The sequence below is a fragment of the Pseudoalteromonas sp. S554 genome, assembly GCF_005930865.1.
Lineage (GTDB): Bacteria > Pseudomonadota > Gammaproteobacteria > Enterobacterales > Alteromonadaceae > Pseudoalteromonas > Pseudoalteromonas marina.
The window spans coordinates 57,672-115,342 of record NZ_PNDV01000078.1 but is presented as its reverse complement, the minus strand read 5'-3'; the positions used below and the strand labels follow the sequence as shown (position 1 = coordinate 115,342).

At 39.1% G+C, this 57,671-nt stretch carries 53 protein-coding genes (2 of these 53 cut by a window edge); 31 read left to right on the top strand and 22 right to left on the bottom strand.

The features are described 5' to 3' along the window. Positions 1-1,703, top strand: the 3' portion of a protein-coding gene (gene uup, locus CWB65_RS16135; RefSeq protein ID WP_008127337.1) for an ATP-binding cassette ATPase Uup. It extends 211 nt beyond the left edge of the window; 1,703 of the gene's 1,914 nt are visible here — the last part of the coding sequence; its start codon lies beyond the left edge, outside the window; its stop codon occupies positions 1,701-1,703. 11 nt (positions 1,704-1,714) lie between these two features. Continuing rightward, positions 1,715-3,457 (top strand): DUF3466 family protein, encoded by a 1,743-nt coding sequence (locus CWB65_RS16130; RefSeq protein WP_138740990.1) that lies wholly within the window; start codon positions 1,715-1,717, stop codon positions 3,455-3,457. A 70-nt stretch (positions 3,458-3,527) separates the two neighbouring features. On the opposite strand, the gene CWB65_RS16125 is transcribed toward CWB65_RS16130, so the two are convergent. Further along, on the bottom strand, positions 3,528-4,031 hold the full coding sequence (locus tag CWB65_RS16125) for a DUF2062 domain-containing protein (RefSeq protein WP_006792805.1): 504 nt from the start codon (positions 4,029-4,031) through the stop codon (positions 3,528-3,530). Between CWB65_RS16125 and CWB65_RS16120 the strand changes: the two genes are divergently transcribed. Genes CWB65_RS16120 through tcdA form a run of 7 tightly spaced genes read left to right on the top strand, consistent with a single transcriptional unit; the run spans position 4,011 to position 11,471 of the window. After that, positions 4,011-6,278: a DNA internalization-related competence protein ComEC/Rec2 gene (locus CWB65_RS16120; protein ID WP_138740989.1), complete on the top strand. Its 2,268-nt coding sequence runs from the start codon at positions 4,011-4,013 to the stop codon at positions 6,276-6,278. The two genes, CWB65_RS16125 and CWB65_RS16120, sit on opposite strands and share 21 nt — an antisense overlap. 60 nt (positions 6,279-6,338) lie before the next feature. Next, positions 6,339-8,078: a lipid A export permease/ATP-binding protein MsbA gene (gene msbA / locus CWB65_RS16115; protein WP_008127345.1), complete on the top strand. Its 1,740-nt coding sequence runs from the start codon at positions 6,339-6,341 to the stop codon at positions 8,076-8,078. Positions 8,079-8,080: 2 nt separating this feature from the next. Beyond that, the gene (lpxK, locus tag CWB65_RS16110) at positions 8,081-9,061 is read left to right on the top strand and encodes a tetraacyldisaccharide 4'-kinase (RefSeq protein WP_008127347.1); all 981 of its coding nucleotides are present in this window, start codon (positions 8,081-8,083) and stop codon (positions 9,059-9,061) included. Then, positions 9,051-9,248 (top strand): Trm112 family protein, encoded by a 198-nt coding sequence (locus CWB65_RS16105; RefSeq protein ID WP_006794732.1) that lies wholly within the window; start codon positions 9,051-9,053, stop codon positions 9,246-9,248. Before lpxK ends, CWB65_RS16105 begins: the two co-directional genes overlap by 11 nt. Beyond that, positions 9,236-9,997: a 3-deoxy-manno-octulosonate cytidylyltransferase gene (gene kdsB, locus CWB65_RS16100; protein ID WP_008127352.1), complete on the top strand. Its 762-nt coding sequence runs from the start codon at positions 9,236-9,238 to the stop codon at positions 9,995-9,997. Before CWB65_RS16105 ends, kdsB begins: the two co-directional genes overlap by 13 nt. Positions 9,998-10,004: 7 nt before the next feature. Then, on the top strand, positions 10,005-10,673 hold the full coding sequence (locus tag CWB65_RS16095; RefSeq protein WP_008127355.1) for a TIGR01621 family pseudouridine synthase: 669 nt from the start codon (positions 10,005-10,007) through the stop codon (positions 10,671-10,673). Further along, positions 10,674-11,471 (top strand): tRNA cyclic N6-threonylcarbamoyladenosine(37) synthase TcdA, encoded by a 798-nt coding sequence (tcdA, locus tag CWB65_RS16090; RefSeq protein ID WP_008127357.1) that lies wholly within the window; start codon positions 10,674-10,676, stop codon positions 11,469-11,471. Between the two features lie 6 nt (positions 11,472-11,477). On the opposite strand, the gene CWB65_RS16085 is transcribed toward tcdA, so the two are convergent. From CWB65_RS16085 to CWB65_RS16075, 3 genes are all read right to left on the bottom strand, one after another. Then, positions 11,478-11,894 carry a SufE family protein gene (locus CWB65_RS16085; protein ID WP_008127359.1) on the bottom strand — a complete coding sequence of 139 codons (417 nt, stop codon included), beginning with the start codon at positions 11,892-11,894 and terminating at the stop codon, positions 11,478-11,480. A 33-nt stretch (positions 11,895-11,927) separates the two neighbouring features. After that, complete coding sequence (locus tag CWB65_RS16080; RefSeq protein ID WP_008127361.1) at positions 11,928-13,154, bottom strand: SufS family cysteine desulfurase; 1,227 nt, start codon at positions 13,152-13,154, stop codon at positions 11,928-11,930. Between the two features lie 110 nt (positions 13,155-13,264). Continuing rightward, positions 13,265-14,551: a citrate synthase gene (locus CWB65_RS16075; RefSeq protein ID WP_138740988.1), complete on the bottom strand. Its 1,287-nt coding sequence runs from the start codon at positions 14,549-14,551 to the stop codon at positions 13,265-13,267. Between the two features lie 420 nt (positions 14,552-14,971). Between CWB65_RS16075 and sdhC the strand changes: the two genes are divergently transcribed. The 8 genes from sdhC to sucD all read left to right on the top strand — a co-directional run bounded on the left by sdhC (position 14,972) and on the right by sucD (position 24,827). Beyond that, positions 14,972-15,349, top strand: a complete 378-nt coding sequence (gene sdhC, locus CWB65_RS16070) for a succinate dehydrogenase, cytochrome b556 subunit (protein WP_074210168.1) — start codon at positions 14,972-14,974, stop codon at positions 15,347-15,349. Then, positions 15,340-15,687 carry a succinate dehydrogenase, hydrophobic membrane anchor protein gene (gene sdhD / locus CWB65_RS16065; RefSeq protein WP_006794724.1) on the top strand — a complete coding sequence of 116 codons (348 nt, stop codon included), beginning with the start codon at positions 15,340-15,342 and terminating at the stop codon, positions 15,685-15,687. Before sdhC ends, sdhD begins: the two co-directional genes overlap by 10 nt. After that, entirely contained in the window at positions 15,688-17,460 is a 1,773-nt protein-coding gene (gene sdhA, locus CWB65_RS16060; RefSeq protein ID WP_138740987.1) for a succinate dehydrogenase flavoprotein subunit, read from the top strand. Positions 17,461-17,470: 10 nt separating this feature from the next. Beyond that, positions 17,471-18,187: a succinate dehydrogenase iron-sulfur subunit gene (locus CWB65_RS16055; RefSeq protein ID WP_006794722.1), complete on the top strand. Its 717-nt coding sequence runs from the start codon at positions 17,471-17,473 to the stop codon at positions 18,185-18,187. Positions 18,188-18,277: 90 nt separating this feature from the next. Then, positions 18,278-21,097 (top strand): 2-oxoglutarate dehydrogenase E1 component, encoded by a 2,820-nt coding sequence (gene sucA / locus CWB65_RS16050; protein WP_010556434.1) that lies wholly within the window; start codon positions 18,278-18,280, stop codon positions 21,095-21,097. Between the two features lie 3 nt (positions 21,098-21,100). Further along, positions 21,101-22,612 (top strand): 2-oxoglutarate dehydrogenase complex dihydrolipoyllysine-residue succinyltransferase, encoded by a 1,512-nt coding sequence (odhB, locus tag CWB65_RS16045; protein WP_138740986.1) that lies wholly within the window; start codon positions 21,101-21,103, stop codon positions 22,610-22,612. A 176-nt stretch (positions 22,613-22,788) separates the two neighbouring features. Continuing rightward, entirely contained in the window at positions 22,789-23,955 is a 1,167-nt protein-coding gene (gene sucC / locus CWB65_RS16040; RefSeq protein WP_006794719.1) for an ADP-forming succinate--CoA ligase subunit beta, read from the top strand. Then, entirely contained in the window at positions 23,955-24,827 is an 873-nt protein-coding gene (gene sucD, locus CWB65_RS16035) for a succinate--CoA ligase subunit alpha (protein ID WP_008127375.1), read from the top strand. Before sucC ends, sucD begins: the two co-directional genes overlap by 1 nt. Before the next feature lie 61 nt (positions 24,828-24,888). Here the strand turns inward: sucD and CWB65_RS16030 are convergent, their stop codons facing one another. After that, the gene (locus tag CWB65_RS16030) at positions 24,889-25,959 is read right to left on the bottom strand and encodes a DUF3083 family protein (RefSeq protein ID WP_138740985.1); all 1,071 of its coding nucleotides are present in this window, start codon (positions 25,957-25,959) and stop codon (positions 24,889-24,891) included. 218 nt (positions 25,960-26,177) lie between these two features. On the opposite strand from CWB65_RS16030, the gene glnS reads away from it, so the two are divergent. Next, positions 26,178-27,836 (top strand): glutamine--tRNA ligase, encoded by a 1,659-nt coding sequence (glnS, locus tag CWB65_RS16025; RefSeq protein WP_138740984.1) that lies wholly within the window; start codon positions 26,178-26,180, stop codon positions 27,834-27,836. Between the two features lie 102 nt (positions 27,837-27,938). Here the strand turns inward: glnS and fur are convergent, their stop codons facing one another. From fur to CWB65_RS16000, 5 genes are all read right to left on the bottom strand, one after another. After that, complete coding sequence (gene fur, locus CWB65_RS16020) at positions 27,939-28,382, bottom strand: ferric iron uptake transcriptional regulator (RefSeq protein WP_006794887.1); 444 nt, start codon at positions 28,380-28,382, stop codon at positions 27,939-27,941. 186 nt (positions 28,383-28,568) lie between these two features. Beyond that, on the bottom strand, positions 28,569-29,096 hold the full coding sequence (gene fldA / locus CWB65_RS16015) for a flavodoxin FldA (RefSeq protein ID WP_039037073.1): 528 nt from the start codon (positions 29,094-29,096) through the stop codon (positions 28,569-28,571). Between the two features lie 14 nt (positions 29,097-29,110). Further along, positions 29,111-29,389 carry a LexA regulated protein gene (gene ybfE, locus CWB65_RS16010; RefSeq protein ID WP_002962928.1) on the bottom strand — a complete coding sequence of 93 codons (279 nt, stop codon included), beginning with the start codon at positions 29,387-29,389 and terminating at the stop codon, positions 29,111-29,113. 2 nt (positions 29,390-29,391) lie between these two features. Then, the gene (locus CWB65_RS16005; RefSeq protein WP_006793041.1) at positions 29,392-29,613 is read right to left on the bottom strand and encodes a DUF2788 domain-containing protein; all 222 of its coding nucleotides are present in this window, start codon (positions 29,611-29,613) and stop codon (positions 29,392-29,394) included. A 95-nt stretch (positions 29,614-29,708) separates the two neighbouring features. Beyond that, a complete protein-coding gene (locus CWB65_RS16000) occupies positions 29,709-30,476 on the bottom strand; it encodes an alpha/beta fold hydrolase (protein WP_058428843.1) in 768 nt (255 codons plus the stop codon). A 244-nt stretch (positions 30,477-30,720) separates the two neighbouring features. Between CWB65_RS16000 and seqA the strand changes: the two genes are divergently transcribed. From seqA to CWB65_RS15965, 7 genes are all read left to right on the top strand, one after another. Further along, positions 30,721-31,311: a replication initiation negative regulator SeqA gene (seqA, locus tag CWB65_RS15995; RefSeq protein WP_006793039.1), complete on the top strand. Its 591-nt coding sequence runs from the start codon at positions 30,721-30,723 to the stop codon at positions 31,309-31,311. Positions 31,312-31,320: 9 nt separating this feature from the next. Beyond that, entirely contained in the window at positions 31,321-32,958 is a 1,638-nt protein-coding gene (gene pgm / locus CWB65_RS15990) for a phosphoglucomutase (alpha-D-glucose-1,6-bisphosphate-dependent) (protein WP_138740983.1), read from the top strand. A gap of 78 nt (positions 32,959-33,036) precedes the next feature. Continuing rightward, a complete protein-coding gene (gene astE / locus CWB65_RS15985; protein WP_138740982.1) occupies positions 33,037-34,089 on the top strand; it encodes a succinylglutamate desuccinylase in 1,053 nt (350 codons plus the stop codon). 266 nt (positions 34,090-34,355) lie between these two features. Then, positions 34,356-35,570, top strand: a complete 1,215-nt coding sequence (locus CWB65_RS15980; RefSeq protein ID WP_138740981.1) for a thiamine pyrophosphate-dependent dehydrogenase E1 component subunit alpha — start codon at positions 34,356-34,358, stop codon at positions 35,568-35,570. Next, positions 35,570-36,547 (top strand): alpha-ketoacid dehydrogenase subunit beta, encoded by a 978-nt coding sequence (locus tag CWB65_RS15975; protein ID WP_008127400.1) that lies wholly within the window; start codon positions 35,570-35,572, stop codon positions 36,545-36,547. The genes CWB65_RS15980 and CWB65_RS15975 overlap by 1 nt, the downstream gene beginning before the upstream one ends. Positions 36,548-36,555: 8 nt before the next feature. Continuing rightward, positions 36,556-38,118: a dihydrolipoyllysine-residue acetyltransferase gene (locus CWB65_RS15970; protein WP_138740980.1), complete on the top strand. Its 1,563-nt coding sequence runs from the start codon at positions 36,556-36,558 to the stop codon at positions 38,116-38,118. Between the two features lie 415 nt (positions 38,119-38,533). Continuing rightward, on the top strand, positions 38,534-38,899 hold the full coding sequence (locus tag CWB65_RS15965; protein WP_008127404.1) for a DUF805 domain-containing protein: 366 nt from the start codon (positions 38,534-38,536) through the stop codon (positions 38,897-38,899). A gap of 55 nt (positions 38,900-38,954) precedes the next feature. Here CWB65_RS15965 and CWB65_RS15960 read toward each other — a convergent pair whose 3' ends face one another. Next, complete coding sequence (locus CWB65_RS15960; protein ID WP_138740979.1) at positions 38,955-40,127, bottom strand: putative manganese transporter; 1,173 nt, start codon at positions 40,125-40,127, stop codon at positions 38,955-38,957. Between the two features lie 121 nt (positions 40,128-40,248). After that, positions 40,249-41,874: a M28 family metallopeptidase gene (locus tag CWB65_RS15955; RefSeq protein WP_008127408.1), complete on the bottom strand. Its 1,626-nt coding sequence runs from the start codon at positions 41,872-41,874 to the stop codon at positions 40,249-40,251. A gap of 118 nt (positions 41,875-41,992) precedes the next feature. On the opposite strand from CWB65_RS15955, the gene CWB65_RS15950 reads away from it, so the two are divergent. From CWB65_RS15950 to CWB65_RS15940, 3 genes are read left to right on the top strand one after another with little or no spacing between them, the layout of a single operon-like run. Beyond that, complete coding sequence (locus tag CWB65_RS15950) at positions 41,993-42,805, top strand: DUF3025 domain-containing protein (RefSeq protein WP_138740978.1); 813 nt, start codon at positions 41,993-41,995, stop codon at positions 42,803-42,805. Continuing rightward, on the top strand, positions 42,802-43,590 hold the full coding sequence (locus CWB65_RS15945) for an ABC transporter ATP-binding protein (protein WP_008131198.1): 789 nt from the start codon (positions 42,802-42,804) through the stop codon (positions 43,588-43,590). Before CWB65_RS15950 ends, CWB65_RS15945 begins: the two co-directional genes overlap by 4 nt. Then, complete coding sequence (locus CWB65_RS15940; protein ID WP_006793028.1) at positions 43,583-44,791, top strand: ABC transporter permease; 1,209 nt, start codon at positions 43,583-43,585, stop codon at positions 44,789-44,791. Before CWB65_RS15945 ends, CWB65_RS15940 begins: the two co-directional genes overlap by 8 nt. Before the next feature lie 98 nt (positions 44,792-44,889). On the opposite strand, the gene CWB65_RS15935 is transcribed toward CWB65_RS15940, so the two are convergent. From CWB65_RS15935 to CWB65_RS15910, 6 genes are all read right to left on the bottom strand, one after another. Beyond that, positions 44,890-45,729: a UDP-2,3-diacylglucosamine diphosphatase gene (locus CWB65_RS15935; protein ID WP_008131192.1), complete on the bottom strand. Its 840-nt coding sequence runs from the start codon at positions 45,727-45,729 to the stop codon at positions 44,890-44,892. Positions 45,730-45,889: 160 nt separating this feature from the next. Then, entirely contained in the window at positions 45,890-47,614 is a 1,725-nt protein-coding gene (locus tag CWB65_RS15930; protein WP_008131190.1) for a proline--tRNA ligase, read from the bottom strand. Positions 47,615-47,702: 88 nt separating this feature from the next. Then, complete coding sequence (tsaA, locus tag CWB65_RS15925) at positions 47,703-48,407, bottom strand: tRNA (N6-threonylcarbamoyladenosine(37)-N6)-methyltransferase TrmO (RefSeq protein ID WP_008131188.1); 705 nt, start codon at positions 48,405-48,407, stop codon at positions 47,703-47,705. 181 nt (positions 48,408-48,588) lie between these two features. After that, on the bottom strand, positions 48,589-49,158 hold the full coding sequence (locus tag CWB65_RS15920; RefSeq protein ID WP_008131186.1) for an outer membrane beta-barrel protein: 570 nt from the start codon (positions 49,156-49,158) through the stop codon (positions 48,589-48,591). 249 nt (positions 49,159-49,407) lie between these two features. After that, complete coding sequence (locus CWB65_RS15915; RefSeq protein ID WP_008131184.1) at positions 49,408-49,872, bottom strand: acyl-CoA thioesterase; 465 nt, start codon at positions 49,870-49,872, stop codon at positions 49,408-49,410. A 101-nt stretch (positions 49,873-49,973) separates the two neighbouring features. After that, a complete protein-coding gene (locus tag CWB65_RS15910) occupies positions 49,974-51,620 on the bottom strand; it encodes an electron transfer flavoprotein-ubiquinone oxidoreductase (protein WP_008131182.1) in 1,647 nt (548 codons plus the stop codon). Between the two features lie 220 nt (positions 51,621-51,840). Here CWB65_RS15910 and CWB65_RS15905 point away from each other — a divergent pair, with 220 nt between their 5' ends. Both CWB65_RS15905 and CWB65_RS15900 read left to right on the top strand, forming a co-directional pair. Then, entirely contained in the window at positions 51,841-52,590 is a 750-nt protein-coding gene (locus CWB65_RS15905) for an electron transfer flavoprotein subunit beta/FixA family protein (protein ID WP_008131180.1), read from the top strand. Then, positions 52,591-53,517 carry an electron transfer flavoprotein subunit alpha/FixB family protein gene (locus tag CWB65_RS15900; RefSeq protein ID WP_138740977.1) on the top strand — a complete coding sequence of 309 codons (927 nt, stop codon included), beginning with the start codon at positions 52,591-52,593 and terminating at the stop codon, positions 53,515-53,517. A gap of 140 nt (positions 53,518-53,657) precedes the next feature. On the opposite strand, the gene asnS is transcribed toward CWB65_RS15900, so the two are convergent. Beyond that, a complete protein-coding gene (asnS, locus tag CWB65_RS15895; protein WP_138740976.1) occupies positions 53,658-55,055 on the bottom strand; it encodes an asparagine--tRNA ligase in 1,398 nt (465 codons plus the stop codon). A gap of 297 nt (positions 55,056-55,352) precedes the next feature. Between asnS and CWB65_RS15890 the strand changes: the two genes are divergently transcribed. Further along, on the top strand, positions 55,353-55,787 hold the full coding sequence (locus CWB65_RS15890; protein ID WP_008131176.1) for an ATP-binding protein: 435 nt from the start codon (positions 55,353-55,355) through the stop codon (positions 55,785-55,787). A gap of 2 nt (positions 55,788-55,789) precedes the next feature. Here CWB65_RS15890 and CWB65_RS15885 read toward each other — a convergent pair whose 3' ends face one another. The 3 genes in view from CWB65_RS15885 to CWB65_RS15875 are tightly spaced (at most 30 nt apart) and all read right to left on the bottom strand, a layout consistent with a single transcriptional unit that may run on beyond the window. Continuing rightward, the gene (locus tag CWB65_RS15885) at positions 55,790-56,419 is read right to left on the bottom strand and encodes a Vat family streptogramin A O-acetyltransferase (protein ID WP_138740975.1); all 630 of its coding nucleotides are present in this window, start codon (positions 56,417-56,419) and stop codon (positions 55,790-55,792) included. Between the two features lie 30 nt (positions 56,420-56,449). Further along, positions 56,450-57,460 (bottom strand): ABC transporter ATP-binding protein, encoded by a 1,011-nt coding sequence (locus CWB65_RS15880; protein WP_138740974.1) that lies wholly within the window; start codon positions 57,458-57,460, stop codon positions 56,450-56,452. A 13-nt stretch (positions 57,461-57,473) separates the two neighbouring features. Further along, positions 57,474-57,671 carry the 3' end of an ABC transporter permease gene (locus tag CWB65_RS15875; protein ID WP_138740973.1) on the bottom strand. It continues 1,302 nt past the right edge of the window, so 198 of the gene's 1,500 nt are visible here — the last part of the coding sequence; the start codon falls outside the window, past its right edge; the stop codon is at positions 57,474-57,476.

The following is a 57,671-nucleotide window of genomic DNA, read 5'->3' as shown; positions in this document are numbered from 1 at the left end:
TTGAACAAGATCCACCTAAAGGGGCCAGCGGTACCGTATTTGATTATGTTGCCCAAGGTATGCCAGAAATTGCTAATTTACTTATCGATTATCACCATGTGAGTAATGAACTGCAAACTGAATGTACCGATCAATTATTAAATAAACTTGAGCGCTTATCTAATAAGCTAGAAGCCGCTGATGGCTGGCGCTTCGATAGCCGTATTCAATTAGTATTAACTAAGCTTGAGCTGACACCTGATGCGAAACTTGAATCGCTTTCAGGTGGATGGTTACGTAAGGTTGCACTGGCACGTGCATTAGTTAGTGAGCCAGACTTGTTGCTATTAGACGAACCAACAAACCACTTAGATATGACAAGTGTGATGTGGTTAGAGCAGTTCTTAAAAGACTTTAAAGGTGGGATTGTATTTATATCTCACGATCGTGCGTTTATTCGTGCAATTGCTACACGTATTTTGGATTTAGACCGCGGCAAACTTATTTCATATCCAGGTGACTACGCCACTTATCTAGAACAAAAAGCGCATGACTTAAAAGTAGAAGAAAGTCAAAATGCACTCTTTGATAAACGATTAGCTGAAGAAGAAGCGTGGATCCGTCAGGGAGTAAAAGCCCGGAGAACTCGTAATGAAGGCCGTGTTCGTGAATTAAAACAATTACGTAATGAGCGCAAGCAACGAGTTGATCAAGTTGGTAAAACAGACTTCAATATTGAAACCGCAGACCGCTCAGGTAAATTAGTTTTTGAAGCTAAGCATTTATCTCATGCTTTTAAAGAGAAAACGATTGTAAGCGATTTTTCTACTTTAGTTATGCGTGGCGACCGTATCGGTTTAGTCGGTCCTAATGGTGTGGGTAAAACAACTCTATTAAAACTAATGTTTGGTGACTTAGCACCTGACAGCGGTGAAACTAAGCAGGGTGTTAATCTAGAATTTGCTTACTTTGATCAATACCGTGAAAAGTTAGACGAAGAAGCAACAGTACAAGACAATGTTGCAGAAGGTAAGCAAGAAGTCATGATGGGTGGGCGCTCTCGTCATGTATTAGGTTATTTACAAGACTTTTTGTTTCCACCTGCGCGCGCTAGAACACCAGTTAAGGCCTTATCTGGCGGCGAAAAAAACCGATTATTACTTGCTAAGCTATTTTTAAAACCATCGAATATCCTGGTATTGGATGAGCCAACCAATGATTTAGACATTGAAACACTTGAGCTGTTAGAAGACATTATTAATCAGTATCAAGGTACCGTTATTATTGTAAGCCATGACCGTGAATTTATCGATAATACATGCTCTAGTGTATGGGCATTTGAAGGTAACGGAAAAGTGACAGATATAGTCGGCGGTTATAGTGACTATGAAGCTTATGTAAGTTATTTAGCAGAACAAGAAAAACAAGCTATTCAACCAGCAGCAAAAAAAGTGGAAAAGCAACCGACCCCTGTTGCAAAGCCAGCCGCTAAAACGAATAAGCTTTCTTACAAATTAAAACTTGAATTAGAGCAGTTGCCTAATAAAATGGAGCAACTTGAAGCTGACGTAGAAGCCCAGCAAAATGTGGTAGGCGATCCTGACTTTTTTAAACAAGACAGTGACATAACAACCAAAGCATTGAACCATTTAGCACAACTTGAGTCTGACCTTGAAGCCGCTTTTGAGCGATGGGAAGAACTTGAAGAATTACAGAATCAGTAGTAAGGACTAAAATGAAATATAAATTACTCGCTGCCAGTATCCTAGCGACATTGAGTACATCAGCTATTAGTGCAACATATCAATTAAGTGAATTAGGCACACTCGATAATGCAAAATTTTCTTACGTTACTGATGCAAGTGAAAGCGGGCACATAATTGGTTTTGCTAACGGACTTTATAACTTACCTATAGATATTAGCTATATCGACTTTGATGATAGCCTTATAAAAAGTGCATACGACACTACTGAGTCTAACTATGAACAGATTGATAAAGTAATTACGTTTACACTAGATGATATACAAAATAATGAAGCTGTACTAACAAACCCTGACGCACATTCCTTCATGGTTTCTTTCCTTAGTAGTAGATCAAGTAATTATGAGTATCAGAAGCAAAATCAATTTATAGGCGTTCGATTCACAGAGTCAGGTGTCGTTGAGCAAACTTTATTTGATGAAGCAGCTATCGACTACGATGGTTTAACTCGTTCAACATTTAATTTATACAATGCTGTTAGTGAAGACGGTGTATCTGTTGGTTGGGGTAGTGCTCCATATGACAAGGTTTCTTTTACACCAGAGGGTGAAGATGATGCAGAAACTTGGTTTACAAATGAATTTGTAGAGCGAGCAATTGTTATTAGTGCAGATGGTGTAAAAGTTTCATTAGCGCCTGAGTTTGACGATTATGGCGGCACAAGTCGAGCAAATGATATTATTAAAACAAATAGTGGCTACACTGTTGTAGGAAACGCTTCAATAAGTATTCCGATTGAAATACAAGAAGATATCGACGAAAGTTGTGACAATGAAGATTCACCAGTTTCAGCTTGTATTAATTTAAATAATTCAACTTCATCTCAAGGTTTGTTTAATAAAAGTGCATTTAAATGGGAATTAGATGAATCATTAAATGTTGTTTCAGTTGAAAACCTAGGTTTAGCTTTAACACCCGATGAAGATGAAGTGGAAGATGATAATTTTGTGAGTACTGCCTTTGCTATTAATTCTAAAGGTACTATTGCTGGCTACTCAAACACACGCTATTACAGGAATGATAATTCTATAATATCTATGCCTGTATATTTTAAAAATGGTGAAGTTGTAGATTTTATTGATCAAGAAGATGGTTGGGAAAATGGTATTGCATCTGCTCTAAATGATAACGACGTAGTGGTAGGTTATGCTACTAAAGTGATTGAAAGCAGTTTTAGGAACAAATTCTTCTATCATGACGTTGAGACTGGAAATACTGTTTTTCCAAATGACTATTTCACGGGGTCAAGTTCTGTAGCAAATGATATCAATAACCAAGGTTATATAGTAGGCGAAGGGGAAGTAGGTGGATCGGATAGTTCACGAGATAAAGCCGCATTTATTTATAAAATTGGTGAAGATAAAATAACTAATCTCAATGACTTATTACCATGCTATGAAACCGACGGTGAAACTGATTATCCATATACTGTAGTAGAAGCTAATGTTATCAATGAGAATAACGAAGTGTTTGGTGTTGCCACTAAAACAGTAGAAAAGCGTGACACACTTGGTGGTGTAGTGACAGATATTAACGGTAATATTGAATTTGAAACCGTCGCCGTTGCAGTTAAACTAACACCATTAGAAAATGGTGAAATTGAAAATTGTGCACCGCCAGAGGCTGAAATTTATGAAAGAAGTTCAGCTAGTATCTCTTGGTTAGCGTTATTTTTATTACCATTAATTGGTATTCGACGGGTATTTCGTTTTTAATTATTTTTAAATAAAAAACCCAGCTTTCTAGCTGGGTTTTTTTTCGTCTATACTATTCAGAGGATCGATATTATTTGCGTGCAGCTCTTGCCTTTACAACCGAGCGGCGCCATAAAATATCAATGCCAAAATAGCCTATGATTGATGCTATAGAGGCGCATACAAGCGAGCCTACTAAGAATGCAGGGCCAATGGTTTCGATACTCTGTTCAAACCAAGCCCAGTTAAGCTCAAAGGCAAAGTGTTGTTCTGGCTGATTTAAAACAAGAGTGCCAACGAGGTAAGACCCATAAAAAATAGGTGGCATGGTTAACGGATTAGTAAGCCAAACAAGTGTTGCTGAGATAGGTAAGTTAACTCTAAATAAAATAGCAGTCGCTGCGGCTAAAACCATTTGAAAGGGAACAGGGATGAAAGCAAAAAATAAACCAACCGCAAAGGCTCCTCGAGCCGAACGTCTGTTTAAGTGCCAAAGATTTGCATCTTGCAAAAGCTTACCAAAAATTTTTAACGATTTGTGATGTCTTATTTTATTCGGATCGGGTAAAAATCTTTGGATAGTTTTCTTAGCCATTTAAAGCAACCATTTACATCAGTGTTGATCAGTCTTGGTTTTGTAATTGGCTGTATTTCAACCGTGTTTTATTACGAAACTCTCGAATTTATTATTATTACAGTGTCCATTGTAATAATAGGCGCTTATTTTAAGCCGTTTTTGTCTTTATTGTTAGGCTTTATTTGTGGAATTTGTATCGTTATAGCGCATTATCATATTTTTTATAACTTTGAGCACATAATTAATGATGAAAAGTACGCATATCCAGTCGAAGTTGTAATCCAAGAAGTCATCTCAAACAAAGCTCCCCAATATGTCAAAGCAAAATTAGTGCGTATTAATGGTAAATACTATTCTAATTTGAGTGCACCTAGCGCGATGTTAAGCGTTAATTTAGATCAGCCAATGCGTGCTAATGATCGTTTTGTGGCAAGTGTTAATTTAAAAAAATTTAGAAGTAATAAAAACTTTAATGTATTTGATAACGAACTGTATGCATTTAAGCAGCGAATTTTCTTTAAAGGCAAAGTTCTTAATAAAGAATTAAAAATCAAAAGCACTTCAGAACAAAATAGTGTTCAAAGTTATAAAAGCTTCATTAAAAATACATACGAAAATACAACACTAAATTGGCTTTACTATGCTTTATTAACAGGGGATAAGACGTTAATGACACCGAGTGATAAGCAGCTGATGCAATCACTGGGTTTAAGCCATTTACTTGCTATTTCAGGCTTACACATTGGGTTGGTGTTCGGTTTTGGTTTCTTCATTACAAAGTGGGTATTTATCCACGTTAAATTGTTTAATAATCAAACGATCAATTTTTCAATTGCTTACAGTGCGATTGGTTTTGTATCAGCGTTTGTTTATGTTTATTTAAGTAACTTTTTGGTTTCAGCGACTCGTGCACTAATAATGCTTGGCTGTTATTTACTTCTATATTATTTTCAAAGGCAGCTAATGAGATGGCGCAGTATTTTGTTTGCGCTTGTTATTGTACTCGTTGTTAATCCGTTCAATACCCTTAATCCTGGATTATATTTTTCATTTTTTGCAGTCGTGGTTATTTTTTTAGTTATTAAAAATGTACCTCACTTTACCAATTCATTTTTAAAGGTACTTTTTGCATTAATTACTATTCAGGCTGCACTATTTATTGGTTTACTGCCTCTGTCTTTTTACTTTTTTAATGGCGTGAGTGTTGCTGGCTTAGTCATAAACTTAGTCGCAATTCCATTTCTTTCATTTATTTTAATGCCTTGTTTAATTTTATTAACGGCTATAAGTGCCGTATTTGATATTAGTATGGTGATTATTTTTATCGATAGCGGTCTAGCTTTTATTTTTACCTGTTTAAATAAATTACCAGCAGGTTTTGGTTGGCTAAACATAGGAATTATTGGTCTAAGTGTCATTATTTATGCTTATCTTACTCTTTTAATTTTTTATTTTTCGCCATATAGGCGGCTCGCTTTTTTACCTATAGCCATGCTCTATATTGATTATTTACTTGCTGATAAGCCTACATGGAAATTACATGTATTCGATGTTGGGCACGGTCTTATGGCTCTTATTGAAAAAGATGATAAAGGGTTTATTTATGATTTTGGACCTAGTTACTTTAATCGTTTTAGCCGTGCTAAAAGTATTTTGTTACCTTTTATTGATATAAATAATATTGCAGTGACTCATTCTGTAATTAGTCACCTTGATAATGACCATTCCGGTGGTTTATCTCATTTTATCGGTGCAGGTTTAAAGTTTTCATTTAATGAATTTCACCCTAATGGACCCTCAAAGGGGTGTATTCCAAACGAAGTAAACATGGCTGGGCTAATAATTAAAAGTTTCCCAACTCCCTTGTATGGCAATGAAAATGATGAGTCTTGTGTAATAAAGGTTTCAGATAAAGAGCACAGCGTTCTATTTACAGGCGATATTTCAAAAAATAGAGAGTCGCAACTGATAAACTCTAGCGATAGTTTAAAAAGTACAGTGTTACTTAGTCCCCATCATGGTAGTAGTACGTCATCAAGTAATAAATTTATTAATGCAGTTATGCCACAGGTTGTTATTCATTCAAGTGCTTACAAAGGGCAGTGGCAATTTCCTAAAACTGAGGTTGTTGAGCGTTATAGAAATATTAATGCCTTGCAGTATGTTACTGGGCAACAAGGGCAAATTACGGTGGAGTTTTACGAAGAGACTGTGACTGTTATTACATCACGAGATTACCAAAGCTACTGGTTTATAAAAGATTGACGTTTTGTTTTAGTTCTAGCAAGGATACAATAGGGTCTGTAATTGAATAAAGAGAGTATTATGGATCAAAGTACTACACAAATTTACAAGCGTTTAATTTCCTACGTAGGTGCTTACAAAAGCGTTGCAATCGTTGCTATTGTCGGCATGATTGGCTATTCCGGTATGGATGCTTTATTTATTCAATTAATGAAGCCTTTTATTGATGAAGGTTTAAATCAACGAAATAACGAAGTATTAAAATACGCTCCTTTTGTAGTAATAGCTTTGGTTATAGGTCGCGGTGTTTTTAATTTTATGTCATCTTATTGCCTAAGCTATGTAGGCTCGCAAGTTGTTCGTTCACTCCGTCAGGAATTATTTGAACATATTTTACATCTACCTGTTTCATTTCACGATAAAAACTCAACAGGTGACCTAATTTCTAAAATCACGTTTGATACAGAACAAGTTCAACAAGCAATAACCAAAGCATTACTGATTGTAGTGCGAGAAGGGGCATTTGTTGTCTTTCTGCTTGGTGTAATGTTTTATACAAGCTGGCAATTATCTCTGATATTTTTAGTTATTATTCCTTTAGTTGCGCTGATCGTTGCAATAGTATCTAAGCGTTTTCGTCATATTTCTAAAAATATACAATCTGCTATGGGCCAAGTAACAAGAAGCTCAGAGCAAATGCTCAGTGGCCATAAAGTGATTCATGGTTTTGGCGGTCAAGAGAGAGAAATTAATCAATTTTCTAAAATTAATAATCATAACCGACAACAACGTATAAAAATGGATGCCACAAAGGCATTAAGTGTTTCAGTTATTCAAATACTTGCAGCGAGTGCTATGGCCGTTATTTTGTGGGTGGTATCAATGCCCTCAATGATAGACAGCATTAGCTCAGGCGACTTTGTTGTGCTTATTTCATCGATGATGATGTTACTACGTCCGCTAAAGCAGCTAGCTAACGTTAATAGTGATATGCAGCGTGGTATTTCTGCAGCGCAAAGTATATTTTTAATACTTGACGAAAATATAGAAAAAGATACAGGCACAGTATCTGTAACAAAAGTCAAAGGTTTAATTGAGGTCAAAAATGTGACTTTCAAATATCCCACAAAAGATGAACCTGTATTAAATAACTTAACGCTTACAATTCAAGCCGGCGAAAGTATTGCGTTAGTTGGGCGGTCGGGTTCAGGTAAATCAACAATTTCTAATTTATTACCACGTTACTATGATTTAGACTTACCAAGTCAAATACTGTTAGATGGTATTCCTTTAAATGATTATAAGCTTACAGATCTGCGACGCCAATTTGCGCTAGTATCGCAACAGGTTGTGCTATTTAACGACACTATAGCTAACAATATATGTTATGGAGTTCAGCGAGATATTACAGATGATGAGTTATTGCAGGTAGCAAAGCAGGCCCACGTGTGGGAGTTTGTAAAAGACTTACCTGAAAAGCTAAATACCATGGTAGGTGAAAACGGAGTGATGCTCTCTGGTGGTCAACGTCAACGCATTGCTATAGCCAGAGCTATTTTAAAAGATGCCCCTATTTTAATATTAGATGAGGCAACATCTGCATTAGATACAGAGTCTGAAAAACTGATTCAACATGCGCTTGATGACTTAATGAAAGATAAAACATCAATTGTCATTGCACATCGATTATCTACAATTGAAAATAGCGATAAAATTTACGTTATCGATAATGGCCGTGTTATTGAAAGTGGCGATCACACCAGCTTACTTTCAAACGATGGAACTTATTCAGCGTTGTGTAAAATGCAGTTTGGCGAGTAACCGTGAATAAAATCGAAAAAAGCTGGTATGAACCAGTTGGACTTATTACATTACTTTTTTTGCCATTGTCAGCTTTATTTTGGCTAATTTCGATTACCAGAAAGCAGATGTATCGTTTTGGAATATTTAAGCAATTTAAAAGCGACATACCTATTATTGTTGTTGGTAACATTAGTGTGGGTGGAAATGGTAAAACACCATTTGTATTATGGCTTTATGACTTTTTAACAAAACAAGGGTTGTCAGTTGGAATCATTAGCCGAGGTTATGGTGGTAAGGCGAGTAATTATCCTTTAATTGTTAAAGATAATACGCCAGCTGCTGAGGCGGGTGATGAGCCTAAACTTCTGTTTCATCGTCTAAAATGCCCAATTGCGATAGGGCCAAACCGACAACGCAATATTGAGTTACTAGCCCTTGATTATAATTTAGATATCATTATCTCTGACGATGGTATGCAGCATTACAAAATGGCACGCACTATTGAATGCTGTATCGTCGATAGTGAACGCCAATTTGGAAATGGGTTGCTAATGCCTGCAGGGCCATTACGAGAAACACCTGCACGTTTGAAGTCGGTTGATTTGATTGTTGAAAACGGAGGGCAGAATAGTAATAACTACACATTAGAGCCTGCAGCGCTCAGGTCAGTAAAAAGTTCTTTTCCTATTAGTGAATCGATTAAAAATGGCCATGCAGTAAGCGCAATAGGTAATCCTAAGCGTTTTGAAAATACCTTAAAAAAACAGGGGATAACTTTATTATCTTCAAATCATTTTAGGGATCATCATCCATACACAGCCGAAGATTTTACCCGATTTGGTAACGACAATATTCTAATGACCGAAAAAGACGCCGTAAAATGCAGCGAGTTTGCCAAAGATAATTGGTATTATTTACCAGTAAATGCAAGGCCAACACAGGCTGTAATAAATAAATTAACTTTAATATTAAAAGAAAAAGGGATCCTAAATGGCCTTTGATACTAAATTACTCGACATAATTGCATGCCCTGTATGTAAAGGAAAATTACGTTTTGATAAAGACAACAGTGAACTAATTAGTACTGCTGCAAAACTCGCATACCCTGTTAAAGATGATATTCCGGTATTACTTGAAAATGAAGCAAGAGAGTTATCGTTAGAAGAGGTTGAAAAGTGGAATTCGTAGTCGTTATACCTGCGCGCTATGCTTCAACAAGATTACCAGGAAAACCGCTAGCAGATATTTGTGGTAAACCTATGATTCAACATGTTTATGAGAAAGCATGTTTATCAGGTGCAAGCCAAGTGATAATTGCAACCGATCATCAAAAAGTATTTGATGAGGTTAGTAAGTTTACTAATGATGTTGTGATGACGCGTGAAGATCACCAGTCAGGCACCGAGCGCTTAGCGGAGGTAGTTGCTTTATTAAATTTAGATAGCAATACCATAGTTGTAAATGTTCAAGGTGATGAACCATTACTAGCTCCCGATAACGTTTTACAAGTAGCTAAGTTGTTAAATGAATCATCAGCACCCATGGCTACATTAAGCGTTGCCATTGAACATAAAGACGACATATTTAATCCTAATGCAGTCAAGGTTGTTAGCGATATAAATAAAAACGCGTTGTATTTTTCGCGTGCAAGTATTCCGTTTGATCGACATGCGATGTTAGAAGAAAAAAGAGATTTAGAGCTTTCATCATTTCAACGCCACGTGGGTATTTACGCTTACAGAGCAGGGTTTATTAATCAATATATTGCACTTAGTGTTTCACCTTTGGAGTTATTAGAGTCATTAGAGCAGCTGCGTGTTTTATATCACGGTTATAGTATTAAAATAGAGCAGGCAAAAGTAGCTCCGCATGCAGGTGTTGATACCGCTGAAGATTTAGCAAAAGTAATTGCGTTTTTACAAAATAAAAACGCGTGACCTTTGAATGAACTTAATATTAAACGTGGTATATGAGCATTCTGATTTTTATGTTGTCGAAAAACCAGCAGAACTCAGCTTTCATTCAGAAGATGGACCTGGCTTTGTTGTGCTAGCTGAGCGACAATTTAATGAGAAACTTTACGCAGTTCATAGACTAGATAAAGTAACTTCGGGTCTAATTATTTTAGCAAGAAATAAAAGCGCTGCAGCAACGTTTACGGAGCTTTTTGCACAACATTCTATTGATAAATTTTATCTTGCTATTACAGACTCTAAACCTAAAAAAAAGCAAGGTTGGGTTAAAGGAGACATGGCCAAGTCGCGCCGTGGTACCTATAAGCTTTTGGCATCTAATTTAAATCCTGCAATTACCCGTTTTTATTCAATTAGTTTTAAAGCGAGTTTTAGAGCGTTTATTTTAAAACCTTTCTCGGGTAAAACACACCAGCTAAGAGTTGCCTTAAAAAGTATAGGATCCCCAATATTGGGTGATATTGCTTACTCAGGCACGGCTTCAGATAGAACATATTTGCATGCTTATGCATTGAGCTTTACTTGGCAGGGTGAGAATTTACAATTTACGCTTTTACCTAGTAACGGTGATGCGTTTTTAACCTTGTTACAACATGATAATTTTCAAGCATGGCGTTCGCCATGGGAACTGGACTGGTAAATGAGTGAAAAAATAACTGACATCCGCTTTGGTGGCATTAAACGTTTATATGGTCATCAGCAATTTGATTGGCTTCAAGAGGCTCACTTTTGTGTTGTTGGCATTGGTGGAGTGGGGAGTTGGGCAGCTGAGGCGCTTGCGCGCACCGGTTTAGGTAGAATAACGCTCATAGATCTTGATGATATTTGTGCGACCAATGTAAACCGTCAAATCCATGCCTTATCTGGAACGATTGGTCATGCTAAAGTCGACGCAATGAAAGCGCGTTGTGAACTTATAAATCCAGAATGCAACATTGATGTCATTGATGACTTTATAACACTCGAAAACATTAAAGAGCACATTCACGGCTTTGACTATGTGATCGATTGCATTGATGCGGTTAAAGAAAAAGCAGCACTCATTGCCCATTGCAAGCGAAATAAAATGCCTATAATTACCACTGGTGGTGCTGGTGGTCAAACCGACCCCGGTCAAATTACATTTGGTGATGTAGCTAAAACAACGCAAGATCCTTTACTTGCAAAGGTGCGTTACATATTACGTAAACAGTATAACTTTAGTAATAACCCCAAACGAAAATTTAATGTTGATTGCGTTTACTCAACAGAGCAATTAGTTTATCCAGGGAGTGATGGTAGTGTTTGCCATGCAAAGCAAAGTGCAGATGGCAGCATGAATATGGATTGTAATAATGGTTTTGGCTCTGCAACGATGATTACAGGAAGTTTCGGCTTTTTTGTAGCAGCCAGAGCTATTCGCAAATACCTAGATAGAAAGCAGCGTTTGCAGGTTTAGCACTATTTAGCTTATTTTTTGCTGTGCCATGGTTTGGATTCTATCAACCATGGCTTTAATTCCGTTACCACGTGATGTACTTAAGTGGCTAATAAGACCTAGCTTATCAAATTCCTCATATGCATCTATTTTCACTACTTGCTCTGGTGTCACTCCGTTATATAAAGATAAAATAATTGCTAGCAACCCTTTTACGATACGTGTATCTGAATCACCAATGACTACTAACGTATTTTCTTTTAAATCAAATTCAACGAACATCCATACCTTGCTTTCACAGCCGGGAACTAGTGAACCTTCTGTTTTTAAAGCATCAGGTAAAGCGGGTAAAGTTTTGCCTAAAAGCATTATTTCACGATACTTTTGCTGCCAAGAAGACGCTTTTTCAATTGACTCAGTGGTTTTTTTAAACGTATTTGTCATGAGTTATCCTAATAAAATATATAAAAACGACGTTTAATCTAATAAGGCGATACATTCTTTGAGTGAGTTGATGAATATGTCAACATCTTCATGGGTATTGTAAAAACAAAAGCTGGCTCTTAAGGTGCCATTTATTCCTAAATGAGTCATAAGCGGTTGCGTACAATGATGGCCTGCTCTGACTGCAACGCCATAACCGTCAAGTAATGTTGCCAAATCGTAAGGATGCTCATCTTTAAAATTAAAACTTAGCGTGCCAATATTGTCAGATAGATTGCTATAAATTGTAATACCTTGAATGGTTACCAGTTTTTCAGCCGCATAATTAAATAGTTTTTGCTCATACTTTTGTAATTGTTCGTTTTGTAAGGCGTTTAAATAATCCAAAGCCGCAGAAAAACCTAATACGCCAGAAATATTAGGAGTACCTGTTTCAAATTTTGCAGGTGCAGGGCGATAAGTACTATGCGTAAGGTACACCTTTTCTATCATTTCCCCGCCAGTTTGATACACATCTAAAGAATTAAGTTCTTGATATTTGCCATAAAGTACACCTAAACCTGTGGGGCCAAGCATCTTGTGGCTTGAGCACACGTAAAAATCACAGTTTAAGTTATGTAAATCAGGCTTTAAATGCATTGCGCCTTGAGCGCCATCTATTAAAACGAGTGAATTTACTTCTTTTGCAGCAGTAATAAGGGGCTTTAAATTTGTGATATTACCAAGCATGTTAGATGCTTGTGTAATTGCAAACATACTAGGTTTTGACTGCTTTATAAAATCACAGCATTGTTTAATATTTAATGTTCCATCATCATTAACTGGTAGTGCTAATAATTTTGCGCCTGTTTGCTCACTAAGTACTTGCCAAGGCACAATGTTAGCATGATGTTCTAATACTGAGATAATAATAGTATCGTTTTGGTTAAATCGGCTTCGTAAACCATTACTTACTAAATTTATTGCCTCTGTAGCACCCTTAGTCCAAACAATTTCTTTACTTGATACATTAAAATACTTGGCTGTTTTGTCACGAGCTTGCTCGTATAAGCTTGTTGCACGCTCGCTCAATGTGTGACGGCCGCGATGTACATTTGCATTTTGGCTGGTATAAAATTCGTTTATAGCGTCTATGACTGATTGGGGTTTTTGAGTGGTTGCTGCAGAGTCTAAATAAACAAGTGGGTTAGCATTTATCTGCTGCTTTAAAGTAGGAAAGTCACTTCTAATTTTATTAATATTAAATTCTAAAGCAGGCATAGCTCTTCAACATGGTCATTTTGAGGCGCAAATTGTAATGGGTTTATAATAATTCTCAAGTATTGAACACAAAAAAGGCCGCAAAAGCGGCCTTTTATAGCTAAATAATATTAGCGCTTGTCGGCAGATACATAGTCACGGGCAGTGTAACCAGTATACATTTGACGAGGACGGCTGATCTTATGACCAGGCTGAGAAAGCATTTCATCCCAGTGAGTGATCCAACCAACAGTACGTGCCATTGCAAAAATTACAGTGAACATGCTTGTTGGAATACCAATTGCTTTTAAGATAATACCTGAGTAGAAATCTACGTTAGGGTATAGTTTCTTCTCAACAAAGTATGGGTCTTCAAGGGCAATTTGCTCAAGCTTCATTGCAATATCAAGAAGAGGATCTTGAATGTTTAGCTCTTCTAATACTTCGTGACACGTTTGACGCATTACTGTTGCTCGTGGGTCAAAGTTCTTGTAAACACGGTGTCCAAAGCCCATTAGACGGAACGGGTCTGACTTATCTTTTGCTTTGGCTACGTATTCATCGATACGATCAACTGAGCCAATTTCTTCTAACATGTTTAAACATGCTTCGTTAGCACCGCCGTGAGCAGGGCCCCATAAAGAAGCGATACCAGCTGAAATACATGCATATGGGTTCGCACCTGAAGAACCAGCAAGGCGAACTGTAGATGTAGAAGCATTTTGTTCGTGGTCTGCGTGAAGCATGAATATTTTGTCCATTGCTTTAGCAGTAATTGGGTTTACTTTGTATTCTTCGGCTGGAACAGAGAACATCATGTGTAAGAAGTTTTCTGCATAGCTTAGGTCATTTCGTGGGTAAACAAAAGGCTGGCCAATGTTTGTTTTATAAGCCATTGCAGCAATTGTAGGTAATTTAGCAACTAATCTAATAGCACTTGTTTTGCGTTGTTCAGCATCAGTAATATCTAAATCTTCATGATAAAAAGAAGATAGAGCACCCACAACACCACAAAGCATTGCCATTGGATGTGCATCAAAGCGGAAACCTTGGAAGAAATTTGCAATTTTTTGATCTAGCATTGTGCTGCGAGTAATTTTCTCTGCAAATGCATCGTATTTATCTTTAGATGGTAACTCACCGTTAAGAAGTAAGTAGCAAAGTTCAATATAGTCTGATTCTTCAGCAAGTTGCTCAATTGGGTAACCGCGGTGAAGTAAAACACCTTTACCACCATCAATGTAGGTGATTGCAGATTCACAAGAACCAGTCGACATGAAACCTGGGTCATAGGTAAAGTGGCCATGTGAACCTAACGTACGTACGTCGATTACATCTTGGCCAGCAGTGCCTTGATAAATTGGAAGTTCGATTGGATCAAGTCCATCAATATGAACTGTGGCTTTTTTATCTGCCATCGCTATGTATCTCCTATTAAGATATCTATTCTGATTTTTAGATTTTTAAAGTTCTGAAATCTGTTTTAAGCACATCTACGCATTTTAACGTGAAAGAGGGGGTTAAAGTCAATTTTTATAAACATTATGCACATTTGTATAATAAATATTCTGTATCATATATGTATTATACTATTGGCTAATTCGCAAACATCTCTAAATAAACAAGAATTGTAAAAAGCCTTGTGGGTATATATACTAACGGAGGTTTTAAACCGTATTGTATTTGGGTAAAGATATTTTTACATTCAAAAAATTTACATTATTGTGAACTTTTAATGTTTTAATTCGTTTATCTTGATAGTTCCACCAGAAACATTTGGTGGGTTTTTAGAAAAGCAAGTAGATGAGCTCCAATGTGAGCAAGATGGGCAAGTAACTGTGAAAAAGCAAAGACCTGTAAATCTAGATCTAACAACTATATCTATGCCGGCAACGGCTAAAGCATCAATTTTTCACCGCGTCACCGGTGTTGCATTATTTTTTGCTTTAACGTTTGTCATTTGGGCTTGGTCTGAGTCTCTCTCGTCAGCTGAAAGTTTTGAATTCGTCAAGGGTCTGTTTAACGGATTCATTGCCAAATTTATAGCTTGGGGCACTATTTCAGTACTAGGCTATCACCTTATTGGTGGTATCCGTCACATGGTAATGGATATGGGACACTGGGAAGAACTTGAATCAGGTAACCTAAGCGCTAAAATTGCAATGGCTCTTGGCGTTGTATTCGCTGTATTAGCGGGAGTGTGGATATGGTCTTAAATCAAGCAACTCTTAAACGTGATGGTGTACAAGATTACGTATCTTTACGTACCACGGCATTAATAATTAGCGCATATGCTATTTTTATTATCGGCTATTTTTTAGCGACGCCGGAAGTCACTTTCGAAGCCTGGACAGGCCTCTTCTCTAACCTAGCTATGAAAGGGTTTACGCTAGTAACCCTAGTATGCATTATGGTTCATACCCGCATTGGCCTTTGGCAGGTTTTAACAGACTATGTTAAAAACTCAAAGTTACGCGCATTTTTAGGGTTTGTTCTAAACCTAATGGCCGTTGCTTACGTAGCTATTGGTCTAATTGTATTATGGGGTGTTTAAGTGAAATATTCTGTTCGTGAATTTGACGCCGTAGTAATCGGTGCAGGTGGTGCAGGTATGCGCGCTGCCTTGGCTATTACTGAATCTGGCAAAACGTGTGCACTAATATCGAAAGTATTCCCAACGCGTTCACATACCGTATCCGCTCAAGGTGGTATTACAGTAGCGCTTGGTAATTCACACGAAGATAACTGGGAATGGCATATGTACGATACCGTTAAAGGTTCCGATTTTATCGGTGACCAAGACGCTATCGAGTATATGTGTCAAACTGGGCCAGAAGCAATTACTGAATTAGAAAACATGGGTTTACCATTTTCACGTTTTGAAAATGGCCGTGTATACCAGCGTCCTTTTGGTGGCCAATCAAAGAACTTTGGTGGCGAACAAGCAGCACGTACTGCAGCAGCAGCTGACCGTACTGGCCATGCTTTATTACATCTTCTTTATCAACAAAACGTTAAAAATAAAACAAATGTATTCTCTGAGTGGTATGCACTTGATTTAGTTAAAAATGATAACGGCGATGTTGTTGGTTGTACTGCAATTGAGATTGAAACAGGTGAAATCACTTACTTCAAATCAAAGGCGGTTGTACTAGCTACTGGTGGTGCTGGTCGTATATACGCTTCAACCACAAATGCTCACATTAACACTGGTGACGGTGTTGGTATGGCTACACGTGCTGGTATTTCTATGCAAGACATGGAAATGTGGCAGTTCCACCCGACAGGTATTGCAGGAGCAGGTACGCTTGTAACTGAAGGTTGTCGTGGTGAAGGTGGTTATCTTTTAAATAAAGATGGCGAGCGTTTCATGGAACGTTATGCACCTAACGCAAAAGACTTAGCTTCTCGAGATGTTGTTGCACGTTCAATGATGACAGAAATTCGTGAAGGCCGTGGTTGTGATGGTCCTTGGGGTCCTCATATCAAGCTTAAGCTTGACCACTTAGGTGAAGAGACACTTAACCTACGCCTTCCTGGTGTTTGTGACCTTGCAAAAACATTTGCCCACGTAGACCCAGCTAAAGAACCAATTCCAGTTATACCAACATGTCATTACATGATGGGTGGTGTACCTACTAACGTAAATGGTCAAGTGCTTCAAATCAATGCTCAAGGCGATGAGAAAGTAGTTGAAGGTTTATTTGCTGTAGGCGAGATTGCATGTGTATCTGTGCACGGTGCAAACCGTCTTGGTGGTAACTCATTGCTAGATTTAGTAGTATTTGGTCGTGCCGCAGGTAATTTCTTAGGTACATACCTCAGAGATGTTGAAGTATCAAAAGCTGCCTCTGAATCAGACTTAGAAGCGTCTCTTGCACGTTTTAATCGTTGGGAAAACTCAACAGCTGGTCAAGGTGAAGATCCTGTTCAAATTAAGAAAGATCTTCAACAATGTATGCAGCTTAACTTCTCGGTATTCCGTGAAGGTGATTCAATGGCGACTGGTCTTCAAGAACTTAAAGAAATTCGCGAGCGTTTACAACATGCTCGTCTTGACGATAAATCGTCAGACTTCAACACGCAGCGTATCGAATGTCTTGAACTTGATAACTTAATGGAAACAGCTTACTCAACAGCAGTAGCTGCAAACTTCCGAACAGAAAGCCGTGGTGCACACTCTCGTTTTGACTTCCCAGATCGTGATGACACGAATTGGTTATGTCACTCAGTATACAATCCTGTTACGGATGAAATGAGTAAGCGTGACGTAAACTACGCGCCTAAGACGCGTGAAGCATTTCCACCTAAAGCACGTACATACTAGGAGCGAGACGATGGCACAAGTACAATTTTCAGTTTATCGTTACAATCCAGATGTTGACAACGCACCCCGTATGCAAGATTACACCTTGCAAATTGACGATGGTCACGACATGATGGTTCTGGATGCACTTTTATTATTAAAAGAGCAAGATCCTTCACTTTCATTCCGTCGTTCATGCCGTGAAGGCGTGTGTGGTTCTGACGGTGTTAACATGAATGGTAAGAATGGTTTAGCATGTATTACTCCTTTATCTACGTTACAAAATAACGGTAAAGGTACAATAGTAGTTCGTCCTCTTCCAGGATTACCTGTGGTACGTGACCTTGTTATTGACATGAGTCAGTTCTACACTCAATACGAAAAAGTTAAACCTTATCTAATTAATGACACGCCTGCTGCAGGTGAACGTCTTCAGTCTATTGAAGAACGTGATAAATTAGACGGCTTATATGAGTGTATTTTATGTGCATGTTGTTCAACATCGTGTCCTTCGTTCTGGTGGAATCCAGACAAGTTCATTGGTCCAGCAGGCCTTCTTCATGCTTACCGTTTCTTAGCTGATAGCCGAGATACAGCAACAGAAGAGCGTTTAGCAGACCTAGACGATGCGTTCAGTGTGTTCCGTTGTCACAGTATCATGAACTGTGTTAGCGTTTGTCCTAAAGGTCTTAATCCGACCAAAGCGATTGGGCAAATCAAATCTATGTTATTAAACCGTTCGGTTTAACTACATAGAAACGTAAGATGGCTAGTTTTCATTACTAGCCATCTTGTTATTATAACTATTAATTTCTGCGCTAAAGAAAAGGGCTTATAAATGCACGAAGGTGTGATGAAGGCATGGTTAGAATCTTCACATTTAAACGGCGGTAACGTTGCTTATGTAGAAGAGCTTTATGAAGCGTATTTAGATGATGCGACTTCTGTGCCAGATGAATGGCGAGAAGTGTTCGAACAATTACCAAAAGTTAATGGTGTGGATGTTGAAGTTAAGCATTCAGAAGTTCGTGCACAGTTTGCACAGCTTGCAAAAAACAAGCATAGAGAAGTAGTGGTAGCAGAGGGTAGCGGCGGTGACCTTAAACAGGTTAAAGTTCTGCAACTTATTAATGCTTTCCGTTTTCGTGGACACCAAAATGCAAACCTAGATCCATTAGGTATTTGGGAACGAGAGCGTGTTCGAGATTTAGAGCTAGATTACCACGACTTGTCAGAAGCTGATTTTGAGCGAGAGTTTAATGTAGGGTCTTTTGCAGTTGGTTCAGACTCTATGCCTTTAGGTGAATTATACCAAGCACTTAAAACTACATATTGTGGTTCTATCGGTGCAGAGTATATGCACATCACATCTACAGAAGAAAAGCGTTGGTTACAACAACGTTTAGAATCTGTTCAATCTAGGCCTAAATTCGAAAAAGAAGAAAAGCTACGTATCCTCAAGGGGTTAACTGCAGCTGATGGTCTTGAAAAATATTTGGGTGCTAAGTTCCCTGGTGCAAAACGGTTCTCACTAGAAGGTGGGGATGCATTAGTACCTATGCTTAAAGAGCTAATTCACCGAGCTGGTGAAAGTGGCCAACAAGAAGCCGTAATTGGTATGGCTCACCGCGGACGCTTGAACGTTTTAGTGAACGTTTTAGGTAAAAATCCATCAGAGCTTTTTGATGAATTCGCTGGCAAGCATAAAGATACATTAAGTTCTGGTGATGTTAAGTACCACATGGGTTATTCATCGGACTTTGCCACTAAAGGCGGCAACGTTCATATGGCACTTGCTTTTAATCCTTCTCACCTTGAGATAGTTAACCCTGTAGTTATGGGTTCTGTACGCGCTCGTTTAGATCGTTTAGGTGACACTACGGGAATAAAAGCATTACCGATCACAATTCATGGTGATTCTGCTGTAACAGGTCAAGGTGTAGTACAAGAAACGTTTAACTTGTCTCAAACTAATGCGTTTAGTTGTGGTGGCAGTATTCGAATTGTTGTTAATAACCAAGTTGGTTTTACTACCTCTAAACAAGACGATGTTCGTTCTACAGATTACTGTACTGATATCGCCAAAATGGTTCAGTCACCAATTTTCCACGTTAACTCTGATGATCCTGAAGCGGTTGCATTTGTTACACAAATAGCACTTGATTTTAGAAACAAATTTAAGCGTGACGTAGTTATTGACTTAGTTTGTTATCGTCGACATGGCCACAATGAAGCTGATGAGCCAAATGCTACTCAGCCTTTGATGTACCAAAAAATCAAAAAACACCCAGTTCCGCGACTTATTTATGCAGATCAACTAATCGCTGAAGGCTCTTTTTCAGAACAAGAAATTAAAGCACTTGCCGATGAATACCGTAATGGGTTAGATGACGGTAATTGCGTTGTATCTGAAATTCAACCAGAAACCTCTCATTCTTCAGATTGGGCTAAATACGTGGGCCACGATTGGGATGTTGATTACGACGCAAGTGTTTCGGTTGAAAAGCTCAAAGAACTTGGCGAAAAGGTAGCGAGCTACCCTGAAGAATATAAAGCTCAGTCGCGCGTTAAAAAGATTTACGATGATCGTAAGTTAATGGCCACTGGTGAAAAACCGCTTGATTGGGGAATGGCAGAAACACTTGCTTATGCAACTATCGCAACCGAAGGCACTGACATTAGAATGACAGGCCAAGATTCTGGTCGCGGTACCTTCTTCCATAGACATGCCGTTGTTCACAGTCAAAAAGATGGTGCGACTTATCTTCCTTTACAACACTTAAGTGAAGATCAAGGCGCTTTCCAAGTTTTCGACTCTGTACTGTCTGAAGAAGCAGTAGTTGCATTTGAGTATGGTTATGCGACTGCCGAACCAACTTCTCTTGTACTTTGGGAAGCTCAGTTTGGTGACTTTGCAAATGGTGCGCAAGTTGTATTTGACCAATTTTTGAGTTCAGGTGAGCAAAAGTGGGGTCGCTTATGTGGTCTTACTATTTTGTTACCACACGGTTATGAAGGCCAAGGTCCAGAGCATAGCTCTGCACGTTTAGAGCGTTTTTTACAGCTTTGTGCTGATCACAACATGCAAGTTTGTGTTCCGTCTACACCTGCGCAAGTATATGCAATGTTACGACGTCAGTCAGTAAGACCTCTACGTCGTCCATTGATTGTTATGACGCCTAAATCGTTACTACGTCATCCTCTTGCAGTTTCATCACTTGAAGAACTTTCAAACGGTGTATTCCATAATATGATCGACGAAGTTGATGATATTAAACCTGAGAACGTTGAACGCGTTGTTTTCTGTAGTGGTAAAGTTTATTACGAGTTACTACAAGAGCGTCGTAAGCTGGAACAAAATAATATTGCCATCGTTCGTGTAGAGCAATTATACCCGTTCCCACATGACGAAATGAAAACTATTATGGAACGTTACCAACACGTTACTGATTTTGTATGGTGTCAAGAAGAGCCACAAAACCAAGGTGCATGGTACTGTTCTCAACACCATTTTGTTGACGCAATTCCACAAGGTGCTAAGTTGAAATACGCTGGGCGTAAAGCATCTGCATCACCAGCGTGTGGTTACATGTCAGTACATACTAAAGAACAACAAGCGCTCGTTGCTGACGCGCTTACTATAGAAAATAAAGGATAAGCGATGAGCACAGAAATTAAAGTTCCTGTTCTTCCTGAGTCGGTTGCAGATGCTACCGTTGCTACATGGCATGTAAGTGTTGGCGACAAGGTAACTCGTGATCAGAACTTAGTAGATATTGAGACAGACAAAGTAGTGTTAGAAGTAGTTGCACAACATGACGGTGTAATTACAGAAATCTCTCAAGAAGAGGGTGCTACCGTACTTGGTGATCAAGTTATGGGTTTACTTGGCGATGCTGATGCAGCGCCTTCAAGCGAAAGCACATCTTCAAGTGAAGCAGAAAAATTAGAAGACGCGCCATCGGCGCCATCAGCACCAGCATCAGAAGGTAAAGAAGTGGAAATCAAAGTACCTGTACTCCCAGAATCAGTTGCAGACGCAACAATTGCTACATGGCATGTTCAACCAGGAGACGCAGTAACGCGCGATCAAAACCTGGTAGATATCGAAACAGATAAAGTTGTTCTTGAAGTAGTAGCTCAAGAAGACGGTATCATGGGCGACATCATTAACGCTGAAGGCGATACTGTTCTTGGTGAGCAAGTAATCGGCTCAGTAAAAGCAGGTGGTGCACCTGCAGCTCCTGCTGCTAAAGAAGAGGCGGCTCCTGCTGCAGATTCAACTGATAGCTCAGATGTATTAACTCCATCTGTTCGTCGTTTAATTGCTGAAAAAGGACTAGATGCTTCTAAAATCAAAGGAACTGGCAAAAATGGTCGTGTAACTAAAGAAGACGTTGATACGTTCTTGAAAGCACCGGCACCATCAGCGAAGAAAGCAGAAGCTGCTGCTCCAGTTGCGCCAATGGGTGATCGTACTCAAAAGCGTGTTCCTATGACACGTTTACGTAAAACGATTGCTAACCGTCTTCTAGAAGCTAAAAACTCTACTGCAATGTTAACTACGTTTAACGAAGTTAACATGAAGCCAATCATGGACCTTCGCAAGCAGTACCAAGAAGTATTCGAAAAACGTCACGGTATTCGCTTAGGCTTTATGTCTTTCTACGTGAAGGCAGTTACTGAAGCACTTAAACGCTTCCCTGATGTAAATGCGTCAATTGATGGGGACGACATTGTCTACCACAATTACTTTGATATCAGCATTGCTGTTTCTACACCTCGTGGTCTAGTAACACCAGTTCTTAAAGACTGTGATAAGTTATCAGTTGCTGAAATTGAAAAAGGCATTCGTGAATTAGCACTTAAAGGCCGTGACGGAAAGCTAACGCTTGACGACATGACAGGTGGTAACTTCACTATTACAAATGGTGGTGTATTCGGTTCATTACTATCTACACCTATCATTAACTTGCCACAGTCTTCAATTTTGGGAATGCACAAAATTCAAGACCGTCCAATGGCAGTAAATGGTAAAGTTGAAATTCTTCCTATGATGTATTTGGCACTTTCTTACGATCACCGCCAAATAGATGGTAAAGAATCTGTTGGTTTCTTAGTAACTATTAAAGAGTTACTTGAAGATCCAACTCGCTTATTACTGGATGTTTAATCAAGTAGTATGAAATATAAGCTGTGAACCACAATTCACAGCTTTTTTTTTGCGCCTTTGGTCGTACTGGGGTTTTCATGTTAAGCCTTGGCAACTATACTAGGTGCGCAATTTGGGATAGTTGTTTATTGAATAAATATTCAGCTCTTTTAGTATAAAAAATTGGATAAAGCATCATGAATTTGCATGAGTATCAGGCAAAACAACTTTTTGCCGAATATGGTTTACCAGTTTCTCAAGGTTTCGCTTGCGATACACCTGAAGAAGCTGCAGCAGCTGCTGAAAAAATCGGCGGTGATATGTGGGTTGTTAAAACTCAGGTTCACGCAGGTGGACGTGGTAAAGCTGGCGGTGTAAAGCTAGTTAAAACTATCGATGAAGTTAAAGCGTTTGCAGCTAACTGGTTAGGTAAAAACCTAGTTACTTACCAAACAGACGAAAATGGTCAGCCAGTTGCTAAAATTTTAGTAGAAAGCTGTACAGATATCGCCAACGAATTGTACTTAGGTGCAGTAGTTGATCGTGCTTCTCGCAAAGTTGTTTTCATGGCGTCTACTGAAGGCGGTGTTGAAATTGAAACTGTTGCTGAAGAAACACCAGAACTTATCCACAAAGCTGAGATCGATCCACTAGTAGGTCCTCAAGCTTACCAAGCACGTGAACTTGGTTTCAAATTGGGTCTTAACCCAACACAAATGAAACAGTTCGTTAAGATCTTCATGGGTCTTGGTAAAATGTTTAACGATTTCGATTTCGCATTACTTGAAATCAACCCGTTAGTAATCACAGACGAAGGTAACCTTCACTGTCTTGACGGCAAAATCGGTATCGATGGTAATGCACTTTACCGTCAACCAAAAATCCGTGAGTTCCACGATCCATCTCAAGAAGATGCGCGTGAAGCACATGCAGCAAGCTTTGAGCTTAACTACGTAGCACTAGATGGCAACGTAGGTTGTATGGTTAACGGTGCAGGCCTAGCAATGGGTACTATGGACATCGTAAACCTACACGGTGGCAAGCCAGCTAACTTCCTAGATGTTGGTGGCGGCGCGACTAAAGAACGTGTTTCTGAAGCATTCAAAATCATCCTTTCTGACGACAATGTTAAAGCTGTTTTAGTTAACATCTTTGGCGGTATCGTACGTTGTGACATGATTGCTGAAGGTATCATTGGCGCAGTTAAAGAAGTTGGCGTAAACGTACCTGTAGTTGTACGTTTAGAAGGTACTAATGCTGAATTAGGTCGTGAAGTTCTTAAGAGCTCTGACTTAGACATCATCGCTGCTGAATCATTAACAGACGCTGCTGAAAAAGTTGTTGCTGCTGCGGAGGGCAAATAATGTCTGTATTAATCAATAAAGATACAAAAGTTATCTGTCAGGGTTTCACTGGTGGCCAAGGTACTTTCCACTCAGAGCAAGCGCTTGAGTACGGTACACAAATGGTTGGTGGTGTTAGCCCAGGTAAAGGCGGTCAAACGCACCTTGGTCTTCCTGTATTCAACACAGTACGTGATGCAGTACAAGAAACTGGCGCAACTGCTTCAGTTATCTACGTACCAGCACCTTTCTGTAAAGATGCAATCTTAGAAGCAATCGATGCTGGCATTGAGCTAATTGTTTGTATCACTGAAGGTATCCCTACACTTGATATGGTTGACGTTAAAGTTAAACTAGATCAAACAGGTACTCGTATGATCGGTCCTAACTGTCCAGGTGTTATCACTCCTGGTGAGACTAAGATTGGTATCATGCCTGGTCACATCCACAAGCCTGGTAAAGTAGGTATTGTTTCTCGCTCTGGTACTTTAACGTACGAAGCGGTTAAGCAAACTACAGATGCTGGTTTTGGTCAGTCTACGTGTGTTGGTATTGGTGGTGATCCAATCCCAGGTACTAACTTTATCGACGTTTTAGAAATGTTCGAAAAAGATCCACAAACTGAAGCAATCGTAATGATTGGTGAAATTGGTGGTACTGCAGAAGAAGAAGCTGCAGAGTACATCAAAGCTAACGTAACTAAACCTGTTGTATCTTACATTGCTGGTGTTACTGCACCAGAAGGTAAGCGTATGGGTCACGCTGGCGCAATCATCGCAGGCGGTAAAGGTACTGCAGATGAGAAATTTGCTGCATTAGAAGCTGCTGGCGTACAAACTGTACGTTCGCTTGCTGATATCGGTAAAGCACTTAAAGAGAAAACAGGCTGGTAATCAGTTTATTTAATCTTTGAAAAGGCTCGCATTTGCGAGCCTTTTTGTTTTGAGCACTTAATTAAAACGGGTAACTGATATGTTGAAAAAACCTGACAGTTAGATCTTGTCTTTCTTTATTTATATCTAGCTCATCACAAAGTTGAAAAATCGTTTTTTCAACCTGATTCATAAATTTGCCATAACCAATTTCTTGCTTGTTATGATTGGCAGCTGCAATAACAAAATGAATTGTTTCAACTAATCTTTGTTCATCGTAAAAGCACTTTAGCTGTGTTTTATCTGAGTCTATGTCAAAGCTCAGCTTTTGAAGCTCTTCGTTTCCTTCGTTAATATCCACTTTACTATTTCTAACAATAGGTTTGGCACCATTAGCTATTAATGCCCCATGTGTTAGCTTATTAAGCTCGCAGCACCGTTTGAAGCTATCTAAAAAGTAATTATAAAATTGTTTAAAATCGCCATTATTAATTAAAGTTTGAAATTGAGTTTTAATAGCCCTTGATACAGGGATAGAAAATGTCGTGCATGTCATCTCGGCATGGTTTATAGGTATTTCACATTGGCGATTTTGATACCTTGGGTACAAACTTCTTAATTTGTAGCCGTAGGTTTCTTTGTTACCTTTATCTTTAGCAAATAAGTCGTAAGTTAAATGTTGATGATCACGCACTTTAAATTGGGGTTGATCAATAAATAATTGTTCTTGCATCACTGTTAATACTTTTTGGACTTTTTTGTGAAATACAGCGGAGTTAGCTCGTATATCATCACCCGTAGCTAAAAAGAGTAAGCGTACCTTTTTACTTTGCGTGTTCGTTGAATAATAGAGTTTATGTGCCTCGTGATAGCGTGGGTTATAAAATATAAGCATTTGCTTATTAGTTTCTAACTGATATGACTCATCATGGAATCTGACAACAGGAAGTTTGTCGTTTGCTAAAATATGCACGTTATGGAGTTCATATTCATCGCATGCTGCAAATAATTGGCGTGCTATTCTTTCGTAACAACAGTTTATTGAGTTGAAGCTTGAGTAAAAACTATCGTTAGGGGTAATTTCTGCGAGTAAGTAATGATTAGCACGTGCATTACTAGGTATATAAACACGGTGCTGGTTAAGTGTAGCCATCTCTTAATCCTTATAAAGTACGGTATTGACGCACTATAAAGCGCTTCTATGAATTAAATATTGCGCTAAAACAAACTTTATTCGTTAAAAACAGATTAGATGAATTAAAGTTAATCAATAAGTAAGATAAACCGTAATCTATTGCTGTATGTTAGTGACTGTTTTTGTAATAATGCATTAGTTTTGTAATTAAGTAATATTTAGAGGATCGTACTCCTATGGCGGAAATTGAGAATCGCCCAAGTAACTTTATTAGAACCCGAATTGATGAAGACTTAGCAAGTAAAAAGCATGCTGCAACGCACACGCGCTTTCCACCTGAGCCCAATGGTTTTTTACACATAGGCCATGCAAAATCAATTTGCTTAAATTTCGGTATTGCAAAAGATTATAACGGTTTATGTAACTTACGATTTGACGATACAAACCCAGAAAAAGAAGACATTAACTACGTTAATTCTATAAAAGAGGACGTTCAATGGTTAGGGTTTAACTGGGATGGTGATATAAAGTATTCTTCTAATTATTTTGATATTTTATACGGCTATGCTGTTGAGCTTATAAACAAAGGGTTAGCTTATGTTTGTTTTTTAACAGCAGACCAAGCACGTGAATACCGCGGAACTTTAACGGAGCCAGGTAAAAATAGCCCATACAGAGATACATCTCCTGAAGAAAACTTAGCATTATTTGAAAAAATGCGTGCGGGTGATTTCAAAGAAGGCGAATGTGTTCTTCGTGCAAAAATTGATATGGCAAGCTCGTTTATGGTGCTTCGCGATCCAATTATTTATCGTGTTCGTTTTGCTCATCACCATCAAACTGCCGATAAATGGTGTATTTACCCAATGTACGATTTCACGCATTGTATTTCTGATGCAATCGAGGGTATTACGCACTCACTATGTACATTAGAGTTCCAAGATAATCGCCGTTTATACGACTGGGTACTTGATAACATCAGCATTGAATGTCATCCACAGCAAATTGAGTTTTCTCGCTTAAACCTCGAATACACAATTATGTCTAAACGTAAGTTAAATGACCTTGTTGTAAATAACTACGTTGAAGGTTGGGATGATCCACGTATGCCTACGATTGCAGGTTTACGTCGCCGTGGTTATACACCGGCTTCAATTCGTGAATTTTGTTTACGAATAGGGGTTACAAAGCAAGAGAATATGGTTGAAATGGGTATGCTAGAAGCGTGTATTCGTGATGACTTAAATGAAAATGCTCCTCGCGCGATGGCTGTACTGGATCCGGTTAAAGTGATCATCGAAAACTACGATGCAGATACCATAGAAACGTTATCGGTGGCTAATCATCCTAATAAGGAAGAAATGGCTCGCCGCGATGTGCCATTTACGCGTGAAATATTCATTGAACGAGAAGACTTTAAAGAGCAAGCAAATAATAAGTTTAAACGTTTAGTGCTCGATAAAGAGGTTCGTTTACGTGGCGCTTATGTTATTAAAGCTAATCGTGTAGAAAAAGACGAAAACGGTGAAATAACCACTATTTATTGTACTTACGATAATGAAACACTAGGCAAAAACCCAAGTGATGGTCGTAAAGTTAAAGGCGTTATTCATTGGGTATCAGCTTCTGAGGCTATTACAGCTGAAGTTCGTCTGTACGATCGTTTATTTAATGTGCCAAACCCAGCTGCAGCTGATGAGTTTGAAACAACATTAAATCCAGAATCATTAGTTGTTTTAACTAATGCTAAACTTGAGCCTTCGCTTGCTAATTCACAAGCAGAGCAGGGGTTCCAGTTTGAACGTACCGGTTACTTTTCAAGAGATTCTAAGTCAGAAAATGTTGTGTTTAACCAAACAGTAGGTCTTCGTGACTCATGGTCTAAAACACAATAAGCTTATTTTTACTGCGCCCGCTCACTTGTGGGTGTAGTAATACTTTAAATAATAGGCACAAAAAAACCTGCAAATAGCAGGTTTTTTTATAGCTAGGATATACTAACTATTTGCATCACTAAACGCTTTACATGCAGCTTTATCATCACACTCTCCATAAAGGTATAAAGAGTGGTTTGTTAAAGTAATTCCGTTTTCTTGAGCTATTTCAAGCTGGCGACGTTCAATCATCTCATCTTCAAACTCAACAACTTTTCCACACTTTAAACATACTAAGTGATCGTGGTGAGTACTACCCGATAATTCAAATACCGACTTCCCGCCTTCAAAGTGATGACGGCTTACAATGCCTGCATCATCAAATTGGTTGAGTACGCGATATACAGTTGCAAGGCCAATTTCTTCACCTAAATCCAAAAGAATTTTGTAAACATCTTCAGCACTGATGTGTTGGTTATCTGGAGACTGTAAAATCTCTAAAATTTTAATACGCGGTAAAGTCACTTTTAAACCGGCTTTTTTAAGTTCCAAGTTATGATCAGTCATTAAATCTGTCTCAATTTTATTTGGTTATACTAGACATCTTGCAAAGATGCTCACGATACATAAGCAACAAATAGGATAACGTGCCTAGGCCTCAAGTGCAAAGAAGAAATGATTTATATTGCAGTAAATAAAGAAAACGCTAACTGTTTGATAACTATTTAAACAGTTAGCGGTATATCGGATGGATTAGTCGGCAAGCTCGCTTAAACACATTTCATCAAATACTTGAGCAGACCATGCTTTTACGCGTTGCTCTGTGAGTTCTGGTTGACGATCTTCATCAATACCTAAACCGACAAAGTGATTATCGTCTGCCATACCTTTTGAGGCTTCGAAATCGTAGCCTTCAGTAGGCCAGTGACCTACAACAATAGCACCACGTTCAGTAACAATATCGTTGATCATGCCCATAGCGTCTAAGAAGTATTCAGCATAATCTTCTTGATCACCACAACCGAAAATAGCAACAAGTTTGCCTTCAAAGTCTACTTCTTCAAGCTCAGGGAAAAAATCATCCCAATCACATTGTGCTTCGCCGTAGTACCACGTTGGAATACCAAATAAGATTAAATCAAAATCTGCAATCTCTTCTTTAGAGCTTTTTGCAATATCATGCACAGCCACAAGCTTTTTACCCAATTCTTTTTGGATCATTTTTGCTACGTGTTCTGTGTTACCTGTGTCACTTCCGAAAAAAATGCCTACACTTGCCATGGATTTATAACCTTTTATGTATCAATAGCCAATCTTTCTTGTAAAATCGTTTCAATCAGCGCACTGCGGCTAATATTTTGTGCATCTGCCATATCACTTAACGCTTGATACAACTGCGATGAAACTTTAAATTCAACACGTTTTAAACCACGTGCTTTGTCTCTTTTTATTTGATTACGTTTATTAACCTTTAACTGCATATCCCGCGAAAGAGGATTGGTCTTAGGTCGGCCTGGACGCTTTTCGTATTCAAATAAATCGAGTGTTGTTCTATCTGTTTCTGACTTCGCCATGCCTAACCTACACCTGCGCCTTGCCAAAATACTTGAATAAGTCCTTTAGCAATAAAGCCTGAACAGCCTAAAAAGAGTACAGTCCATACTATATAGCGACCAAACTTAGGTACATTACCACTTTTAAGTACGTCTTTAATTGCCAAGCCGATGAATATCAAAATACCGGCTAAGCCAAAATACAACCCTAGGGTATCAAATTCGTTAATTAACTGACTGACCATCAACGTATAACCTTTAAATTAAACGGCGCGTACTATAGCACAAAAATATTCATATATTTAGTACGTGCATTCAAAAACAAGCGATTAAAATTACTTTAATTTTGAATTAAAAAGTCACTTATTGCCTTATTTACAGCCATAGGTTTTTGCGCATGTAACCAATGACCAGCACCGTGAATGATTTTTGCTTTCGTATTCTTGAAACGCGTGACAATTGCAGTGCGGTACTCGGGTAAAATATAATCTGAATCGTTACCTTTGATAAAAAGAGTATCGCACAAACAAGAATTGTTTTCATTAACGTTTGAGAGTATATTTGAATATTTCTTATCTAGAACAGGTAAGTTGAATCGCCACGTTAATTTTCCTGCTTCATTTTTAGCTAGGCTTTTTAATAAAAACTGACGAACGCCAAGTTCGTCAATATAAGGCTGCATTAAATCGTCAGCATGCTTTCTGTCTTCTATATGCTCAGATGCAACTGCGTTGAGCGCCTGCAATATCTTAGTATGCCGCGGTGGGTAGGTAACGGGTGCTATATCAAGCACAATTAATTTTTCAATCAACTCGGGTTGAGTTAATGCAAGCTCCATAGCAACCTTGCCACCCATAGAATGACCAATTATATGTGCTTTTTTTATATTCAAGTGTCGAAGTAACTCAACAATGTCTTTTGCCATAGCAGGATAACTCATCTCATCACTGTGAGGGGAGAGGCCATGGTTTCGCAAATCTACATTGGTAACTGTAAAATGCTCACTTAACGGTTTAGCAATTACGTTCAGGTTTTCTAATGAACCAAATAGTCCATGTATTAAAATAACATCAGGACCTTGTCCCAGTTGCTTATAATTTAGCTGCATACATTGCTCCTAAAAATTTCGCCTTAGTTTGCCGAGCAATACTTAAAAAAGCAAAAAATAGTGTCTAATTAACCATTTTATTAAATGATATTCGAAAATTAGAGAAATTTATTGACTAAAAATTTACCTAACTAGTTATAGATTTTCGAAATGCCTGCGAGTGCTTGTTGTAACTCGCATTTATTATTGGATTGGGTATAATCAGGCGTGAGAAAAAAATGTGACCCGTAATGACAGGAAGACCATGAAACAAATCGACATAGACGACGAGTTATATCAATACATTGCCAGCAACACGCAAAGTATTGGTGAAAGTGCATCCACAATTTTGCGTCGTTTATTAAACATGAGCGGCGAAAAACAATTAACCGCTGACGTAGAAATAACACAAAATCAACAAACAACAACTACATCTGCGCCATCTACTGCGCCAGAATTAAAGCACGCTGTAGCAGAAGCTGAAGTTCCAAAAACTGTCACACCAGTGAAGCAAAAAAATGCTAACGTTTTTAATGTATTAAATAAAGAAGAACTAGCAATGCAAAAAGGCGTGGTGGGTCGCTTCTTATTTATTTTAAGTGCTTTTTATCGCACTCATAAATCTGATTTTTCTGCTGTGTTGGATATTAAAGGCCGTGACCGTGTTTATTTCGCAACGAGCAAAGAAGATTTAGTAAATAGTGGAAGTAGCATGAACCCTAAAAATATCACCGACAGTGAATATTGGGTAATGACTAACTCTAATACAACACGTAAAAAAATGATGCTTCATGAAGTAGCTCTTTGCCTAGGTTACAGTGCAGAGCAAGCTGAAAAAATTCGCGATTACCTGTAAGGAAATATAATGGCTATTCACTCAGGCGCAGGCAAAACTGCTCCACAATCAGCACTTGTTAATGTTCCTAAATTAGTTTCGGCTTATTATTTAAATGAGCCAGACTTAGAGCAAAACCCAGAGCATGGCGTTGCCTTTGGTACATCTGGACACCGCGGCTGCTCTTATGATGTAAAATTTAATGAATCCCATATTTTAGCAATTACACAAGCCATTTGTGATTACCGTAAACAAAACGATATTTTTGGACCATTATTTTTAGGTAAAGATACCCATGCGCTTAGTGAAGCTGCCTTTAACTCTGCAATTGAAGTGCTTGTCGCTAACGAAGTGCAAGTAATTACTCAGCAAGATGGCGACTTTACTCCAACTCCTGTTATTAGCCATGCAATTGTTTGTCACAATAAACGCAATCCTAATGAGCTTGCAGATGGCATTGTTGTTACGCCTTCACATAACCCTCCTGAAGATGGCGGCTTTAAATATAACCCACCTAACGGCGGGCCTGCTGATACAGACGTAACTAACTGGATTGAAGACAGGGCTAACAAGTTATTACTTGAAGATTTAGTCGAGGTTGAGCTTTTCCCGTTCGCTAAAGCTTCTCGCTCAGGGTTTATCCGCTACGAAGATTTAATGACTCCGTATATTAACGATTTAGAGAATATCGTTAACTTAAAAGCAATTAGTGATGCGGGCGTTAAAATAGGCATTGATCCATTAGGTGGTTCAGGTATAAATTTTTGGCCAGTCATTACGCAAAAATATAATTTAGATCTAACCGTAGTAAACGACAGCGTTGATCCGCGTTTTGCATTTATGCCACTTGATAAAGATGGCAAGATACGTATGGATTGTTCATCGCCTTACTCGATGGCTAATTTAATTAAATTAAAAGACGATTTTGATATAGCGATTGGTAACGACCCTGATTACGACCGTCATGGCATTGTTACACCCGATGGCCTGATGAATCCGAATCATTTTTTAGCTGTTGCTATTGATTACCTATTAAACCATCGCGAGTGGAATACTAACGTAGAGATTGGTAAAACGCTTGTTTCGAGTTCGATGATTGATCGTGTTGTAGCGCGCAATAAGCGAAAGGTAAAAGAAGTTCCGGTAGGCTTTAAATGGTTTGTTGAAGGCCTAAACAAAGGTAATCTTGCTTTTGGTGGCGAAGAAAGTGCAGGCGCTGCGTTTTTACGCTTTGATGGCAGCGTATGGTGTACTGACAAAGACGGCTTTATTATGGGTTTACTTGCAGCTGAAATACTTGCAGTAACGGGTAAAACACCATCAGCGCTTTATAAAGAGCTAGAACAAGAATTTGGATCGCCACTTTATAAGCGTCTAGATGCGCCAGCAAGTAGTGCACAAAAATCGCGTTTAAAAGCTTTAAGTGCAGACGACGTGAAAGCCGAAACGTTAGCTGGAGAGCCTATTTTACAAAAATTAACTCATGCTCCTGGTAACAATGCAGCGATTGGCGGCTTAAAAGTTGTTACAGAAAATGGCTGGTTTGCTGCTCGCCCATCAGGTACTGAAGATATTTATAAAATATACCTAGAATCATTTAAAGGCGAAGCACATTTAGCTCTTTTAGAAAAAGAAGCTAAACAATTAGTTGATTCAGTTATTAGCTAAACCTGCTTAAACTATTTAAAAACGGCTGAATTATTCAGCCGTTTTTTTGTATCTCTCACACTATAAAGGGCTTTTATTATGTCAGCCACACCCGATTATTTAAATTTATTGCAATCAACCGGTGATTTTCTAACCATTAGCCGAGATAATGAATGGCACTTAGCACCGAGCCAGTTTACGCTCAACAATGGAACCCAAGTTAATGTACACGATACTGGGGTTATTGAGTTTCAGCCAGCGGTTACTACCTCAAAAGATATTGTGTTATCAAGTGCTGTACACGGTAACGAAACGGCGCCTATTGAAATTTGTGATGAGCTAATAAAGCAAATTATTTCCCAAAACCTTGAGCTTAATCAGCGAGTCCTGTTTATATACGGTAACCCTAAATCAATTAATATTGGTTTGCGCTTTGTAGAAGAAAATCTTAATCGTTTATTTAATGGACACCACACGGTTGATGGTGTTGAAATGAATGACGAGCGCGTTCGAGCGGCAAAACTTGAACGCTACGTAACTGACTTTTTTGCCAGAGGGGAAAAGGGCAGTGAGCGCAGTCATTACGATTTGCACACGGCTATTCGTGGTTCAAAAAATGAAAAATTTGCCGTGTATCCATTTTTGCACGGTAAACCATGGAAAAAATCACAGCTACAGTTTTTACTAAGTTGTGGTGTAAATACTATATTAATGATGAAGTCGCCAGCGACAACATTTAGTTATTACTCATCCTTTGTTCATGGTGCAGATTCGTTTACAGTTGAGCTTGGGCAAGTAAAACCATTTGGCCAAAACGATATGACACGTTTTGAAAAAACAAAACAAACGTTAACTGCATTAATTAGTCAAAAAGATGTTGAATACCCACAATTTAATGCAAACGATTTTGAGCTGTTCGCTGTTCATCGTACAATTAATCGTACTCAAGAAGATTTTAGTTTTCCATTTTCTGATGATGCAGAGAACTTTACTGGCTTTGCAAAAGGAGAACTGCTCGCAACCGATGGTAATACTCCTTATTATGCGGACGTTGAAGGAGAATCAATCATATTCCCAAATGCAAAAGTAGCCTTAGGGCAACGTGCATTACTCACCGTTGTTCCAATGGCTATAGACAGTAACTTTGTATAATTCAACTCATTAGACCTCTTTGTCCTGCAAGTTAACTAACTGATTACTAATAATTTAAGTAGCTGTATTGTTAACTTGCCACTTATTTAACCAATATTTACTTTTGTTTCGTCACAGATTTGTTGAATAACACTTTACGTTAACGTAAAGTGTTGGCAGCTTTAATTAAATATAGTGCAGATATTGCAAAGTTTATTCAGCAATGATCACCCATAATAATAATGTAAAAGGGGCACTATGTTACTGACAACAACAGAAGGTAGGTTATGAGTAATCCAAATAACGTATCGCTGAATATTAACCATGCGCTAGAATTTATTGATGGCAATGCGCTTAATATTCCAACCCTTAGTATTTTAACTGAGGATGGCGACATTCACCCAAGTGCGACAGCACCCGCTATTTCAAAACATACCGCAATTAAACTTTATGAGACTATGCGTTTTATACGTTTATTAGATGAACGTATGCAAGGTGCTCAGCGCCAAGGCCGAGTAAGCTTTTACATGCAATGTTTAGGTGAAGAAGCAGCCGTTACGGCATCCGCTGCTGCGCTTGACCAAGAAGACATGATAATGGCGCAATACCGTGAGCAAGCTGCACTGCATTACCGTGGTTTTACGCTAGACCAATTTATGAACCAAATGTTTTCAAATGAATTAGATTTAGGCAAAGGTCGTCAAATGCCAATTCATTATGGTTCGAACGAATTAAACTATATGACTATTTCTTCTCCTCTTGGCACACAAATACCACAAGCTACAGGGTATGCATATGGACAAAAAGTAAAGCATATAGATGCGAAAACAGGTGAGCTTGCAAGCACGATTGATAACGTTACTATTTGTTACTTTGGCGAAGGCGCTGCATCTGAAGGTGACTTTCATGCAGGATTAAACATGGCTGCAGTGCATAAAGCACCGGTGATATTTTTTGCACGTAACAACGGCTATGCGATTTCGACCCCGGCAGATGAGCAATTTAAAGGTGATGGTATTGCTTCACGTGGTGTGGGTTATGGCATTAAAACAATTAGGGTCGATGGCACTGACGCACTTGCTGTGTTTGCGGCAACGCAAAAAGCACGTGAAATTGCCTCAACACAAGGCGAACCTGTTTTAATTGAATCAATAGCTTACCGCTTAGGCGCTCACTCTACGTCTGATGACCCAAGTGGTTACCGTTCAAAAGACGAAGAGGCTAATTACAAAACATGCCCAATAGAAAAATTTAAAAAGTGGCTAATAAAACAGCAATGGCTCAACGAAGAGGACGATTTAAAAGCAAAAGAGTCTATACGTGAAGATATATTAGCAGCATTAAAGCGTGCAGAAGTAGTGCAAAAGCCAGCTTTAGAAGAGCTAGTATCAGATGTTTACGATACGCCAATCCCTTCACTTGTTCGTCAATACAATGAACTAAAAGAACATATACAAAAGCACCCAGATGCTTACCCAGTTACTGCAGGGAGAATTAAGTAATGGCTAAAATGAACATGCTACATGCAATTAATTCTGCTCTAGATATAACCATGAATGAACACCCGCAAGCGTGTATATTTGGCGAAGATGTTGGGTATTTTGGTGGTGTATTTAGAGCGACCTCAGGTTTACAAGAAAAATACGGAAAACACCGTGTATTTAATACGCCTCTAACTGAGCAAGGTATTTTAGGTTTTGCAAATGGTTTAGCGGCATTTGGTGCCCCCGCATTAGCTGAAATTCAATTTGCAGATTATATATTCCCGGCCTTTGACCAAATAGTAAATGAATCAGCAAAATTCAGATACCGTAGTGGTAATGAGTTTAATGTAGGTAACTTAACTGTACGCACACCATATGGTGGTGGTATTGCTGGTGGTTTATATCATTCGCAATCACCAGAAGCTTACTTTGCACATACGCCAGGTCTAAAAATAGTGGTGCCACGTAACCCATATCAAGCTAAAGGTTTACTGCGTGCAAGTATTAAAGATGACAATCCGGTTATATTTTTTGAGCCTAAACGTTTGTACCGCGCATCGACGGGTGAAGTACCTGAAGAAGATTATTCAATTGAGTTAGGTAAAGCTGAAGTCGTGCAAGAAGGTAGTGACATTACAGTACTTGCTTGGGGCGCTCAAATGGAAATTATTGAAGATGCTGCAAAACAAGCAAGCGAGCAAGGCATACATTGTGAGGTTATAGATTTACGTAGTATTTTGCCGTGGGATATAGACACAATTGCTAAATCAGTCACTAAAACTGGCCGTTTAGTGATAAGCCATGAAGCACCTATTACAAATGGATTTGGTGCAGAAATAGCTGCCTCAATTCAACAAGCGTGTTTCCTCCATTTAGAGTCACCTATTTTACGTGTGTGTGGTTTAGATACACCTTACCCACTGGCGCTTGAGAAAGAGTACGTGCCTGATGCGCTCAAAGTATTAGCTGCAATTAAACAATCAATGGATTTTTAGGGGTTCCCATGGCTAAAGATTTTATATTACCCGATATTGGTGAAGGCATTGTTGAGTGCGAAGTGGTTGAATGGCTGGTAAAAGAAGGGGATAGCGTTTGTGAAGATCAACCCATCTGTGACGTGATGACCGACAAAGCCCTAGTACAAATACCTGCTGTGCACGATGGAGTAATTACAAAGCTCTACCATCAAAAAGGCGAAATAGCTAAAGTGCATGCACCCTTGTTTGCAATGGATGTAGCAGGCGAAGCGGCTGACGTTGAAACGCAAGAGCATAACAGTGCACCCCAAAACAACAATACAGGTGAACAATTAGAAGATTTTATTTTACCAGATATTGGCGAAGGGATTGTTGAATGCGAAATAGTCGACTGGTTAGTAGCCGAAGGCGATGAAATTGAAGAAGATCAAGCTGTTTGCGATGTAATGACTGATAAAGCCCTTGTGCAAATACCGGCAAAGTACACCGGTACCGTGCAAAAGCTGTATTACCAGAAAGGCGAAATAGCTAAAGTACATAGCCCACTGTTTCAAATGACTATTGCTGGAAGTGCACCTAAGCAAAACATAGATGTAAACCAAGCCGTAGTAAAAGCGCAGACCAATGCAGCAGAGCAGGCAGCACCAGTAAAAGTTAACCAAACAGTAAAAGTGGTTAACACAAAAGCCGTTGCATCACCGGCTGTTAGACGAAAAGCACGCGAGCTTGATGTTGATTTAACACAAGTGCCAGGTAGTGGTAAAAATGGACGTATCTATAAGCAAGATATAGAAGAGTTTATTAAAGGTGAAGTACCTAACAGTATTGATACATCACCGCTTAATAGCAATGTAGCCAACACACAAAGTAAAACGCAGAGCTCTGGCGTGCGTGTAGAGCCAATTAAAGGCATAAAAGCGGCGATGGCAAAACAAATGGTTGCTTCTGTTTCAACCATTCCACATTTTACATTTTGTGATGAAATAGATTTAACAGACCTTATTGCCTTAAGAGCTTCAATGAAAGAGCAATACAAAGCACAAGGCGTTAAGCTCACTATGATGCCTTTCTTTGTTAAAGCACTGTCGCTTGCGATGAAAGAATTCCCGGTTCTTAATTCTAAGGTAAATGAAGATTGCTCTGAGCTCACTTATTTTGACGATCATAATATTGGTATAGCAGTCGATTCTAAAATTGGCTTATTGGTACCAAATATTAAGTCGTGCCAAAGTAAAAATATTGTTGATGTGGCTAATGAACTTACACGCCTTACTGAGTCCGCTCGCGAAGGGCGAGTACCACCTGAAGACTTAAAAGGCGGTACTATTAGCATTTCAAACATAGGTGCAATTGGCGGCACAATTGCCACACCAATTATTAATAAACCTGAAGTTGCTATTGTAGCGCTAGGTAAATTGCAGCATTTACCACGCTTTGATGAAAACGGCCATGTTGTGAGTAAGGCCATTATGCAAGTTAGTTGGTCTGGTGATCACCGTGTTATTGATGGCGGAACAATTGCTCGCTTTAATAACTTATGGAAATCGTACTTAGAAAATCCATCGGCAATGATGATGGCAATGAGTTAAAAATATAATTGTTTAAACCTAGGGCGTGTTGATCTTTGATGGTTGAATTTGCAGCAGTATGTTTGGTTTTTAGGCAAGGCAGAGCCTATGAAGTGTGGTTATTCCCCATAAATAGGCGATAACGCAGCATAAATGCCAAACATCCGCTGCCCTTCGGGTTCTGCCTAGGGGCGATAAACTCTTTGTTACTCGGTTTTTACTTAGCCCACTAGGTTACAAACCTCGCGCCGCGATTTAATCGACCCTAGATTGAACAAATTTCAATCCGCAAAGGTCAACACGCCCTAATAAATAACCAGCAATTTGCTGGTTTTTTGTTTTAAAGCAAACCGTTTTTAATTAAGATACAAATGTTACTAATAAGTAATTTAACGACCCCGTTAGGGAATATAAAAAATAACACTAAGGAAATATTATGGAACATTATATGAACGCACTGCGTAGCTACGCAGATTTTTCAGGACGTAATCGCCGCAAAGCATTTTGGATGTTTATGCTAATTAATATTATTTTTTCACTATTAACAAGTGTTGTAGATGGTATTACAAACACGATGTTTGTAAGCACAATATATAGCTTGGCTTTATTGATCCCTCAATTGAGCGCAGGTGCACGCCGTTTACACGATACTGGCCGATCAGGCTGGTGGCAGCTTCTGTGGTTAGTGCCAATTATTGGTTGGATTGTTTTAATTGTGTTCCTTGCACAAGATTCACACGAGGGCGAGAACGATTATGGCCCTAATCCAAAAGAGTTAGCAGCAGAACCTGCTGCTGTATAAAGTAAAGTTTTAACCTAAAAGCTCAGTGTTCGCTGAGCTTTTTTATGCCTAAAATTTAATACGAAATAAAATACAAACCATAGCCAACTCCGAGTGCAGGAAGTGCGGTATATAAAGTGGCTATTATTGCGGCTTTAGGGGCTAACGCAATTGCAGGGAATAACGCATCTCCGTCGTTTGAAATTGCATTGGCTGTTAAAGCGCTAAATGGAATAATCCCCTGTATATAAAGCGTGGTGACTATTATTTGCGGTCCACAACCGGGTAAAAAACCAATGATCACAGCAATCAGCGGTGCTAAATAAGCGTAGTGGGCAAACCATGTTTTTAAATCAAGTCCGGCTACATTCACGAGTATTTCAAATAACATAAACGACGCCACTACCCATGCAGTCACAAAGTGTGTGTCTTGGAGCACTTTAATTACTTTAGAGGATGGATTGCATTCATCCTCTTCACTGGTAATTTGTTTATATGTTTCGCCCTTAGACGAGTAAGCCCATACCGTTACGATAAATAGAGCCATGCCCGCACCAAATAAATGTATTCCAGTGCTTGTGTGCCTTCCAAATTGGTTAAAGTCCACGTTAAATGCGATTAAAAACGCGATAATTAAACTTGGAAAAATCGCTAACATCCAAACAGGTTTACTGACTCTAATAATGCGGGTAGGCAATATTTTAACTTGGCGGGTTTGTTCTTTTAATGAAGGGCGTAAAAAGTCGTGTTTATGAACTATATTTACAAAAGCACCACATATAGTTCCAACAACTAATCCTATAGCCATTATTACAGCGCCCTCAGTAGGGCGTGTAACTAAAAGTAAAAATGCAGCATCGCCCATTGTTGCTGTTAGTACGGCAACAATAGCCCCAAAGCTTGCTTGGCCTTTGGTAAATTGTGTAACCACTATTATAGCGCCCCCGCAGCCTGGTAAGGCACCTAGTAAAGCCGCAAAAAAGACCTCTAATGCCGGTGACTTAGCACTTAGATAACTAAGCTCCAACTGAGGTAAACGCTCAATAGCGTAGTAATAAATCAGTAACGTAGCAGCAACAAATACACTGACTTGAAAAAAAGCGTCGCTAAGTGCGGTAATTGCAATATCACGAAGTGATGGCACAGCAAAACACACCAACAAAAAAAGAGGGAGTAATAAGCGTTTATTTTGGCTAACAAAGCGTATTGAAGCGGGCGTAATTAGTCCTATTTGTGTAATTGAGTTCATACAGTGTTACCAAATTAATAAACAGGGTAACACTGTATAATTTTAGTAAATGATAATCAATATCATTTAATTGTATTTAAATCGATTACTCACATTGAGTTTTTCGATATTAAATTCTAGGCTATTTGCGTTGAAATTCTGAATTTGAATTCCAAGTAGGCCATTGCTCTTGCTCAGAAATATCAAAACCTACTTTATAAAATAATTGTAAGTCTTGAACAGCGCCCGATAAATCCCACTCATCGCGGTAACGGTCACAAGGCTGGTGGTAACAACCGCGTAATACTAAGCTCATTCGCTTGCGATAATTGGCTGTTTCTTCATCCGCTGCTTGAGTACCACCACCAGCGTACATTGCAGGTATGCCCATATTGGCAAACGCAAAATGATCAGAACGGTAATAACCACCCGACGATGGTTTAGGATCGCCTGATAAAGTTCTACCTTGATCTTTTGCTGCATTAGCTAAAAACTCATCCATTTGAGATTTACCAATGCCTACCACACTCATATCTTTTACTTTGCCCAATAAATTTAAGCTATCCATATTGATATTAGCAACCGTCTTGTTAGCTGCAATAACAGGGTTTGCGGCGTAATACTTAGAGCCAAGTAACCCTTGCTCTTCAGCGGTTACTGCTAAAAATGTCATTGAGCGGCTAGGGTGCTTTGGCAATTTAGTAAATGCTTCTGCAACTTCTATTAAGCCTGCAGTACCCGTTGCGTTATCGTGAGCACCGTTATAAATTTGGTCACCTTTGCGGCTTGTATCTGTGCCTAAGTGATCCCAATGCGCTGAATATACAACATGTTCGTCTGGCGATTCGCTGCCCGGTAATGTCGCAATAAAGTTGTAAGACACTGACGTTTTAATTGTATTACTCACATTAACAGACGCGGCTAAATCACCCATATCGACATGATAAGCACCTTTTGCGGCATTTTCTTTAACGGTATCGAAATCTAAACCAGCTTTACTGAAAAGCTCTTTAGCCACATCACTAGTAACCCAGCCTTCTACAGCAACACGGTCCATATTGTTGTTTTCTTTTTGAAAACCAAATTGCTCGCCACTCCACGAATTTTCAACAACCGACCAAGGATATGAAGCGGGTGCTGTTTCGTGAATAATAATAGCGCCTGCAGCACCTTGGCGACTTGCCTCTTCATATTTGTAGGTCCAACGACCGTAATAAGTCATTGCGTCGCCAGTAAATAAAGCTGGATCTTTAGTTGCAAAACCAGGATCATTTACAAGCATGACCACGGTTTTACCTTTAACATCAATTCCTTCGTAGTCGTTCCAGTTATACTCTGGTGCATTAACGCCGTAGCCTACAAATACGAGCTCAGAGTTTTCAATGCCTTCTTTTTCACTAATGCGGCTACTGCCCATAACCATGTCTTTTTTGTATTGGTAATCTTTGCCACCAATTGATAAAACCATGTTTGAATCAGCTTCTAGTGATACAAGGGGGACTTCTTGTAAAAAGCTATCACCATTGCCAGGCTCAAAACCCAATGCTTTAAATTGGGTTGTTAAATAATCTAATGTTAGCTTTTCGCCAGGTGACGAAGGCGCTCGGCCACCAAATTCGTCAGATGCCAATACTTTTATGTGTTTTGCTAACTCATCGGCTTTAATACTGTTATAGCCATTAGTTACATCTGAAGGAGTTATGCTTGTTGCTGCACAGCCAGCTAAAACAGCGCTGGCAAGAAGTGTGAGAGATAAATTGCGTTTCATATTAACTCGATTATTGTTTTAAGATTAAATAAGTATATTAACTTCTATTAAGTAGGGCTAGCTTTTGCGGTAAACTGTTACAAAATTAAAGGCCTATACAAGTTAGAAATTTATAATAATGAAGCGTTTTACTCCTCCTGAACAATGGCAACCCAATTGCCTAAAAACGGGTGCATTTAATCACCTAAACAGCTTGTTTAAACTTAATGAGCAAACTCAATGGCCTTCACCAAAATGGTTTACTCCTTATTTAAATGCAACGAACGAGAATAATTTACCGATACAGTTTGTTGACGATGCACAAATAGACTTTGCTGAGCGCTATTACGAACAAGTAATTTTTGAAACGGGTGAAGTACCCACACGGACAGAAAATTGGCACGATCTATTCGGTGGTTTTATTTGGTGCTTATTTCCTAAAACAAAATCACTTATAAATCATCGGCATGTTCAGGACATTGCCGAATATGGTTTAACTAAGCGCACCAAACACAGAAACGCACTCACACTATTTGATGAATGTGGTGTTGTACTGGCCATTAGTGAAAGTAAATGGCAAACCTGGCTGCGCGATCATCAATGGCACAAAGCATTTGTAGAGCACCGCCATGAGTGGGGAGAGTCAATTCAGGCTTTTATGTTTGGTCATGCCAATTACGAAATGTTGACTCGCCCTTATATAGGGCTCACAGGAAAAGCATTATTTATAAATGTGCCCGACGAAATATTTTGTAAAGATTTAGCAATGCAATACCAGTACCTTGATCAAGTACTTTATGAGAAGATTAAAATAGAACATTGCTTAGCCGATAACTCACACCTTTCGCCTTTACCATTATTAGGTGTGCCTGGCTGGCATGAAGATAATAAAAACGACACATTTTACAATAATACGGATTACTTTAGACCCAAACGAAGGACATGCGCATGATAGAAGTTGCCGGGCTTAAAAAACGTTTTAAGCTGACGAAAGACCATAAAAAAAATAAAGTAGATGATATCGATCCGCGTGAAGATAAAGACTACTTTCATTCAGTACGAGATGTCAGTTTTCGCTGCGCTGAAGGCGAAGTATTAGGGTTGTTAGGCCCTAATGGCGCAGGTAAAACAACCACCTTAAGAATGATCTCAACAGCCTTAAAGCCCGATGAAGGCTCTATTACAATTGCTGGCAACGATATTGTTAAAAAACCTCTTTTAGGGCGAAAGTCGATTGGGTTTTTATCAGGCTCTACTGGCTTGTATGGTCGTCTGACCGTTAAAGAAAACATAGAGTACTTTGCAAAACTTCACGGGATGAAAAAAAGCGATATAGCATCACGTTGTGATGAGCTTTTTACATTACTCGATATGCATAAATTTATAGATAAGCGCGCTGAAAATTTATCAACTGGTATGAAACAAAAAGCAAATATAGCCCGTGCAGTTGTACATCGCCCAAAAGTAGTTGTGCTCGATGAGCCTACAACAGGCCTTGATATCATGACCACACAAACAGTGATCGAATTTATCAAAGGTTTAAAAGCACAAGGCACACCGGTTATTTTTTCTACCCATCATTTAGATGAAGTCGCATTGTTATGTGACCGTGTAGCGGTAATTAACGAAGGCATAAGCTGCTTTGATGGCACAGTTGAAGAGTTTAAACAAGCCGGAAACAGTGAAGAGTTAAACCAAGCGTTTATGAACATATTAACGGAGAAGCATAATGTTTGAAGTATATAAAAAGGAATTAAAAGAGCTCCTTCGCGACAAAAAAACGCTTATGTTTGTTGTGGCGCTGCCAGTACTTATTTTCCCAATAATTTTTGCCGTTATGGCTTTTATTAGTTCGCAAGCGGCACTTGAAGCTGACCAAAAAGTTAATACTTACGTAATTATTAATGGTGAATACGCACCAGAATTTACCAACAAAGTGTTTTACCACAAAAGCTTTGAACTTTATAAGGGCAGTAAAACCTTTAATACAATAGAAGAGCTCAAAGCAGGTGTTACTGCCGGCGATATAGATATGGGTATTTATTTGCCAAGTAACGCAGAAGATACACTCGACAGTGGTGAACAAAGCAAATGGGAAGTGGTATTTAACGACGCAAAATCAATAAATTTTTTATTTGACCGGGTCAAAGAACTAGCTCAAGAATACAGCGACGTATTGCAAGCCAAAAAATTAAAAAGCTTTGGGATAGAAGAGTCTACGCACAAAGCTATCCTTACCCCTATTGAAGTTGTTAAAGTAGATACGGCCGATAAACGTGAAAACTTAGGTGAAAAAATAGGTGGCTTTTTACCATATTTACTTATTCCATTGGTGTTAATGGGCGCTACATATCCTGCAATTGACTTAGGGGCCGGTGAAAAAGAGCGCGGCACACTAGAAACACTCTTACTTACACCCATAACACGCACAGAGCTGGTATTAGGTAAATTTATAACATTACTGACCACCTCTATTGCATCAACCACTATTACGGTTGTGAGTATGGGGTGTTGGGTTGCTGTTGCACTGGCGTTCGCAGACTTAGACTTTATAAAAACGGCATTTAGTACTTTGGCGGTTACCGATTTGCTGATGATTTTTGTATTATTACTGCCATTGGCTGCCATATTTTCTTCTTTAGCGTTAGCTATATCTATTTATGCGCGTACGTTTAAAGAAGCACAAAACTACATGGCTCCTTTAAGTATGGGGGTGTTTTTCCCTATTATTATTTCAATAATGCCAAATATGGAATTGACTGCTAAAACCGCGTTTATTCCAGTAACCAACGTTGCATTAGCCATTAAAGACATAATTAAAGGCACTGTAGATTACACGTTTGTAGGGCTCATATTTTTAGCAACCGCTCTTATTGCAGGTGCGTTACTCGCATTTTGCGTTAAATGGTTTAACCGAGAAGATGTACTATTTAGATAGTGTGCTACTCATCTTTAAAAAGCATCACTTAAGTGATGCTTTTTTGTTTAAGGCCGTCAACAAGGGTTAAAATTTATGACTTGGTTTAAAGTCAGTAATTAGGCTGCCGACTTTTTAGGTTTTGCATCGTCATTACTCATTAGTGGCGATGAAATGTTAGATATGTCGGCGCTGTCTAAAACTGTGTGTGTATCTGACCAGTGAAGCAGTTCTATTTTTCCATCGGCTTGTTCCACTAAGGCGGTGCAGTTTTCTATCCAATCGCCGTCGTTACAATACACTATGCCGTCGCACACTTTTATTTTAGGGTGGTGTATATGCCCACAAATAATTCCGTCTACGTTTTGTTTTTTTGCCTCATGAATAGCTGCGTCTTCAAATGCATTTATTGCTTCGCGTGCCTTATGCACTCGTGCTTTTATCCACGACGCTAACGACCAATAATTACCCCCAAACAACTTTCTTATTTTATTGCTCCAACGATTTAAAAATAAAAGCAAATCGTAGCCTGCATCGCCAGCAATGCTAATAATTTTGTTATAACGAGTTGCGCTATCAAAGTCATCGCCGTGAACGAGCAAAAAGCGTTTATTGGCTTGAGTTACATGAATATACTGCTGGTGGACCTCTATACCAAATAGGGTTTGATTTATATAGTTTCTAAAGGTTTCGTCATGGTTTCCTGGTATATAAATTACGCGTGTTCCGTTGGCCGCTTTTTGTTGAATGCAATTAAGTATTTGATAGTGAGAGGGGTGCCAATAAAATTGGCGCTTCATAGACCATAAATCAATAATGTCGCCAACTAAATATAAAACGTCAGTCTCAACAGCGCTTAGAAAATCGAGTAAATAATCAGCTCTGCAATCTTTATAGCCTAGGTGAACATCTGATATCCATATAGCAGGGTATTTAGCCTTTTGTTCAGCACTTTTCATATTGTCCCTCGTTAGTTTTGTTAGCTATAAATTACTTTAGAGAGAAAAAATGACAGTGATACGACATTTTTAGTAAAGCTATATGACACAAAATTCAGGCATAAAAAAACCGCTTAAAAAGCGGTTTTTGCATTCACGTTATTGAATAACGAATAAGAGTTTAGGCTTGCATAGCTGCTTTAATGCTTTCAATAGCGGTATCTATGTCAATCATTAGCTTTTCACCAGTGCGACGATTTTTAAGCTCTACTTTATTTTCGTCTAGGTTACGTTCGCCAATTACAAGTGTGAAAGGCACACCTACAAGCTCCATATCATTAAACATGACACCTGGGCGCTCTTTTCTATCGTCAAATAACACATCCACACCTGCATCTTTTAAACCTTGGTAAAGGCTGTTTGCAATATCAGGAATACGATGCGACTTGTGCATGTTCATTGGTACAATAGCAAGGTCGAACGGCGCAATAGATTGTGGCCAAATAATACCGTATTTATCGTTGTTTTGCTCAATAGCAGCAGCCACAATACGCGATACACCTACACCGTAACAACCCATGGTCATTACTTGGTTTTTGCCATCTTCGTTTAATACGCCTGCTTTCATGGCTTCTGAGTATTTTGTGCCAAGTTGGAATATATGTCCTACTTCAACACCACGTTTAATTTGTAATGTGCCTTGGCCGCAAGGGCTAGGATCGCCTTCTACAATGTTACGAATATCAGCAACGTCGTAGTTAGTTACATCACGGTCCCAGTTTATGCCGCTAAAGTGTTCGTCGTCTTTATTAGCACCGGCTACAAAGTCAGCCATTACGTTGGCTGTGCGGTCAACAATAATTGGCATTGTTAATCCTACAGGACCTAGTGAGCCAGGTTTTGCGCCGATTGCAGCAATGATGTCTGCTTCTTTTGCCATTTCAAGCGGTGAGTCAACGAGAGGGTGTTTTTCCGCTTTCAATTCGTTTAATTCGTGATCGCCACGAATAACAAGGGCAACTAAACCACGTTGTTCGTTTTCATCTGGGGCACCATAAACGATTAACGTTTTAACACTACGGTGTGGTTTAACACCGTAATGCTTTTTAAGCTCTTCAATTGTTTTAGCATCTGGAGTCGGGAACGCTTTTAATTCTTTTGTAGCATCAGCACGAGGCTCTGTTGGGGCAAGGGCTTCGGCTTTTTCAATATTAGCGGCGTAATCACTACCATCGCTAAATGCGATAGCGTCTTCACCTGATTCGGCTAAAACATGGAATTCATGAGACACGCTACCACCAATAGACCCTGTATCGGCAATTACTGGGCGGTAATCTAGGCCTAAACGTTCGAAAATATTACAGTATGCTTTGTGCATTGCTTGATACGTATTATTTAAACATTCTTCACTCAAATGAAATGAATAAGCGTCTTTCATGGTGAATTCACGGGCGCGCATAACACCAAAGCGAGGGCGTCGTTCGTCACGTACTTTAGTTTGTACTTGATATAAAGTAAGTGGTAACTGTTTATAGCTATTCACTTCTTTGCGAACAAAATCGGTGATTACTTCTTCATGTGTTGGACCAAGTGCAAATTCACGATTATGACGGTCTGTAAAGCGCATTAGCTCTGGACCAAACTCGCTCCAACGGCCTGACTCTTCCCATAAATCAGCAGGTTGTATCACAGGCATCAGCATTTCTATTGCGCCTGCTTTGTCCATTTCTTCACGAACAATGTTTTCAACTTTACGCAAAACGCGTAAACCAGAGGGTAACCAAGTGTATAAACCCGAAGCGACGCGACGGATCATACCGGCTCTAAGCATTAACTGATGCGATACAATTTCAGCATCTGAAGGCGTTTCTTTAAGTGTTGCGAGTATATATTGACTGGTACGCATTATTTTTCCGAAATAGAGTAATATGTTCTTTTAATAGAGCTTAAGTTTACCAGCGGTTGCTTTTACACAAAAGCGCTAAGTGAGTTATTTAGCTTTTTTCTATACTTGTTACTAGGTTGTGCTCGCCATTAACTTGCCAGCGTATATTGTAATCATACAATGTCATTCCATAGCTCTGCTCGCCGTCTTTTTGTTTTTTGTAAGCAGGGCGTGGATCTTGTTTTAAAACATTACTAATAAAGTTTAATAAATCAGGGTATTGAGTTTGCTGCTCAATGAATAAAGTCACTTCAGGGGTAAACTCTACGCTCATTTGTGTTTCTGGGCGTGTATCTGCAAAGCCAGCACTTGCGTCAAGCATGGCATCTGAATAAGGCAAGTAGGGTTTTATGTCAATGATGGGTGTGCCATCAAGCAGGTCTATTCCGGCAAGTAATAGACTGAGTTGGCCATTTTTATATTCTATACCCTCAAGCTTCACTGCACTCATACCAATGGCATTTGGTCTGAAAGTAGCACGAGTAGCAAATACACCTTTGCGTTCATTACCGCCTAAGCGAGGAGGGCGCACCATGGCCGAGTAGCCTTTATCTGCGGTTTCATGAAAACGAAACAATAACCAAATGTGGGTAAATTCATCAATACCGCGTACAAATTCTTCGCGGTTAAAATCAGGCGCAAAAATAAGTTTTGCTTTGGCTTCGGGTACTAAACGAGGTTGTCTTGGTATGGCAAACTTTTGTTTATAGGGAGATTGTATGTGGCCAACGGCCGAAATGCTGTAGTCGCTCATGTTACTCAAGTACAAATAGAATAGGCGGGTATTCTACCTTTATTTACAGGCCATCGCATCACAGCATAGCAATTTATTTAATTAGACTAAATGGTTTAAAATAGCTTTTAGACTGAATGGTTTATATAAAGCAGAAAAAGGTAAGCCTAAGCTTACCTTTGTTAAACAACCTGTTTATAGTTTAAAACATGTATTGCAGTGACACTGATGCTACATCCATATCAGGATCAATATCATCGTCTAGTTTGTAACGCTCGTACTCTAAACGCATTTGCACATTGCTAGAAAAAGCAAACTCTAAACCAGCACCATAAAATGCGTCACCGCCATCTTGTGAAGTAGAAACGCTTCCAACAGGGAGTTCTTGTTTTATATCTGCATCCCATTCTAACCAACCACCTTTGGCATAAACTGAAAAGCTCTCAGTTAATGGGATACCTAAACGCGCGGCCAATGACACGCCGTCAATTTCAGCTTTGCTATCAATATCGCTAACTTCATCAAAGTTTTGATAAGCCAGCTCTACACTTAAATATTCATTAAATTGCGTACCAACATATCCTTTGAGCATTTGTGCGTCATCATCAAAATCAGTATCGTTTTCACTGTCTTCAAATTCAAAAGAGTACTGTCCGTAACCTATACCGGTATAAATACGTGGAGAATCAAAATCGGAAATATCTGCCTGCGCCGCAGAGTTAAAACCAAGTGTTGCTAGCGCTAGTGCTGAAAGTGAAAGTGATTTAATCATTAAATAGCTCCTTTAAAAAATAAAATGGTTTGATTTTTCAAACTTCAATTACTTATTTGCAGTGAACATGCCAATGATTAAATTGATTACTAAAACAGCTGAACTAGTATTTTTGGATTAGTTATTTGGGTTGTTTAGGTTTTTTATTAAACAAATCGCTAACTGCTAAGATTTAGCGATTTTAAATAAATTGTATTTTTTACAAAGCATTAGGTGATTTTTACAGTACAAAAATTAGCTAATGCGTAATTACACTTGATGAAGTAAGTTTTCGGTTTCTATCGCAATTTCTTTCATTTTAATTGCGTAGTTTTCTAATTTTACATCTTCATTGGTGACCGCTTTAAACTCTGGCACTGCAACGGGGTAACCTGTTTCATCCATGGCAACAAAGCTTATTACACAGTGATTTGTTTCAACCATGTTCTGTGTTTTAGGGTCGCCACACCGAACTTGTATAAATATTTGCATACTTGTTTTACCGGTATGTGCAATTTTAGCTTCCACTTCTACTATTTGACCAACCAGAATAGGGCGTCTAAATTTAACACCTGCCACCGATACGGTTACACAATAATGACCACTCCAGCCTGCAGCACAGGCATAGCCAGCTTGGTCAATCCACTTCATAACCACACCACCATGCACCTTCCCACCAAAATTAACGTCGGTAGGTTCTGCTAAAAAACGAAAAACAACATTTGACGACGGCATAAGCTTTACTCTTTTTATTAATTATACAATCAGCATAGCGCAAAAAAGGGGGCGAAGCCCCTGCAATTTAGGATATGTTTATAATTTATATGTAAAAGATATTACATATTGGGGTAATTAGGGCCGCCAGCGCCCTCTGGGGTAACCCACGTGATGTTTTGGCTCGGATCTTTAATGTCACAGGTTTTACAGTGAACACAGTTTTGTGCATTAATTACAAACTCGTTGTTACCTTCTATTTCTTGCACCTCATAAACACCTGCTGGGCAATAGCGCTGCGCAGGTTCATCAAATTTCACAAGATTAACTTTTATTGGTATTGCTGCGTTTTTAAGTTTTAGGTGACAAGGTTGAGACTCTTCATGGTTAGTGTTTGATAAAAACACACTTGAAAGTTTATCAAAACTAAGTGAACCATCAGGCTTAGGGTAAGCTATTTTTTCAGCAATGTTAGCATCAACCAGCGTAGAGTAATCTGGAACATCATCTTTAAAGGTAAATGGTAAAGCACCGTTGAATACATTTTGATCGAGCGTGTTATATGCACCCCCTAAAAATTTACCTAGCTTATGCATCACCGGACCAAAATTACGAGAATGATAAAGCTCTTTATAAGCCCAAGATTGTTCAAACTGCGGGTGGTAATTTACTAAATCAGTATTAGCTTGTTCATTTTCTAATGCTTCAAAAATGACTTCAGCGGCTATCATGCCCGATTTCATTGCTGTGTGATTTCCCTTAATTTTTGCAAAATTTAATGTGCCTGCATCACAGCCTACTAATAATCCGCCAGGAAAATGCATTTTAGGTAAAGAGTGTAATCCACCTTTTGCAATAGCACGCGCGCCATAAGCAATACGCTCACCGCCTTCAAGTACGTGTTTAAAAACAGGATGATGTTTCATTCGCTGGAATTCATCAAACGGGCTTAAATGCGGGTTTGTGTAATTTAAATCAACAATTAAGCCAACAACGACCTGATTATTTTCGCTATGATACATAAATGCACCACCGCTCGTATCACCACTTAACGGCCAACCTGTGCCATGAACTACTTTACCTTGTTGATGCTTAGACTCATCTACTTGCCATATTTCTTTAAAGCCTAAGCCATAATGTTGAGGCGATGAGTCAGCATCAAGTGCAAACTGGTTTATAAGTTGTTTGCCTAAATGGCCTCGGCAGCCCTCAGCAAAAATAGTATATTTAGCTCTTAGCTCCATGCCTGGCATGTAGCCATCTTTTTCATTACCCTCTTTATCAACGCCCATGTCACCCGTAACAATACCTTTTACTGCGTCGTCTTCAATAATAAGTGAATGTGCGCTAAAGCCTGGAAATATTTCTACGCCTAAACTTTCAGCTTGCTCTGCTAGCCAGCGGCATACGTTACCCATTGAAACAATGTAGTTACCATTATTATGAAATGTTTTAGGCGTAGCAAAGTGGGGGATTGATGTTGCTTTTTCTTCGTTATTAAACCAATAAATTTCATCATTTGTAACTTTCGTAGTTACTGGCGCACCTTGCTCTTGCCAATTTGGTAGTAATTCATCTAACGCTTTTGTTTCAAATACAGCGCCCGATAGAACATGCGCGCCAACTTCTGAGCCTTTTTCTACAACACAAATCATGCACTCTTGTTGTTTTTCTTGTGCAAGTTGTGCGAGTTTTATTGCACTAGCAAGTCCCGCAGGTCCAGCGCCTACAACAACTACATCAAATTCCATGGTTTCACGTTCGACCATAATAACCTCTTTATTTATGACGGACTCACTCAATACTGCCTAAGTATTTGAACAAGGTATTCAGCCTATTTATTACAATGCCAATTTTTCGTTACAGGCTGTGAATAGTTAAAGGTTATTTTAGGTTGACGTTTACGTCAACAGGAAGTAGTCTGATTTCATAAAATAAATAGGTTGACGTACACGTTAGGTTGTAGGTTTAAATAATTATGGAGTTCCTATGAAAGTTCTTGTACCAATAAAACGCGTTATAGATTACAACGTAAAAGCGCGTGTCAAAAGTGACAACAGCGATGTAGATTTAACGAACGTTAAAATGGCGATGAACCCATTTTGTGAAATTGCAATTGAAGAAGCTATTCGCTTAAAAGAAGCTGGTACAGCCACTGAAGTTGTAGCTGTTACTATTGGCGCTAAAACATCGCAAGAACAACTACGCACAGCGCTTGCACTGGGTGCAGATAAAGCAATTCACATCGAAACCGATGAAAAATTAGAGTCATTACACATTGCAAAATTACTCGCAAAAATTGTAGAGCAAGAAGCGCCAGAACTTGTTATTTTAGGAAAGCAGTCGATTGATTCAGACAATAACCAAACGGGTCAAATGCTTGCAGCATTAACTAATCGTGGGCAAGGTACGTTTGCGTCTAAAGTGGTCGTCGCTGATGGAAAAGTAAACATTACACGCGAAGTAGACGGCGGTTTGCAAACGGTCGCACTTTCATTGCCAGCCATTATCACTACAGATTTACGTTTGAACGAACCACGTTATGCATCACTACCCAATATAATGAAAGCAAAACGCAAGCCGCTTGATGTAATAGCTGCAGACTCTTTAGGTGTAGATTTAACACCTCGTATTCAGCTTGTTAGCGTAGAAGAACCGGCTAAACGTAGTGGTGGTATTATTGTAGAAGACGTTGCACAACTTGTAGAAAAATTAAAAACAGAGGCAAAGGTGATTTAAATGAAAACACTTGTAATTGCAGAGCACGACAACGGTGCCTTAAAACCAGAAACCTCAAAAACAATTAATGCGGCTATTCAAATGGGTTTTCCTGTTGATGTATTAGTGGCCGGTGAAAACATCGCCAATATGAGCGAGACTATTTCAAGTATAGAAGGCGTTGCGAGTGTGCTTGTTGCAGATAATGCAGCTTATGCACACCAACTAGCAGAAAGCATGACCGATTTAGTTATGTCGTTAACTGACAACTACAGTCATATTGTGGCAAGTGCAACTACCACAGGCAAAAATTTTATGCCACGTGTTGCGGCCCTTTTAGATGTAGCACAAATATCTGAAATTATTGATGTAATAGATGCTGATACGTTTAAACGCCCAATTTATGCCGGTAACGCTATTGCGACTGTAAAATCACTTGATGCTAAAAAGGTGATTACCGTACGCGCAAGTAGTTTTGATTTGCAAAGCGAGCAAGCCGCTGTAAGCATTAATACTTTAGATACAGTATCGGACTCACAGTTAAGTACGTTTGTAAGCGTTGAGCAAACTGAGTCAGAGCGCCCAGAACTTACCGCTGCTGAGGTGGTTATATCTGGCGGTCGTGGTATGCAAAATGGCGAAAATTTCGCTCTTTTAAATGGTATAGCCGATAAATTAGGTGCTGCTATTGGTGCATCGCGCGCTGCGGTAGACGCAGGCTTTGTACCTAATGATATGCAAGTAGGGCAAACGGGTAAAATTGTAGCGCCTAACTTATACATCGCAGTAGGTATTAGCGGTGCCATTCAACACTTAGCGGGTATGAAAGACTCAAAAGTGATTGTTGCAATTAACAAAGATCCCGATGCACCTATTTTTCAGGTTGCAGACTATGGACTCGTTGCCGATTTATTTGATGTGTTACCACAATTAGAAAACGCACTATAACCATTTATTAAACCTTATTCTGGTTGAAAGCCGTGGTGCCTGATGGGTGCTGCGGCTTTTTTTATACGCTAAGTTTTAGCCACAAAAAAACCAGCCAATTGGCTGGTTTTTGATATGTAAACAATTTACTAAGTAATTGTTTAGTAAGTTGCGCTGCCTTTAGTACGAGGGAAGGCGATTACGTCACGTACATTGCCCATACCTGTTACATAAGCAACTAAGCGTTCAAAGCCTAAACCAAAGCCTGAATGTGGCACACTACCGTATTTACGTAGGTCGCGGTACCAGCTGTAATCTTCTTTGTTTAAGCCCATTTCTTCAAGGCGGGCATCAAGCACATCAAGGCGCTCTTCACGTTGAGAACCACCAATGATTTCACCAATACCCGGAGCAACTACGTCCATAGCGGCAACGGTTTTGCCATCTTCGTTTTGGCGCATGTAAAATGCTTTAATATCACGTGGGTAGTTTTTAATTACTACCGGTGCTTTAAAGTGTTCTTCTGCTAGGTAACGTTCGTGCTCAGACTGTAAATCTACACCCCATTCAACAGCGTACTCAAATTTCTTACCGCAGTTTTTAAGAATTTCGACTGCGTCTGTGTAATCAACTTGTGCAAAGTCTTTTTCAACAAATTCTTCTAAACGGCTAATCGCAGTTTTTTCGATACGTTGAGCAAAAAACTCCATGTCGTCACGGCGCTCTTCAAGTACCGCCTTAAATACGTACTTAAGCATATTTTCAGCAAGCTTTGCAATGTCTTCTAAATCTGCAAATGCTACTTCAGGTTCAACCATCCAAAACTCAGCCAAGTGGCGTGAAGTATTTGAGTTTTCTGCACGGAAAGTAGGGCCAAACGTATAAATTTTTGACATTGCAGACGCGTAAGTTTCACCGTTTAATTGGCCAGATACAGTTAAGAATGCTTCTTTTCCAAAAAAGTCTTCACTGTAATCAACGTCGCCTTTATCTGTACGCGGCAGGTTTTGCATATCCAGTGTAGATACACGGAACATTTCGCCAGCGCCTTCACAATCACTTGCTGTGATAATAGGTGTGCTGATCCAGTAGTAACCTTGCTCGTGATAAAAACGGTGAATGGCTTGTGCTAAACAGTTACGTACACGTGTTACTGCACCAATCATGTTAGTACGTGGGCGAAGGTGAGCGTGTTCACGTAAGTATTCAATGCTGTGGCGTTTTGCCGACATTGGGTATGAATCTGGGTTTTCTACCCAACCTAATACAGTGACCGTATTCGCTTGAATTTCAAACGATTGGCCTTTGCCCGCAGATTGAACTAAAACACCAGTAACCGATACAGAACAACCGGCTGTTAAGCTAGTAACTTCATCATAATTATTTAGTGAATTAGGAACTACCGCTTGAATAGGATCAAAACACGAACCGTCATGAACGGCTAAAAATGATATTCCTGCTTTTGAATCGCGGCGAGTACGGATCCAGCCTTTAATTGTTACTTGGCTGTCTACCGCAACATTGCCTTTTAATAGCTCTGAAATCGCTAAATGGCTCATCTTCACTCCAATGATATAAGTTGCCTAACTTTATTTATTTAAATATGTACAGTATATAAACCATATTTTATTGATAGATGGTGCTGTACTAGAACCCTGTATCTTACCTAGTAAAGTAAAATAAAAAAACTATTGCGGGCAACTCTTTATAAGTTTTTATCAATGCGGTTTATTTTTAGTCGATTTTTAGGCACAAATGACTAAGTTTGTAATTTGCTGCTCTGAAGTTTAGCGATTTTGTGGCATTATATATTCTTTGATTACTCAATACTGACCATTACTTTAGAAATGGATGCTATGAAACAAGTTTTTATTTTACGTGGACTACCTGGAAGCGGTAAGTCGTATTATGCACAAAATTTAGCAGACGAATTAGCGACTGCAGATGAAAGCCAATACTTAATTTGCTCAACAGACGATTATTTTTTAAATGAGCAGGGCGAATATCATTTTGATAAATTTAAATTACCGCAATACCATAATTTAAATTTAGCGCGTTTTATACAAGCGCTCGCACAAGATATTCCACTCGTGATTGTAGACAACACCAATATAAAAAAATGGGAGTTTGTTGCATACACTCAAGCAGCTGTTGCATTAGGTTACCAAGTTAAAGAAGTGATAGTGGGTGAAGTAAAAGATAAATCCATGCAGCACTTATACGCTAAACGCAATTCGCATAACGTGCCGCTTAAAACCATAAGTAAAATGGCGTATATGTTTGAATGGTAGTGTTATAGTTTAGACAGTAAGTCTAAATTATTTTGAGTTATAGCATCTAAATGAGCAGTGATTTTGTCATTGCTCCAATCCCACCATGCAATAGATAGCAGTGCATCAATCGTTTTATCGTCAAAACGCTGTTTGATTATTTTTGCTGGATTACCACCAACGACAGCATAAGCAGGCACATCGTTGGTCACTACCGATTTACTGGCAATGATAGCGCCATTTCCTATTTTTACCCCTGGCATAATAGTGGCGTTATAGCCAATCCACACATCATTGCCAATTTCTGTATTTCCTTTAAATGGTAAGTCACCTGGTTGAGGTGCAGACTTTTCCCATCCGTTACCAAATATAAAAAATGGGTAGGTAGAAAAACCAGTACTTTGATGATTAGCCCCATTCATTATAAAAGTTACATTTTTTGCTATGGCACAAAACTTCCCAATAATAAGTTTGTCGCCAATAAAATCGAAATGATAAAGTACGTTTTTTTCGAAGTGTTCGGGGCCATCAGGGTCGTCGTAATACGTATAATCACCAACTTCTATATTAGGCGACGTAATGAAATTTTTTAAATAACCTACTTGAGGAAACCCTTGCATTGGAGATGGGTTATTTGGATTTGGTCCGTTCATAGTTTCCTCTAAAGTAAAATATTTAATACGCTAGTTTTTAAATGCCGCCAGCGGATGAGAGGTACTTAGCGAAACATGTACGTTGTCACCAGGGTGTACAACCAGTTCATGACTCACGCGGCTAGTGACTACTGTACCACAGGCAAGTTTTATTGCGCATAATCGACTACCGCCTTCAAAGCGGACCCAAATAACCTCACCATTATTACCTATACTGCTTTGTACTAATAAAACATCGTCGGGGCGAAGCAATACATCAACATTGCCTTGAGCACAGTCAACACCATGCGCGGGCACATTACCAATATCGGTAAGTGCTTGGCCGTTATTTAATGTACCTTTTATAAAGCTAGCTTCACCTAAAAAACGCGCAACAAAGCGGTTTTCTGGGGTGCTAAAGCATTTTTCGGGAGTGTCAATTTGTTGTATTTGCCCACCTTTTAAAACACCAACACGATCCCCAACCGATAGTGCCTCTTCTTGGTCGTGGGTAACCCAAATAGCAGGTACACCTGCATTTTTTAGTGCGTTTCGGATATCCCAACGCAGCATGTCTTTTAACGCCGCATCTAGATTCGACAGCGGCTCATCAAGTAATACAAAGTCAGGCTGGTGAGCAAGAGTACGTGCTAATGCAACACGTTGCTTTTGACCGCCAGACAGAGTCGCAGGTTTCTTAGCCCTAAACTCTTCAAGACCAAGTAGGTTAATCCAATGATCTGCCACGCTGTGATCTTTTAATTTAAAACAAATATTTTGCTCAACCGTTAAATGCGGAAATAACGCAAAGTCTTGAAAAACCATACCGACACTGCGCTTCTCAGGAGGCACTGCTTTATTACGGGTTGCACGCCATTTATCTGCGTTTATTTCACCTTCAGAAATGGGTATTAAGCCTGCGAGTGCTTGTAATATTGTACTTTTACCGCAACCGGTGGGGCCTACAAGCATTAGGATTTCGTTTTCACCAAGCGTTAAATTCAAATCGCTCACAACGCGATTACTGCCATAATCTATAGACAACTGACTTACAGATAGCATTTACTTCAAATCCTTAATGTTCAAACTGGTTACGTTTTTCGCCAGACATCATAATAGCTAAACCACAAGCAGAGATCACCACTAATAACAGCCCAGGTATAGCGGCACGGCCAAAATAGCCAGCTTCGTAAACACGCCATAAATAAGTAGACAGGGTTTCAAACCCAGTAGGGCCTAGCAATAAAGTGGCTTCAAGTTCACGCATTGACTC

What these genes read in the sequence shown, in the direction of transcription:
- CWB65_RS16130 (WP_138740990.1), top strand. Translation starts at nt 1,715, where the DNA reads ATGAAATATAAATTACTCGCTGCCAGTATCCTAGCGACATTGAGTACA.
- CWB65_RS16125 (WP_006792805.1), bottom strand. Translation starts at nt 4,031, where the DNA reads ATGGCTAAGAAAACTATCCAAAGATTTTTACCCGATCCGAATAAAATA.
- msbA (WP_008127345.1), top strand. Translation starts at nt 6,339, where the DNA reads ATGGATCAAAGTACTACACAAATTTACAAGCGTTTAATTTCCTACGTA.
- CWB65_RS16105 (WP_006794732.1), top strand. Translation starts at nt 9,051, where the DNA reads ATGGCCTTTGATACTAAATTACTCGACATAATTGCATGCCCTGTATGT.
- CWB65_RS16095 (WP_008127355.1), top strand. Translation starts at nt 10,005, where the DNA reads ATGAACTTAATATTAAACGTGGTATATGAGCATTCTGATTTTTATGTT.
- tcdA (WP_008127357.1), top strand. Translation starts at nt 10,674, where the DNA reads ATGAGTGAAAAAATAACTGACATCCGCTTTGGTGGCATTAAACGTTTA.
- CWB65_RS16085 (WP_008127359.1), bottom strand. Translation starts at nt 11,894, where the DNA reads ATGACAAATACGTTTAAAAAAACCACTGAGTCAATTGAAAAAGCGTCT.
- CWB65_RS16080 (WP_008127361.1), bottom strand. Translation starts at nt 13,154, where the DNA reads ATGCCTGCTTTAGAATTTAATATTAATAAAATTAGAAGTGACTTTCCT.
- CWB65_RS16075 (WP_138740988.1), bottom strand. Translation starts at nt 14,551, where the DNA reads ATGGCAGATAAAAAAGCCACAGTTCATATTGATGGACTTGATCCAATC.
- sdhD (WP_006794724.1), top strand. Translation starts at nt 15,340, where the DNA reads ATGGTCTTAAATCAAGCAACTCTTAAACGTGATGGTGTACAAGATTAC.
- CWB65_RS16055 (WP_006794722.1), top strand. Translation starts at nt 17,471, where the DNA reads ATGGCACAAGTACAATTTTCAGTTTATCGTTACAATCCAGATGTTGAC.
- sucA (WP_010556434.1), top strand. Translation starts at nt 18,278, where the DNA reads ATGCACGAAGGTGTGATGAAGGCATGGTTAGAATCTTCACATTTAAAC.
- odhB (WP_138740986.1), top strand. Translation starts at nt 21,101, where the DNA reads ATGAGCACAGAAATTAAAGTTCCTGTTCTTCCTGAGTCGGTTGCAGAT.
- sucC (WP_006794719.1), top strand. Translation starts at nt 22,789, where the DNA reads ATGAATTTGCATGAGTATCAGGCAAAACAACTTTTTGCCGAATATGGT.
- sucD (WP_008127375.1), top strand. Translation starts at nt 23,955, where the DNA reads ATGTCTGTATTAATCAATAAAGATACAAAAGTTATCTGTCAGGGTTTC.
- CWB65_RS16030 (WP_138740985.1), bottom strand. Translation starts at nt 25,959, where the DNA reads ATGGCTACACTTAACCAGCACCGTGTTTATATACCTAGTAATGCACGT.
- glnS (WP_138740984.1), top strand. Translation starts at nt 26,178, where the DNA reads ATGGCGGAAATTGAGAATCGCCCAAGTAACTTTATTAGAACCCGAATT.
- fur (WP_006794887.1), bottom strand. Translation starts at nt 28,382, where the DNA reads ATGACTGATCATAACTTGGAACTTAAAAAAGCCGGTTTAAAAGTGACT.
- fldA (WP_039037073.1), bottom strand. Translation starts at nt 29,096, where the DNA reads ATGGCAAGTGTAGGCATTTTTTTCGGAAGTGACACAGGTAACACAGAA.
- ybfE (WP_002962928.1), bottom strand. Translation starts at nt 29,389, where the DNA reads ATGGCGAAGTCAGAAACAGATAGAACAACACTCGATTTATTTGAATAC.
- CWB65_RS16005 (WP_006793041.1), bottom strand. Translation starts at nt 29,613, where the DNA reads ATGGTCAGTCAGTTAATTAACGAATTTGATACCCTAGGGTTGTATTTT.
- CWB65_RS16000 (WP_058428843.1), bottom strand. Translation starts at nt 30,476, where the DNA reads ATGCAGCTAAATTATAAGCAACTGGGACAAGGTCCTGATGTTATTTTA.
- seqA (WP_006793039.1), top strand. Translation starts at nt 30,721, where the DNA reads ATGAAACAAATCGACATAGACGACGAGTTATATCAATACATTGCCAGC.
- pgm (WP_138740983.1), top strand. Translation starts at nt 31,321, where the DNA reads ATGGCTATTCACTCAGGCGCAGGCAAAACTGCTCCACAATCAGCACTT.
- astE (WP_138740982.1), top strand. Translation starts at nt 33,037, where the DNA reads ATGTCAGCCACACCCGATTATTTAAATTTATTGCAATCAACCGGTGAT.
- CWB65_RS15980 (WP_138740981.1), top strand. Translation starts at nt 34,356, where the DNA reads ATGAGTAATCCAAATAACGTATCGCTGAATATTAACCATGCGCTAGAA.
- CWB65_RS15975 (WP_008127400.1), top strand. Translation starts at nt 35,570, where the DNA reads ATGGCTAAAATGAACATGCTACATGCAATTAATTCTGCTCTAGATATA.
- CWB65_RS15970 (WP_138740980.1), top strand. Translation starts at nt 36,556, where the DNA reads ATGGCTAAAGATTTTATATTACCCGATATTGGTGAAGGCATTGTTGAG.
- CWB65_RS15965 (WP_008127404.1), top strand. Translation starts at nt 38,534, where the DNA reads ATGGAACATTATATGAACGCACTGCGTAGCTACGCAGATTTTTCAGGA.
- CWB65_RS15960 (WP_138740979.1), bottom strand. Translation starts at nt 40,127, where the DNA reads ATGAACTCAATTACACAAATAGGACTAATTACGCCCGCTTCAATACGC.
- CWB65_RS15955 (WP_008127408.1), bottom strand. Translation starts at nt 41,874, where the DNA reads ATGAAACGCAATTTATCTCTCACACTTCTTGCCAGCGCTGTTTTAGCT.
- CWB65_RS15950 (WP_138740978.1), top strand. Translation starts at nt 41,993, where the DNA reads ATGAAGCGTTTTACTCCTCCTGAACAATGGCAACCCAATTGCCTAAAA.
- CWB65_RS15945 (WP_008131198.1), top strand. Translation starts at nt 42,802, where the DNA reads ATGATAGAAGTTGCCGGGCTTAAAAAACGTTTTAAGCTGACGAAAGAC.
- CWB65_RS15940 (WP_006793028.1), top strand. Translation starts at nt 43,583, where the DNA reads ATGTTTGAAGTATATAAAAAGGAATTAAAAGAGCTCCTTCGCGACAAA.
- CWB65_RS15935 (WP_008131192.1), bottom strand. Translation starts at nt 45,729, where the DNA reads ATGAAAAGTGCTGAACAAAAGGCTAAATACCCTGCTATATGGATATCA.
- CWB65_RS15930 (WP_008131190.1), bottom strand. Translation starts at nt 47,614, where the DNA reads ATGCGTACCAGTCAATATATACTCGCAACACTTAAAGAAACGCCTTCA.
- tsaA (WP_008131188.1), bottom strand. Translation starts at nt 48,407, where the DNA reads ATGAGCGACTACAGCATTTCGGCCGTTGGCCACATACAATCTCCCTAT.
- CWB65_RS15920 (WP_008131186.1), bottom strand. Translation starts at nt 49,158, where the DNA reads ATGATTAAATCACTTTCACTTTCAGCACTAGCGCTAGCAACACTTGGT.
- CWB65_RS15915 (WP_008131184.1), bottom strand. Translation starts at nt 49,872, where the DNA reads ATGCCGTCGTCAAATGTTGTTTTTCGTTTTTTAGCAGAACCTACCGAC.
- CWB65_RS15910 (WP_008131182.1), bottom strand. Translation starts at nt 51,620, where the DNA reads ATGGTCGAACGTGAAACCATGGAATTTGATGTAGTTGTTGTAGGCGCT.
- CWB65_RS15905 (WP_008131180.1), top strand. Translation starts at nt 51,841, where the DNA reads ATGAAAGTTCTTGTACCAATAAAACGCGTTATAGATTACAACGTAAAA.
- CWB65_RS15900 (WP_138740977.1), top strand. Translation starts at nt 52,591, where the DNA reads ATGAAAACACTTGTAATTGCAGAGCACGACAACGGTGCCTTAAAACCA.
- asnS (WP_138740976.1), bottom strand. Translation starts at nt 55,055, where the DNA reads ATGAGCCATTTAGCGATTTCAGAGCTATTAAAAGGCAATGTTGCGGTA.
- CWB65_RS15890 (WP_008131176.1), top strand. Translation starts at nt 55,353, where the DNA reads ATGAAACAAGTTTTTATTTTACGTGGACTACCTGGAAGCGGTAAGTCG.
- CWB65_RS15885 (WP_138740975.1), bottom strand. Translation starts at nt 56,419, where the DNA reads ATGAACGGACCAAATCCAAATAACCCATCTCCAATGCAAGGGTTTCCT.
- CWB65_RS15880 (WP_138740974.1), bottom strand. Translation starts at nt 57,460, where the DNA reads ATGCTATCTGTAAGTCAGTTGTCTATAGATTATGGCAGTAATCGCGTT.